Below are 54,877 nucleotides of genomic sequence, written 5' to 3'. Positions count from 1 at the left end.
GTCGTAGGTGTCGGGGTTGGCGGCGTACCAGATGTAACTGGGGTGGTTGGCGCCCAATACCGCGACGTTGGCGCCTTCGGCTGGGCTGATCTGCGCGAGGCCCAGTACCGCCACACTCTGTCCGTACTGCTGCTTGATCCAACTGCGCACTGGCGCGCCGAACGCTACCATCGGCAACGAGCCGCTGGCGTTCTGGCTGAGTTCCTTGACCATCCGCGTCTGGTACTCGGTGAAGTAACCGTAGACCCCCTCCAAATCTTTGCCTGCCGTGGCGGGGGCGGCAATCGGTGCGATATCGATGATGGTCTGGTACTCCGGCGTCTGGGTCGCCGGGAGGCCGTTGGCGGTCAGCAGCGTGGCCCAACGGTCAGTGGTGGCTGATTCCAGGTAGTCCTGGAAGTGGGTCAGGGAATAGTCCGGCGGGAAGTGCAGCAGTTCGATGCTTTTGCGGTTTTCCAGCGCCATGCCCAACGGCAGGAACAGGTACCAGTTGAACTGCCACTTGCCGTCGCTGTTGAGTTTGCTGGCGCCCTGATAGGCCAGGTCTGCCGTGTTGAGCAGTGTGGTCAACGGCTGGCCGTAGCCGTCCGGCACACCGCTGAAGTGGGCCAGTATTTGACTCTGATCGTTTTTTACGCTGACTTTCGCTCGACTGTAACCATCACGCTGAAGGCTCTGGTTAAGGTAATGCTCAACGGTCTGCTCCAGCGTCAGCGGCCGAAAACAGATAACGCTGCAATTATTGGGATAGGCAAACAGTTGGGTGACCCGTTGCGGGGTGCCCAGCGGCACGATGACGTCAGCCTGTACGACCGCACTCAAGCTCAGTGCCGCCAGGGTGAAGGACAACCTGGTCAGTTTAAACATGCATGTTTCCTTGTCAGCGAAAGCCCGTCTGCGCGGGGTGAGTGCCCACCCTCACACAGTAGCGGTTGACCAGGAAACATGCGTGGGAAATCTGTTTTCTTGTCGCTATTGGGCAAGAGCGGCTACACCGTGAAGTGCAACGCATTGCTCAAGTCGCCGATGGGTTTCTGGCCTCGGGTGATCATGAACCTAACCGCACCTGTCACAATAACAGGCGCGGTTCAACTAAATTAAGGCATCACCGGCGGCAAATACGTCAACGTCGTCCCCAGCGCCCACAACAGAAACAGCACCAGCGGCGTATGCACCAGCAACTGCACAAACGAGAAACCAATCAAATCCCGCGCCTTCAACCCCAGCACACCCAGCAGCGGCAGCATGTAGAACGGGTTGATCAGGTTGGGCAGCGCCTCGGCGGCGTTATAGATCTGCACCGCCCAGCCCAGGTGATATTGCAGGTCGTTGGCCACTTGCATCACATAAGGGGCTTCGATGATCCACTTGCCGCCACCCGACGGAATAAAGAACCCCAGCACCGCTGAGTACACGCCCATCAGCAGGGCGTAAGTGTCGTGGGAAGCTATAGAGGTGAAAAATGTCGAGATATGGTGGGCCAACGTCTGCCCGTCGCCGCCCTTTACCACTGTCATCAGCGCCGCGATGGAACCATACAACGGGAACTGGATCAGCACCCCGGTGGTGGTTGGCACTGCGCGGGCCACCGCGTCGAGGAAACTGCGCGGGCGCCAGTGCAACAATGCCCCCACCATCAGGAACAAAAAGTTGTAGGTGTTTAGCCCCGAAATAGCGCTGATCGCCGGCTTGGTGGAGAACTCATGGAACAGCCACCCGGCCGCCAGCAAGGCCAGCAGGATGGTCAGCAATGGGCTGTGCTCCAGCCATTCGCCGGGGCGGGTCGGTGGTTGCGGCTTGGGCAGGTTAAATGCCGGATCGACTCCGCAGGCCTTGGCGTCACGGGCGGAGTTGGGTCCAGGCGCGGTGACGTAAGCGATGACCAGCGACACCACAATCAACGCCAGCAACAGCACGCCCGATTGCCAGAGAAAGATGGTCTCGGTGAAGGGAATCATCCCGGTGATCGACAGAATCGACGGCGGCAGGCTGGCCGGGTTGGCCTGCAACTGCGCTGCCGACGACGACAGCCCCAGGGCCCATACCGCGCCGAGGCCCAGGTACGCGGCGGCACCGGCGGCGCGGTAGTCCATGCGCAAGTCAGTACGGCGGGCCAGAGCGCGCACCAGCAAACCGCCGAAGACCAGGGACAAGCCCCAGTTGAGCAGCGAGGCGACCATGGAAATCAACGCTACCCAAGCCACAGCGGAGCGGCCGTTTTTGGGAATGCGCGCCAGGCGATCAATCAACTTTACGGCCGGCGGCGAACTGGCGACCACATAACCGCCAATCACCACGAAGGCCATTTGCATGGTGAACGGGATCAGGCTCCAGAAACCATCACCGAAGGCTTTGGCAGCCTCGGTCGGTGCTGCGCCCATGCTCAAGGTCGCTACGGCGACAATGATCACGGCAAGGGCGGCAAACACCCAGGAATCGGGAAACCAGCGCTCGGCAAAGTTCGAGCACCGCAGGGCAAAGCGGGCATAGCGGCTATCTTCGATAGGATCGGCCACGTTGGAGTACCTCTTGTAGTTATTATGGGGGCGGCAGGGTGTTCGCAAGGTATTGCCGCATCTTGGCCCACGGGCATTTATTTGGGAATGTTGTTATTTTCATGGATCAATGAGTAAAACGAATATATCGGCTGTGATTGCCAGGATTCGACTCAGCTCATAACCTGCATGCCATTTGTTTGTCTGCCGAGCTTCTTCATGACTGCCACCGCTTATCCACAGGCGCAGCGTTTCTCCCGCTCCGACTACAAAACCCTGGGCCTGGCCGCCCTGGGCGGTGCCCTGGAAATCTACGATTTCATTATTTTCGTGTTTTTTGCCCTGACCCTGAGCCAACTGTTCTTCCCCCCGGAAATGCCCGAATGGCTGCGCCTGCTGCAAAGCTTCGGCATCTTCGTCACCGGCTACCTGGCGCGGCCCCTGGGTGGAATCCTGATGGCGCACTTCGCCGATCACCTGGGACGCAAACGGGTGTTCAGCCTGAGCATCCTGATGATGGCGCTGCCGTGCCTGCTGATCGGCATCATGCCCACCTACGCGCAAATTGGCTATTTCGCGCCGTTGATACTGCTGGTGCTGCGGGTACTTCAAGGTGCCGCGGTGGGCGGTGAAGTACCGAGCGCCTGGGTGTTCGTCGCCGAGCACGCACCGGCCAATCACCGTGGTTATGCCCTGGGATTCCTGCAGGCCGGCCTGACCTTCGGCTACCTGCTCGGCGCACTGACGGCAACATTACTGGCGCAAGTATTCACCCCGGCCGAGATCCTCGACTACGCCTGGCGCTTTCCGTTTCTGTTGGGCGGTGTGTTTGGCGTGATCGGCGTCTGGCTACGGCGCTGGCTTAGCGAAACCCCCGTGTTCCTGGCGATGCAGGCCCGTCGCAAGACGGATACGGAAATGCCCCTGCGCACCGTTTTGCGTGAACACCGCCACGCACTGCTGCCGGCGATGATCCTCACCTGCGTGCTGACCTCGGCGGTGGTCGTTCTGGTGGTCATCACCCCGACCATGATGCAGAAAACCTTCGGCATGACCCCAAGCCACACTTTCGCCCTGAGCAGTCTGGGCATCGTTTTCCTGAACATCGGCTGCGTCCTTGCCGGCCTGCTGGTGGACCGCATCGGCGCCTGGCGTGCAGTGCTGGTCTACAGCCTGCTGCTGCCGATGGGGATTGCCGTGCTCTACGCCAGTTTGATCGCGGGCGGCGTCTGGCTCGGTGCGGCTTACGCTATCGCCGGCTTGAGTTGCGGCGTGGTAGGCGCGGTGCCGTCGGTGATGGTCAGCCTGTTTCCGGCGCAAATTCGCGTCTCGGGGATCTCCTTCACCTACAACATTGCCTACGCCCTGTGGGCCAGCACCACACCGCTGATGTTGATCGCGTTGATGCCCACCCGTCCATGGATATGCGTGGGGTATTGCGTGGTGATGGGGGCAGTGGGGGCGGTGAGTGCGGCGCACTTCGGCAAGCGCCACACCTTGGCGGGAGAATCGTTACATCAGAAAGTGCCACACCCAGATCACTAAGCCAGAGCTTCCGTGTGCTGTTTTGGTGCGATCAGCGGCTAGTCACGCGCCTCCAATACATAGCCCACACTCCGTAGGGTGTGGATCAGCTTGTGATCGAACGGGTCATCGATCTTCGCCCGCAGGCGGCGGGTCACCCGCGCCATCGCGGCGCATGTACACCGCGTTGGCGTTGCTGTAGTCAGCGCCGGTGCCTTTGCCGTAGCGGGTCATGAACGACAGGCCGGGAATGCTGAAGGTCTGCATGTCCAGGTCGTAGCGCGCCATCCATGAGCGCTCCTTGGGTGAGTTGCAGTCGCTGTACTGGATCGAGTTGTCGAGGAAGATCGAGTCCGACTGGCGCAAGTAATCGAAGTCGTCATCGCCGTTGTTGCACTGGTGCGACAGGGCCAGGCGATGCGCGCCGACCTTCACGCCGAGCCGGGCGCTCCAGATGCTGTTATCGAATTCGCCCAACAGCTTCTTGCCCTCGTCCACCGCCTTCTAGTAATTAAAACCGCCAAACACCGATGGCGGTCGATTGGCTCATGGCATGCAGGAGCCCGCCTTGCAAGTTCAAGCCTTCCAGGCTGGTGTTTTCCAGGGTGACGCCGCGAAAGCTTTCCGGCAACAAGCGCGAGTCACCGTAGTGCACCACCGGCGTTTGCGGGAACACATCACCGACCTTGATCACGGTATCCAGCAGACGCATTTTCGCGGCGCCACCAAGTTTGCTGTAGCCATCTTCGGGACGGTTGTCGCTGTCTACCGGCATCACGCTGAACGACCCCTTGCCGCCGCTGCGCCCGGAGCCCGAATCCAGCTTCAAACCATACATCGCAAAGGCATCCAGGCCAAAACCTACTGTGCCCTGAGTGAACCCTGACTCGAACTTGCCGATCAGCCCTTGCGCCCAAGCCTCTGAATAGCCGTTGCCGGTGGGGCTGGACTGGCCTTTGCGGTCATTACGATTGAAGTAAAAGTTGCGCGCCAGCACGTTCAAGGTACTGCCATCGATAAAACCTTCGGGTTTATCTTCCACGGCCATGCTCGCCAGCGGCGTACATCCGGCCAATACGGAGATTATTGAAAGGTACGTTTGCGGTTAGTGCAGATGTAGCGCTCCTTGGTATTGGCAGCTATTAGCTTTTTTGGTCGCCAGGTGCAGGCCTATCGGTATGGCATGAAGCTGGACATCGCCAGGGTGGTTAGCGTCACGCCACCGATTCGCGCTTGCAAGGCCGTGCCCTCGCGCATGACTTATGAGGACTCCAGCGGCACCCTCAATACCCTCGAATATCAGGTGATGGGCCTGTGCCGTAATAACGGCAGTTGAGGGGCTGGAAAAATATAGTTGGGTGTGGCGCTAAAGCCCTCTTCAGAAAACGCCGCGAGCGCCGATGGTTAGACAGATCGCTGTTCTCACTGGCTATTTTTACTTGCCCATCGGTGCCCCCATGTTCAACACCCGCTTGAAGCAGGAGCTGTCCGCTCTTCGCGAAGAATTGTCCAGCCTGCAGCAAGTCAAGGAGAGCCTGGAGAGCGAAATGCTTGCCCTGACGCTTGATCCAAAAGGGCACATCGAGTCGGTCAACCAAAACTTTCTTCAGGAGATGGCCTACAAGGCGGGTGACTTGCTCGGCCGTGCGATCGAGGACTTTGTCCCAGCCCATGTGAAGCAGGATGAGTTCCAGAAGCGCTTTAAAAACGCCCTCAGCCGTGGCGAACACTTTGCCGGTACCGTGCGCCTGCTGCGTGGCAACGGCAAGGAAGCCTGGCTGCGCTCCATCGTGCAACCGGTACGCAGCGCCGATGGGCGCATCAAGCATTTTTCGGTGTACTCCAGCGATCTGACCCGCACCATCGAGGCATCCCGCGAGCACGAAAACCTGATCACGGCGCTGGTGCGTTCCACAGCGGTGATCGAGTTCGACCTCAATGGCAATGTCCTCACCGCCAACGAGCGTTTCCTCAATGGTATGGGCTACAGCCTGGCGCAGATCCAGGGCAAACATCACCGTACGTTCTGTCAACCGGAGGACTACAACAGCGCCGAGTACCAGGCCTTCTGGAAACGCCTGAGTGCCGGTGAATTTGTCGCTGATCGCTTCAAGCGCATCGACTCCCATGGCCGGGTGGTTTGGTTGGAAGCGTCCTACAACCCGGTGGTCGATGCCAACAACCGGCTGTACAAAGTGGTCAAGTTCGCCACGGTGATCACCGATCAGGTCAATCAGGAGCAGGCGGTTGCCGAGGCCGCTAACATTGCCTACAGCACTTCCCTGCAAACCGACAGCAGTGCCCAGCGCGGCACCACTGTCGTGACCCAGGCGGTGGACGTGATGCGTGACCTGGCCAAGCACATGCAGCAGGCGGGCGAGGGCATCGAAGCACTCAATGCCCAGTCCCAGGTGATTGGCAGTATCGTCAAGACCATTAGCGGGATTGCCGAGCAGACCAACCTGCTGGCGCTCAACGCCGCCATTGAAGCTGCCCGCGCCGGGGAACAGGGGCGCGGCTTTGCGGTGGTGGCCGATGAGGTCCGGCAGTTGGCCTCGCGCACCAGCAAAGCCACCGAGGAAATCGTCGGGGTGGTGCGTCAGAACCAGGACATGGCCCGGGATGCGGTGGCGTTGATGACCGATGGCCGACTCCAGGCCGAGCAAGGCTTGGCCCTGGCGGCGGAAGCGGGCACGGTGATCGTGGAAATCCAGGACGGCGCGCAGAAAGTGGTCAGTGCGGTGGGGCAGTTTGCCAATCAGCTGGCTACCTAACTTCCGTGCTTGTCGTAGTGTTGGGTTGCGCGTGGATTTCAAAGTGCAGCATGTCGAACCACTGCCCATGGAACAGAAAACTTTTGCGTGAGTGGCCGTACTGAGTGAAGCCGCTGCGCTCCAGCACCCGCAGGGAGCCTGGGTTTTCCGGGCGCACCGTGGCTTCGATGCGCAGCAGGGCGTGCTCTTCAAAGGCTTTTTTCAAGCCTAGCCCCACGGCTTGCCGGGCGAGGCCGCGCCCGGTGTGGTCGGCGCCCATGCGGTAACCCAGGGACGCCGAATGGAAGTACCGGCGCCGGACTTGGGTAAAGTTGATCCGTCCCACCAGAACCCCGTTCTCGCGCACCAGATACTGATAGGCACGGTCTTCATTGGCTTCCAGCAGGGCGGTCTCGATTGCCCGGGTTACGCCGTCGACGCTGTAGTAAGTGTCGGGTCTGGCGTTGACCCAGCTTTCGAAGTACGCCCGATTCCCCAGCTCGAAGGCCAGCACTTCGTTCACGTCATCCCACTGCGGGGGCGTCAATGTCAGGTTCATCCTTGTAAAGCCTCGCGGTCGCTGTAACGAACGTTATCTTCATCTCACAACCCAGAGTGTGGGTTCAAGTTTCAGGTGGCTGGGCATGAAGCTTTAAACCTACCATCGCGCCTGCCTCAGCGCCCGAGCATCTTCACCCAGCGTGACGGCGGCAACCCGAAGGTGCTGCGAAATTGCCGGGTCATATGGCTTTGGTCGGTGAAACCTGCGGTCAGCGCGGCGTCGACCATCGACTGGCCCTGCACTAGCAGGCTGCGCACCAGGTCCAGGCGGCGCATGGTCAGGTAGCGATAGGGACTGGTGCCGAACAGCAGGCGAAAATCGCGCGACAATGCCCAGCGATCCCGGCCGCTGTGTTCGGCCATTTCATCCAAAGTGATGGTGCGGCCCAGGGCGCTGTGGATAAATTCCCGGGCACGTTCGGCGGCTCGGTAATCGAAGGTCTTGCGACTGGTGCTGATGCCCGATGCGTTATTCAGGGCATGGGCCAGGTCGAACAGTGCGTCCTGTTCCTGCAACGGATCAATCGGGCAATCCAGGCTTTGCAGCAGCACTTCACTGGCCCGGTACAGCCACGGGTCGCTGGACAGACCATTGTGGATAAACGGCAACGGCTTGCCGCCGAGAATCTGCTGGATCAGCGCCGGTTCGACATAGATCATCCGGTACTTGAAACCTTGCGCGCTGCCGGCATAACCGTCGTGGACTTCATCGGGGTGCAAGACCATGGTCCCGCCCGGCAGGCTGTGACTCTGGGCCCCGCGATAGTGAAAGCTCTGCACGCCAAACAGGGTGCGGCCGATGGCGTAGGTGTCGTGGCGATGGGGGTCGTAGCCAAACCCGGCAAAATACGCCTCGATGCGCTCCAGCCCACTGGCGTGGGGGGCGCGGTGCAGCCAGTCGAGAGTGGGTTTGGTCATGGCAGAGCGGCATATTGGGATATAGATACGTTAACCCAGTGTGAATCAGCTGTCTGCCGGGGTCTTGAACGATCGTGCACGCAGTGGGCAGACAGCTCCGTTGGCCGGGTCTATGATTCGTGTTCGTGCACTGACCTGGCGGAACCCTTACATGGATTTTTTCAATCCTGCCTATGCCGCGCCGCTGGTGTCGCTGGCCCTGCTCTGGGCCGTCGCCGTGGTGACGCCGGGACCGAATTTCTTCAATACCGCGCAGTTGGCCGCCAGTTGCTCGCGCCGCCACGGTGTGGTGGCGTCTTGCGGCGTGGCCACCGGCACGGTGATGTGGGGTTTGGCCGGCGGGTTGGGGATCAAGTCGCTGTTTACCGCAGCGCCTATGCTGTACCTGGCGTTCAAGATCATCGGCGGTTGCTACCTGATTTACCTGGGATTGAAGTTGTTCAAGCGCGCAGCACCCGCCATGGATCAGGCCCTGTTGCCTGATGAGCCTCAGCGCTCGCTGTTTTCCGCCTGGCGCCTGGGATTGCTTGGCAATCTGTCCAACCCCAAGGCGGCGCTGTTTGTCGCCACCATCTTCGCCTCCACCATGGCTGTGTCGCCCTCGCCGATGTTGTTGACGCTGGCGGTGATCACCATGGCGAGCCTGTCATTCAGTTGGTACTCCTGCGTGGCGCTGGTGTTTTCCAGCGAGCGGATGGCCAACGTCTACAGCCGTTCGCGCAAGTGGCTAGACCGCTTTGCCGGCAGTTGCTATGTGCTGTTCGGCGCGCATCTGGTGACTACTCGCTGAGATCAGCGCATAGGAAAAAGTGCCACAGCCCCTTTAAGTTGATGCAAGCCTGGTGTTAAGTAGCGTGACTTTTCAGAACACGTTCAACGCGAGGCCAGTCATGAGCAAGTTGCGGGTAGGTATTATTTTTGGTGGGCGTTCGGCCGAGCACGAGGTGTCGTTGCAGTCGGCACGTAACATCGTCGATGCCCTGGACCGTTCGCGCTTCGAGCCGGTGCTGATTGGCATCGACAAGGCCGGCCACTGGCACCTCAATGACACCTCCGATTTTCTGATCAACCAGGAAAACCCTGCGTTGATCGCCCTCAACCAGTCCAGCCGCGAGTTGGCCGTGGTTCCGGGAAAGGCCAGCCAGCAATTGGTGGAAACCTCTAGCCAGACCTTGCTGGAACACGTCGACGTAATCTTCCCCATCGTCCATGGCACCCTTGGCGAAGACGGTTGCCTGCAAGGCCTGCTGCGCATGGCGGACTTGCCGTTTGTTGGCTCTGACGTATTGGGTTCGGCGGTGTGCATGGACAAGGACATCAGCAAGCGCCTGCTGCGCGATGCCGGGATTGCGGTGACGCCGTTTATCACCCTCAACCGTGGCAACGCTGCCCGTACCTCGTTCCAGCAGGCGCAGCACAAACTTGGTTTGCCGATGTTCGTCAAGCCGGCGAACCAGGGCTCTTCGGTGGGCGTGAGCAAAGTCGGCAACGAAACCGAGTACCTCGCCGCCGTTGAACTGGCCCTGGGCTTTGATGAAAAAGTGCTGGTGGAGTCGGCGGTCAAAGGCCGGGAAATCGAATGTGCCGTGCTGGGCAATGACAACCCTATCGCCAGCGGTTGCGGCGAGATTGTGGTGCGTGATGGGTTCTATTCCTACGACAGCAAATACATCGACGACCAGGCCGCCCAAGTGGTGGTGCCAGCGGCTATCAGCGTCGAAGCCAGCGAGCGTATTCGCACCCTGGCCATCGAAGCCTTCCAAACCTTGGGCTGCGCCGGGCTGGCGCGGGTCGACGTATTCCTCGCTGACGACGGCCAAGTGCTGATCAACGAAATCAACTCACTGCCCGGCTTCACCCGCATCAGCATGTACCCCAAGCTGTGGCAGGCCGCCGGCATGAGCTATAGCGAACTGGTCAGCCGCTTGATCGAGCTGGCGCTGGAGCGGCATGCAGGGCGTAAGGGTTTGAAGATCAGTCGTTAAGTGAAGCCCGTGCCAGCCAGTAGATAGGGCAGGGATCTACGGGGTCAATCGCAGCTGCGAGCTATTTAATCCCCCAACGCCTCCCCCTCACGCCGCGGATCAGCTCCACCACTCCACGACACCTTGCCCTGGACATCCCGCACCCGAACGATGGCCTGGGTGCCACTGGTCATGTCGATCTCGCTGAGGACGTGGCCCTTGTCCTTGAGCGCCTGTTTCAACTGCGGGCTGAACAATCCTTGCTCCAACTCGGTCGCGCCGTTGCGGCTGCCGAAGTTGGGCAGGCTGATGGCGGCTTGCGGGTCCAGGTTCCAGTCGAGCATGGCTACCAGGGATTTGCTGACGTATTCGATAATCTGTGAACCGCCTGGGGAGCCGACGGTAGCCAGCAGTTCGCCGCTTTGGCGGTCGAATACCAGGGTCGGAGCCATGGAGGAGCGTGGGCGTTTACCCGGCTCGATTCGGTTGGCGACCGGCTGGCCGTTTTCCTCGGGAATAAAGGAAAAGTCCGTCATCTGGTTGTTGAGCAAAAAGCCCTGGACCATGACGTGGGAGCCAAAGGCCGCCTCGACGGTGGTGGTCATCGACACGGCGCCGCCTTGATCGTCCACGGCCACTACCTGGGAAGTGGAGATGCGCAGCGGCGAGCGATCCGGCGCGTATGCCACCTCAATTCCAGCAGGCTTGCCGGGTTGGGCAATCCCCATGCTGCGATCACTGATCAAAGCGGCGCGGCTGGCCAGATAGTCGGGGGCCACAAGCCCGGCGGTCGGTACCGGAACGAAGTCGCTGTCGGCCACGTACAGGGCGCGGTCGGCATAGGCCAGGCGATCGGCCTCGGCGATCAGGTGGACGGCTTCCGGGAGCGGCTCCAGGCCTGCCGCTGTTGGCGTCTTCACCGGTTTCAAGGGGGCCAGCGCCAAACGTGGATCGCGGGCTTCTAATGCCTGCAAGGTGCCAAGGATCTGCGCAATGGCAATTCCGCCCGAAGACGGTGGCGGCATGCCGCAGACTTGCCAGCGTTTGTAGTCGGTGCACAACGGCGCGCGCTCCTTGGCGCTGTAGCCTTTGAGATCGCTCAGCGACAGGCTGCCGGCGTTGCTATTGCCCTGGACCTTGCGGGTGATTTCTTCGGCAATTGGGCCGAGGTAAAGAGCGTCCGGTCCTTCCTTGGCGATGCGTTTGAAGACGTTGGCCAAGGCTGGGTTTTTCAGCAGCGTTCCAGTGGCTTTTGGCGTGCCGTCGGTGTTGAGGAAGTAGGCGGCCATGTCCGGTGATTGGCTGATGTACCGGTCGGCGGCAATCAGGCTGTGCAGGCGTGGGGAAATCGGGAAGCCTTTTTCGGACAAGTTAATGGCCGGCTCAAACAACGTGGCCCACGGCAGGCGGCCGGTCTTTTTGTGTGCCATCTCCAGTGCGCGCAACACGCCGGGTGTGGCGACTGAACGGCCACCAATCTGCGCCTGAGGAAACGCCATCGGCGTACCGTCGGCCTTCAGGAACAAGCGCTTGGTGGAGCCGGCCGGCGCAGTTTCGCGACCGTCGTAGGCGCGTACCTGTTTACCGTCCCACAGCATGATAAAAGCGCCGCCGCCGATCCCGGAGGATTGCGGTTCCACCAGGGTGAGTACCGCTTGCATGGCAATCGCCGCATCAATGGCCGAGCCACCCTTGCGCAGGATTTCCCGCCCGGCTTCGGCTGCCAACGGGTTAGCCGCTGCAGCCATATGGCGCTCGGCGTGACGCACGCTCATATCGGTGCGATAGCCCGAACCCAACTCGGGGGCAGGCGGCAACTCAGGCGTGGTGGCGCTGTGGCAAGCGGCGAGGGTAAGAGCGGCGGCTATCAACGAGAGGGTGGTAAGCCTGTGATGATGAAAAATCGAAAACACGCGATGAACTCCGTTCATTTTGAGAATGATCTGTTGTCCCTAGGGTAACGCTCTACAGGTAAATCGTATCTTGCCTATACAGCACGGCCTTGCCGGAAATAATCACCCGATCGCCGCGCAATTCGCCGCGGCGCTTGCCGCCCTGCTCAGCGTGCAGCCGGGTTGCCACCAAAGGGGTGGTCGCTAAAGGCGTCAACTTGGTAGATGTCCAGTTTCACCGGGGCGCTCCGTCTGTTTGGGGAGGTCGGACACTAGCAGTGGAGGAGGGCGAGCGTCAAAATCCGAGAGGTAGTTGTTCGGTGCAACTTAAATTCATGTAGTTGCCTTGCACAACTAAATGCCCTGTTCAGATGAGGTGGCCCCTGTGAATGCTTTCCAACCGGATCTCATTGATCAAATCCGTTCGGCATCCCGACTCATGGTTCGAGAGCTGGGTTTCATGCAACCCAGGTTGGCGGAGACTCACTTACGCAAATGCATGCCGATTACTATTCCAGGCACGCCGAATTCGGCCAGCCCTTTGAAAGCCTGGTGGCATCGGACATGGCACAGTTGATGGGGCGCTTGTCCAATCCTCGCAACGAGGTGTGGACCGTATTGGACGCTGAGCGGATTGTCGGCTCGATTGCCATCGACGCTGAGGGCGAAAAGGGCGAGGCGATACTGCGCTGCTTTATTCTTGATCCATCGGCTCAAGGCCAGGGATTGGGTAAACGCTTGTTGAACGAGGCACTTACCTTTTGCGATGAGCAGAGGTTCCCCGTCGTGCGGCTTTGGACGTTCAAGGGGCTTGATGTCGCGCGCAAGCTCTATGAAGACGCGGGCTTTATTCTGGAATCGGAACAGGAAGGGCAACAGTGGGGCGCGCCGGTGATTGAGCAGTGTTTTGTAAGGCTGGGGTAATGCAGGGGTAGGGATTTTCTCCAGGCATAAAAAACGGCCTACCTTTTGGTAAGCCGTTTTTAGTACTTGGTGGTACACAGACATTTGAACTAGATAAGTAACATGCTGTATTTGTTGGTTATTTATGTGTTCGTATTTTAAAGGGATACACCAGGGGATACACGGCTCTATCTTCGATGCGCGATTGATGCTGGCCTCCGAACGAACCTAGGCCAGCAGATGACCCATAGAGGTTACCAGCGGAACGTGAGCAACTACCTGGAATCCGGGGGTTGGCCAAGCTGGGGAACCGACCATTTTCCGCTCCAGGGTGAACGACTCGTTCACCCCCTGCTCCGACCTACTGTCAGGTCGCTGGAAGCCCCGGTAAATACTTGACGAGCATCAAGCGCCAGCACACCACCTTTCACGCTGGCGGCGGCGTATTGCTTGGACTGCGGGCAATTTTAACGTGGTCTTTCGGCGAAAATCCGTCTAGTGCCTGTCTAGTATTACTTAGCGTTCTAAGGATTTATCTGGGTCGGTGTTTCACCACCCCATCCCGCAGGCTTGGGCCTGGCGATTGGTCGAGCAGTTACCTTTAGGGCCCAGTTTGGAATTTTTGACAACGCTGGTACCAGCCAAGCGGTGCGAGTGCCCGAAAAGCCATGAACTGCGTGGCTTTCAGCGTTCCCACTTGTGGGGGGGGGCGGAGAAATCCGTCAAGATCTGTCAAAAATTTCGTCAAGACTCCGTCAAGGATTATGGCCGCGTTTGCCTGGGGCGGCCGTGGGCCACTTGTCCCGAAAGTGACCGTCGCGGCCCCTCCCTGTTTCTGGACGAGGTAGCTTTCGGCCGCCTAGCCGATCCGCCGCCAGACCGTGCTGGCTTTGGCTCCTGGGCCGAGCTGGATGATCTGCGGCCTGTCCGGCTGTCCAGAGCCTGTCCAGAATCCGTCTGGGGTATGAGACGGCAAAGCCCGGCTCTTGACGGCCCCCGCATGGGATAAGCCTCAGACGCCCACCCGGCACCGGTTTCGTCTCATGCCTGTCTTACATTCCGACGAAGGGTGGACAGCGTAGCTAAAGCATCACAAAGGGCCGTCGATAGACCTCTATAGTTTATCCCCTGGTAAACGCAATCTACTGCTTGGAGTATTTATGTTCGGCTGGATCAGCAATATCCGTGTAGGTACCAAACTCAGTCTTGGATTCGGCCTGGTATTGGCGTTGACTTTTCTCCTTGCTCTCACCAGTTGGACAGCAATCAATGCTCTTGCTGAGCGCGGCGTCAAAGTACAGGACATCGCTCGTGTCAGCGAGATGACCAAGGACCTGCGAATTCATCGCTTGCAGATGGAGCTCAATCCTAAGGGGGACAGTGACCGGATGATCCTCCAGACGCTCGACGAACTGGCTGGGTATTTGAACACTGCTCGTGTCCAACTGACCGTGCCCAGCGATGCGGCGCTGATTGACCAGCAGATAGCCGCGGTCAGGGTGTATCGCGATGCCCAGGGCGCCTTAAGCCAGGCGGGAGCCGATCTGGCTCCGGTGTTCGCCCGAATAGGTGTGCAAGGCGATATCCTGCTCAATACCACTCAGCAGTTGATAGCGTCGCAATCCGCTAAGCGCGATGCCGATTCGTCTTTTGCTAAAACCTTGCTTGCTAGCATCGCTGCGCTGGCGTTGCTGCTCGGTGCCGTCGCGGCCTGGATCATTACCCGGCAAATCGTTACACCGTTGCAGCATGTCCTCAAGGACGTCGATCGTATTGCCTCAGGCGATTTGAGTCAGGATATGGAGGTCAATCGCCGCGATGAGGTAGGGCAATTGCAGAGAGGCCTGCAACAGATGACCACCAGCCTGCGTGAACTGATTGGCGGTATTGGCGCTAGTGTCATCCAGATTTCTAGCGCTGCCGAAGAGTTGTCAGCCGTCACCGAGCAGACCAGTGCTGGTGTGAACAGCCAAAGAGTCGAAACCGATCAAGTTGCTACTGCCATGAACCAAATGACCTCCACCGTGCAAGAGGTAGCGCGTAATGCTGAAGAAGCCTCTGACGCCGCGGCCGCCGCAGATCAGCAGGCTCGCGAAGGTGACAAAGTTGTTGGCGAGGCAGTGGCTCAAATCGAACGCCTAGCTATCGAAGTCGGCAACTCCACCGTAGCTATGAGTAATCTCAGAGAGGAAAGCAGCAAAATCGGCGGCGTGCTCGATGTTATTAAGGCGGTCGCCCAACAAACCAACCTACTCGCTCTCAATGCCGCCATTGAGGCCGCGCGAGCTGGTGAAGCTGGAAGAGGTTTTGCGGTAGTTGCCGATGAAGTTCGTAGCCTGGCGCAGCGTACCCAGCAATCCACCGAAGAAATTGAAAAGCTGATCTCCAGCTTGCAAAACGGCACTCAAGAGGTATCCGCCGTTATGGAGAACAGTCGTATATTGACTGATAGCAGTGTTGAGTTAACTCGTCGTGCTGGAACATCTCTGGAAAATATCACCCGCACGGTGTCTACAATCCAGTTGATGAATCAGCAGATTGCTTCAGCCGCTGAGCAGCAGAGCGCAGTGGCTGAAGAGATCAACCGTAGCGTGCTGAGCGTGCGTGATATCTCTGAACAAACCGCTGGCGCTAGTAATGAGACAGCGGCCTCAAGTATCGAGTTGGCACGCTTAGGCCAGGAACTTGACGTTTTGGTTAAGCGCTTTCGATTATAGGGCTGATCTAAAGCACTCCCCAATCAGTTAGCCGGTAGACGGATAGATTGAAGCTGACGCTGGTTAGCATTGCATTGCGCTGGTGATTACAGGGGGGCGTTTCACAAATTGGTTTAGCGCTTTACGCAACACCTCCGTGGGTTTGTTTTGCGAATGGCCAGGTTTCCAGTCAAAACGCCTGCTTTTGGTAGAAACCAATGCCCGGCACCCCATAATTGTTGATAACGGGTGGGTGACTGACGTTTGCCGAACACCTGGAAGACGTGACGCTCCAGGGCGCCGATGATTCGCTTCGCGGTGCCCGCATTCCAGTTGGTGAGACGTGAGGTCTACCACTCTCGCGCCAGTGGCTCGAATGTCTCGCCGGTGATATCCCTTTCCGCTTCCGTCCAGCTCGCGATACTCGTTGGCATCAGGCTCCAGGCCTGCATGCGGTATCGGAAAGGGGGCGGCGTTTTATCTCGGATCGCTTCATTTGGGCTTGTATCCCCTCGGTTCAATTATTTATCGAGGATGCACAGGGGGATACAAGGAGAGATAGCCAGAAACAAGAAAGCCCGCACTAGGCGGGCTTCTTGAGGTGATTCATAGACTGCTGTAGACGTCTATGGATCGGTACTTGGTGGCTACACAGGGACTTGAACCCCGGACCCCAGCATTATGAATGCTATGCTCTAACCAACTGAGCTATGTAGCCAAGTGGCGCGCATTATTCGCGTAGAACGATTATGCGTCAAGCCTTTTTGTTGAAATTTTATCTACGCTATCAACTGTTTATCGAAAATCGCCGGGTAAGGTGACGAGTGGCGGGGCCTTGGTCGTTCCTGTGCCAGCGCGCAAGGGCAGGCAATCCGAAGACAAACCAGCGAACCCTCCCGGCACAAGGCCGAAAGTTTCTCTAGGAAACGTCCCGCAAAATATAGCGATTTTCCTTGCTGGCTTTTTACAAGCCGTGGCGGCAGTACTAACTCATCAACTCGTTAGCACCCTAAGGGGATGGCAATCCTGCAGCGAAAAGTGGCACATTGTCGCACCTGCGCCTGTGCATCCATCTGCTGTACGGAAACCTTCTTCATGGCTCTGAGCAATTCCCAGCCCACAGTGGCTACGGCGCCTGCCGCCGGGCAATCCAGCCCATTGGTCATGCGTGTCATTGGCGCGGTGGCGCTGGCGCATTTGATCAATGACTTGATCCAGGCGGTGTTGCCGTCGATCTATCCAATGCTCAAGGCCAGTTATGGCCTGACGTTCACCCAGGTCGGGCTGATTACCCTGACGTTCCAGCTCACCGCGTCGCTGTTGCAGCCGTGGGTGGGGTATTACACCGATCGCCATCCCAAGCCGTTCCTGTTGCCATGTGGAATGGTGTGCACCTTAATCGGGATTCTGATGATGTCCCAGGTCGGTAGTTTCCCGATGATCCTCGTTGCTGCGGCGATGATCGGTGTTGGCTCCTCGACGTTTCACCCGGAAGCTTCCCGTGTGGCGCGCCTGGCTTCGGGCGGGCGCTATGGCCTGGCGCAGTCGACGTTCCAGGTCGGCGGTAATGCCGGTTCCGCCTTTGGCCCGTTGCTGGCGGCGGCGATCATCATTCCGTTCGGCCAGGGCAATGTGGCCTGGTTTGGTTTGTTCGCGGTGTTTGCGCTGGGTGTGCTGTATGCCATCAGTCGCTGGTACCGCAACCATTTGAACCTGTTCAAGCTTAAGCAAGGTCAGGCGGCGACTCACGGCCTGTCCAGGGGGCGCGTACTGAGCGCACTGGTGGTGTTGGGGCTGCTGGTGTTTTCCAAGTACTTCTACATGTCCAGTATCACCAGCTACTTCACCTTCTACCTGATCGAGAAGTTCGACCTGTCGGTGGCCAGTTCCCAGTTGCACCTGTTCCTGTTTCTCGGTGCGGTGGCGGCGGGGACGTTTTTCGGCGGGCCGATTGGCGACAAGATCGGCCGCAAGGCGGTGATCTGGTTCTCGATCCTGGGCGTTGCGCCATTCACCTTGCTATTGCCCCATGCCGATCTGTTCTGGACCAGCGTGCTCAGTGTGGTGATCGGCTTTATTCTGGCGTCGGCGTTTTCGGCGATTGTGGTTTACGCACAGGAGTTGGTGCCGGGGAACGTGGGGATGATCGCCGGAGTGTTCTTCGGTTTGATGTTCGGTTTTGGCGGGATTGGTGCGGCGCTGCTGGGGCACCTGGCTGACATTCACGGCATTGAGTACGTGTACACGCTGTGCTCGTTCTTGCCATTGTTGGGGGTGTTGGCGATTCTATTGCCGCGTTCGAAACAGGCGTGATACCTGAGTCTTGACCCAGGGGGTATTGCTCCGTCCCTGGGCCATACCTCTCCTATCGGGAAGCGTGGGACTGTGTCACCCGTTTGAGCTGTTCGCGCGCGCGGGACAGCCGGGAGCGTACGGTGCCGATTGGAATCGCCAGCACATCGGCGGTGTCCTGGTAGCTGCCGTCGGTTTCGAGTGAGGCATACAGAGTGTTGCGCATTTCTACCGGCAGACCTTTGATGGCGCTGAGGGTCTTTTCCAGCCGGCGGTTGATTTCGAATTGCCACCCCAGATCCTGCCCTTCGTCCTGGCCGTGCCAGAGCGATTCATCAAATTCGCAATGCACGGGCTTGGCGTACAGACGGCGAAAGTGGTTGCGGATCAGGTTTTGTGCAATGCCACACATCCAGGTGCTCAGGGCGGCCTGGCCGCCGAAACGCTCTTTGTTGCGCCAGGCTTCAAGGTAGGTCAACTGCAAGATGTCATCGGCATCTTCGGGGTTCAGGACGCGCTTGTGGATAAAACTGCGCAGCTTTTTCTGATGCTCGCCCGGTAGGTCGAGCATGGCTTGAGGTGAGACAGGAGAAGTAGGTTCTACATCGGAAGAGTTATCCATTATTTTTTCCTTAGGGTAATCGCTATCGAAATGGTTTCGATGGGGACTCCCTAAGCACCGGCTGTGCCAATCGCATTAATTGTTTAATGTATTGATATTAATAGTTATTTTTTTTGTTTTTTAGGCGTGAAATGTAAAAACTTGCACAGGGCTGATTAAAACCGTGCCAGTTATTACACGCGCAAGAAAATGTGCCAGGGGTTGGAACTGTTCAGGAGTGGCTCACCACACAGGAGCACGAAATCTAACTCCCGGCGCCTTTATGAAAGTTGATACATCCCACAGCGATGCGCAAAAGCTTCAGCAGCTCAATCCTGCTGTTGCAATCCCCTTGGCACGTGGGCAATCGGCGCAGGTTGCACAGCACAATGCCGCCGAGGAAGTCGGCATGCTGTTCAGTCAGCAGATGGAGCGCAGCAGCAAAGGTCTGGATCAGCGTCAGTTGAGGCTTGCCCGTACGGAGAACCGGGTTCAAAAAGTCGAGCAGTTGGCACAGCTGTATGAGCAGTTGGGGCACCCTGGGCAAGCGAGCTTGGAGCATATGGTGCGCCAGGCGCGGATTCAGTTGCTGCAGCGGCCCAGTGCCGAGAACCTGCTGGGGCTGACTGGGGATGATCCGGCTCGCACCCATGTGGTGTTGCAGCAGGTCAGTGCTCAGGCCCAGGCCGAAGGCCGCACTCATGAGGCCGATCTGGCCCGCGACTTTCTTCAGCAAATGCATACGCTCTATGCTCCGCAGATTCAGGCGGGGCTCAATATTGCGCAGTCGCTGCAGGTGGCCAGCGATGATCCGGCTCTACGCCAGGCCGTTCGCCAGTTGTACTACGCAAGCGTGGTGGTGCGCCAATCCCTGGCGACCATGATGCAGGCGCTATTGGGGCTATTTGGTGGCGAGCAGTTCAATGCCGGGCTGCAAGTGATGCGCCGGACCCTCGCCGATGATGTCGCCGCCCATACCCCTTCATTGCCCATCGCCAAGCTGCGCACATTGTTGTTGGGATTGCAGGCGTGCGGTCAGCTCAATGGGGTGTTGTGCAGTTGTCGGGAGTTGTGCCGGCGATTGGTTTCCGAGCATCCACGCAGCGAACAGGATGCCATTACGCTGTTGCAGCGCTTGTTGGGCTACGCCAGTACGGGCATCGCGCCCAACGAAGTGTTACGTCTTGGCAGCGAACTGGGGGGCGAGAGCCCGTCCGCGCAACTGGTCTCGCTCAACGTCCTTTATCCGTTGATTCAGCGTCTGCCGTTGTCCCTGTGGCGAGACGAACGAAGCCGCCAGGAAACCCTGCACAATTTTCTGATGCTGATGGATGAGCGTACGACGGCCGAAGGGCGCGCCACGTCCCGCCTGGTAGCAGCAGCGCAGTGACTACACTTCAATGGCTGAACACGGTACTGCTGACCGTTGCGCGTCGAGCCGACGTGCTGGGGGCGGTCGTCGTGCTGGCCATCGTCTTCATCTTTATCGTGCCGTTGCCCACCTGGTTGGTGGATATCCTCATTGCCCTCAATATCTGTATCTCGTGCCTGTTGATCGTGTTGGCGCTTTACCTGCCGGGGCCACTGGCCTTTTCGTCCTTTCCTTCGATCCTGCTGCTGACCACCATGTTCCGGCTGGCGCTGTCGATTGCCACCACCCGACTGATCCTGCTGGAACAGGACGCCGGTGACATCGTCGAGGCATTTGGCAACTTTGTGGTGGGCGGCAACCTGGCAGTGGGGTTGGTGATTTTCATGATCCTGACCATCGTCAACTTCCTGGTGATCACCAAGGGTTCGGAACGCGTCGCTGAAGTGGCGGCCCGTTTCAGCCTCGACGCGATGCCCGGCAAGCAAATGTCCATCGACAGTGACTTGCGTGCCGGCTTGATCGACGGCAACCAGGCCCGTAACAAGCGCGAGCAACTATCCCGGGAAAGCCAGTTGTTCGGGGCTATGGACGGGGCTATGAAGTTCGTCAAGGGTGATGCTATCGCCGGGCTGGTGATCGTGGTGATCAACTTGTTGGGTGGGTTTTCCACCGGCATGTTCCAGCACGGGATGAGCGCAGGGGATTCCATGGCGCTGTATTCGGTACTGACGATCGGCGACGGGCTGATTGCACAGATTCCGGCACTGCTGATATCCCTGACTGCCGGCATGATCATCACCCGAGTTGCGCCGGATGGCGCAAACAAGGGCGCCAATCACATAGGCGCTGAAATTGCCCGGCAGATGACCAGTGAACCCAAGAGCTGGATGATCGCATCGGTCGGCATGTTGGCGTTCGCCGCACTTCCCGGGATGCCGACAGTGGTCTTTATTGTTATTTCGTTGATGACCGGTGGCCTGGGCTATTACCTTTCCCGCAAAAAAACACAGGACGACCAATTCGAGGCATCGACGGCGCAGATCGTGGCGCCGGAAAAAAACGGCGAGGAAGATTTGCGTGGTTTTGATCCCTCCCGCCCGTACTTGTTGCAGTTCCCCTCTACACGCTTGGGAGATCCGAGTGTGACAGCACTTATTCAGGCGATTCGCCAAACCCGTAATGGCATCGTTACCAGCGTCGGATTGACGCTGCCGCCTTTTGAGATTGAATACAGCCCGCCGCTGGCCGACGATGAATTTCGCTTCTGCGTGCATGAAGTACCAATGCTCAAGGCGACGCTGACCGAGCGACTGGCCGTGCAGCGCGAGGCGTGTGCCGACGAACTCATCGATGGCATCAGGGGCCTTGCAGAGCGAGATGAGCAAGATTGGCTGTGGCTGCATCCCGATGATGCCCTGCTGGGTGATGAGCATTTGGAACGGATTACCGCGCAGGATCTGATTATCGAGCGCATGCAGCGGGCGATGATGGTCAGCGGGCCACAGTTTCTCGGTATTCAGGAGAGCAAATCGATCCTTAGCTGGCTGGAGTTCAACCAGCCGGAGCTGGTTCAGGAGCTGCAACGGATCATGCCGCTGTCGCGCTTTTCTGCGGTATTGCAGCGCTTGGCCGGTGAGGGCATACCGCTACGGGCGGTGCGGTTGATTGTCGAGGCGTTGATTGAGTACGGCCAACATGAGCGTGAGCCCGAAGCATTGGCTGACTATGCCCGGATCGCCTTGAAATCACAGATCTACCACCAGTACAGCGAAGAAGACGGTTTGCATGCCTGGCTGTTTTCGCCATACACCGAAAACGTTTTCCGTGAAGCGCTGCGCCAGACCCAGACCGGAGTATTTTTTGCGTTGGACAATGAGCACAGCGCGCTGCTGATCAGCCTGTTGAAAGAGGCGTTTGTCTTGCGATCCAAGACCAAGAGCGTGCTGTTGGTCGCGCAGGATCTGCGCAGTCCCTTGCGTGCTTTGTTGCTGGAGGAGTTCAACCATGTGCCGGTGCTGTCCTTTGCCGAGCTGACGAATGCCGCGAAGGTCAAGGTGCTCGGTCGGTTTGACCTAGGTCAGGACGGCTTGCAGCACGACTCCGTGGCGTGAATCCAACGACAGAGGGCCTGATCATGTTCGAGTTGCGAGTACTCAATGGTTTGCACCAGGGCGCCGCATTACCTCTGTTTGGGGAGCAATGGTGCATTGGCGCCAGTGTGGACGCCGACCTGGCTCTTTACGATCCGGGAATTGCACCCCGTCATGTGCATCTGCTGTGTGTCGCCGATCAATGGACGGTGCAAGCGCAAGAAGGCCTTTTGCAGGATGCTGGCGGTCAGGTTTTGGCTCAAATCGCGGATATTGCGATCAATATGCCCTTTACCATCGCGGGTGTTCGACTCTATGTGGCCTCTGCCGATCAACCCTGGCCCGAGGAACCGGAGCCCGTTTACGTGCACCGAGTGGAGGTGCCTGAACAGCCGGAACCCGAAGCGGCCGTGCCGTCGATTCTTCAACAAAGACGCGTCATGGGGATTCTGGCGATTGTGGCCCTGATCATCATGGCGTTGGGGATGACCTCCACCGATGAGAGTCAGCCACAGGCGTCGCTGATGCCGGTTGTTGGGCAAAAGCCCGAACTGACCAGCTCTTATGAGGTGCGCCAGCAACTGCTGAAGATGCTGAGTGAGCGTGAACTGGGTCATCGTTTTGCCCTGGAAATCATCAATGGGCAGGTGATGATCGACGGTACAGCGTCCAGGGACGAGGTGGCGCTGGTTTCGCGGATGCTCAACCGTTTTCAGGAGCAGTTCGACACACCGGTTCCCGTTATCAGCCGGGTGCGTGAGCGCAACACCGATCTGCCGTTCAGGATTGTGCAAATTGTCGGCGGCAAGAATGGTCATGTCGTCCTGGCAGAAGGGCGTCGGTTGTTTCTGGGGGATGAAATAGACGGTTTGCGATTGACCTCCATCGACAACAACAAGGTGGTGTTTGACGGTCCGCAGCGTTATGAGGTCGGCTGGTGAACCACTCCTTCACAGAGCGGCTTGACTCCTGGCAGCAGCGCCAGTCTGCCAGGCTGGCAGGCTATGCGCCGGTCACGGTGCGTGGGCGCATACAACGGGTCAACGGCATGTTGCTGCAATGCCGCTTGCCTGCGTCGTGCATCGGCGATTTGTGCCTGGTGGAGAAGGTCGGTGAAGACAGCATGCTGGCGGAAATTATAGGTTTCGATCATCAAGACGCGGTACTCAGTGCCCTGGGCAACCTGGAGGGTGTACGAGTGGGCGCCAGCGTGCAGCGCCTGGGTATGCCCCACCGGGTACGGGTGGGTGATGACTTGTTGGGGCAGGTGCTCGACGGGTTCGGTAGACCCATTGCCGGCATCGGCCCCAGCGCGTTTGCGGGCGCCGATACACAAGAGGCGAGTGCGGTGTTGTGCGAGGCGCCGTTGCCCACCGAGCGTCCGCGAATCAGCCGGGCGTTGCCCACGGGCGTGCGTTCGATCGATGGCCTGTTGACCCTGTGTGAGGGCCAGCGGGTTGGCTTGTTCGCCGGTGCGGGGTGCGGCAAGACCACCTTGCTGGCGGAAATCGCCCGTAACGTTGATTGCGATGTGATCGTCTTCGGCCTGATTGGTGAGCGTGGCCGGGAGCTGCGCGAATTTCTCGATCATGAACTCGATGATCAATTACGCGCCAAGGCAGTGCTGGTGTGTGCCACCTCTGACCGGTCCAGCATGGAGCGTGCCCGCGCGGCCTTTACCGCCACGGCCTTGGCGGAGGGTTTTCGGCGCAAGGGGCAGCGGGTCCTGCTGCTGATTGATTCCCTGACTCGGTTCGCCCGCGCCCAGCGCGAAATCGGCCTGGCTGCCGGTGAGCCGTTGGGTCGCGGCGGCCTGCCGCCCTCGGTCTATAGCCTGTTGCCACGCCTGGTGGAGCGCGCGGGGCTGACCCGTCAGGGTGTCATCACCGCCATCTACACCGTGCTGATCGAGCAGGACTCCATGAACGACCCCATCGCCGATGAGGTCCGCTCCCTGCTGGACGGCCACATCGTGCTTTCACGCAAACTGGCTGAACGCGGCCATTACCCGGCGGTGGACGTGTTGGCCAGCCTGTCGCGGACTCTCAGCAACGTGGCCGAGCCTGCGCACATACAAGCGAGCACGGCACTGCGGCGGTTGTTGTCGGCTTACCAGCAGATCGAACTGATGCTCAAACTGGGTGAGTACCAGGCCGGTGCTGACGCCCTGACTGACCTGGCGGTCGAGAGCCGGCAAGCGGTCGATGCCTTTTTGCGGCAGGACTTGAGGCTGCCTTCACCGATGGAGTCGACCCTGGATCAACTGAGTGAGCTGACAGCTTATGTTCCCTTTTGAGATAGACACCTTGCGGCGTTTGCGCAGGCACCGGGCCGACCGCGCCGAGCGGGCCTTGCGTGAGGCGAAAGGAGCCCACAAAGCCCTCCTGGCCAAGGTCGAGCAGGCGCAAGAGGCGCTTGAGCAAACCCGCCTGGAGGAAACCCGGCAAACCGCAGAACTGGCGAATCAGCGTCAAGGGCAGGTGGTTTCGCTGCAAGACCTGAAGGCCTGGGGTGCCCAGGAGCGCAAATTATCGGCTGGCACGGCCCGTGATGAGGGGCAACTGCAGGCCTTGTACCAGCAACAGGAGAGGCAAGTGGCGCATATCAATACTGCACAGAAGCAGGTCACCCAGTGCCTGCGCGAAGTTGAAAAACTTCAGGAGTTGGCCGTGCTACTGGCCGAGGAAACGCCATGACACAACTGTTTGTCAGCAAGCAGGAGCGTGCACGCGTGCGCGAGTCTCAGAACGAGATCGTGCCAGGACAGGGCCTCGTTGTGTCCATGGAATCGAGTTTATTGTTTGCTCAGTATTTTGCCGACGATGGCGGGGAAGGCGGTTACACCAGCCAACGACCTTCTCAGGCAGGGCAGGCCGATATTGCAACGATTGATACCTTGTCCGAGCAGTTGGAACTTCGCCTGAGCGGCGTATCCCAGTGGCCTCTGCACGCCGCCATCTACCTGCCGCGCCTTGGGCGGATCAATGTCAGCGCCAAACATGAGAACCAGTCCTGGGAGATTGACCTGGAGGCGGAAGAAGAACGGACCTCGATCTGGCTCACCGGCTCCCGGCAGGCCTGTCAGGACAGACTGTCCAAAGGCCTTGGGCATCCCGTCAGTTTACAGGTGGCACAAGTGAACCCAGCATGATGTTGCCTGCCTTGAAATTGCCAGCTGTCGATGGGGCCAAGGTCGCGGCGCGGCGTCGTCTGGGGCGCGGGCTACGCCTGCCGTTTCAGGTGGCCGACCAGTGCGGTGAGCTGCTGCTGGAGCCTGGGCCCGCACCGGCTGGCCGGGGGCTGCTTTCATTCGAGACCGCTCGTGGGGTGCTGACGTTCAGTGAGCCAAGCGCGGTGCTGAGTCTGTTTGGTGAGTGCCCGGTGGTGCTGGCCGAGGCCGGCAACGATCCGGACTCCTGGTTCTGGGCGTTGTTCCAGCACAGCCTGAGCCCCCAGTTGCTTGACGTGTTCGGGTATCTGCGACCGTTGGGGCAATTGCAGCGCAAGACCTTTGGCTGTCGACTCACCGTGGTGCTGGGCGCATCCAGGGTGGTTGCGCGTCTGATACTGGCGCCGGCCAGCCTGCTGGCGCTGTGCGATGCCGCGTTATGGCGGCCGATGAGCGGCCCATTGCCCGACTCGTTTCCCCTCTGCGTACCGGTGACTCTCGGACGCCTGCAACTGCCCATCACACAGTTGGGCACCGTGCGCCCGGGAGATGTGCTGCTGCTGGAATCCCCATTCTTCAATGCCCAGGGTGATGGTCAATTGCGCCTGGGGCACCACCGCCTGCAAGGGCGCATTGACGATGAAACAGGCGCTCTGCGCCTGACCCTATTTTCTATCGAGGAAGCGACTGTGGGCGAAGATTATGGGGACAGTTCCCAGGGACAGGGATGGGACGAACCCGGTGATCAGGCACGCGACGAGCCGCTGGTTGATGTCTTTGGGCATGAGCCGTTCGATGAGTTGTCGATGGCCCTGACCGTGCGCTGCGGCACCCTGCAGCTGACCCTGGGGGAACTGCGGCAGTTGGCGCCGGGCGCAGTGTTGGGTATTTCAGGTTATGGGCCGGGGATGGCCGGGCTTTATTACGCAGACCGTCCCATTGGTCATGGGCAGTTGGTGGAGGTGGATGGGCGCCTGGGGTTGCAGCTGTCACGGGTGATCTTTTCCCGATGAGTATTCAAGGACTTGATCCCCTTCTGCTGGCGCTGTTCCTCGGTTCGTTGACGCTGATGCCGATGCTGTTGATCATCTGCACGGCATTTTTGAAAATCGTTATCGTGCTGATGATTACCCGCAACGCCATCGGCGTGCAGCAGGTTCCACCGAGCATGGCCTTGAACGGGATCGCGCTGGCAGCGACTCTCTTTATCATGGCCCCCGTGGGCTATGAAATCGGGCAGATCGTCAAGGTGTCGCCGCTGGACACCACCAGTGTGCAGGCGTTTCAGGAAACCGGGCTGGTTGCGATAAAACCACTGCGGGCCTTCATGTTTCGCAACACCGATCCGGACCTGCTGACCCACCTTCATGAAAATACCGCGCGCCTGTGGCCGCCCGAGATGGCGCAGAGCACCGAGCGCGATGACTTGATCCTGCTGATGCCGGCGTTTGTTCTGTCACAAGTGCAGGCAGGGTTTGAAGTCGGCTTCCTGATCTACATTCCGTTCATCGTCATCGACCTGATTGTCTCCAACCTGCTGCTGGCACTCGGCATGCAGATGGTCTCGCCCATGACCATCTCACTGCCCCTCAAGCTGCTGCTGTTCGTTCTTGTATCGGGGTGGTCGCGGCTGCTCGACAGCCTCTTTCTTTCCTTCCTGTGAGTGAAACATGGACCCTATTCAGCTGTTCAAACAGGGCATGTTGCTGGTGGTGGTACTGTCGGCTCCACCACTGATTGTGGCGGTGATTGTCGGGGTGCTGACGTCCCTGGTCCAGGCCCTGATGCAGGTGCAGGACCAGACGCTGCCGTTCGGGATCAAGCTGGTGGCCGTGGGTATTACTCTGGCCGTGACGGGACGCTGGATCGGTGTGGAGTTGATCAAGCTGATCAATCTCACCTTCGACATGGTTGCGCGTTCAGCGCTCTGAGGAATTGGCCCCGTGGTGATCCCGTATCTTGAATACTTGCCCAGCCTGGCGATTGCCATGGCTCGCATTTACCCCTGTGCCTTCCTGGTGCCGGCGTTTTGCTTTCAGCATGTGCGCGGGATGCCGCGCCATGTCATTGTCCTGGTTATGGCGTTGCTGCCGACACCCGGTATTCACGCGGTGTTGGTGGACCAGGAATTTACCTTGCTGCTGATCAGCGCACTGGTGTTCAAGGAGGTCGCACTGGGCTTGTTGCTGGGCATATTGCTGGCGATGCCGTTCTGGCTGTTCGAAGGTGTGGGGGCATTGCTGGATAACCAGCGTGGTGCCCTGATCGGCGGGCAACTCAACCCCTCTCTCGGGCCGGACGCCACGCCCATCGGGCATATGTTCAAGCAATTGAGCATCTTTCTGTTGATCGTCACCCTGGGCCTTGGCGCGATGACCCAGGTGATTTGGGACAGCTATCTGATCTGGCCACCGACCGTCTGGTTGCCCGTTCCGGCCGTCAATGGCTTCAGCACGTTTCTCCAACTGCTCGCCGATACCTTCACCCATATGACCCTCTATGCAGCGCCCTTTATCGCCCTGTTGCTGCTGATCGAATTCGCTATTGCCTTGCTCAGTCTCTACAGCCCGCAGTTGCAGGTGATGGTCCTGTCGATGCCAGCCAAGAGCCTGGCAGGGTTGGCATTTCTGCTGCTCTATCTGCCCGTGCTGCAAAATTTGATCGTGGGCCGCATGAGCTTACTGAGCGAGCTCAAGCACTCGCTGGGCCTGTTGTTTCGGGTGGCGGCAACATGAGTGATTCGGGGGAGAAAAAACACCCGGCGACGGCCAAGAAACTGCGTGACCAACGCAAGAAGGGTCAGGTCTCCCAGAGCCAGGATATTGGCAAACTACTGGCGTTGACTGTGCTGAGCCAGATCGCCTTGTTCACCGCTGAAACCAGCATGCAACGATTTCAGCAGTTGTTGATGTTGCCAGTGTCGCGCATCGGGCAACCCTTTGTGCGCACGCTGGAAGAGGTTGTGGTGGCGGGTGCGGTGGTGTTTTTCAGTTTTGCCTTGTTGATGGCCGCTGTCGCTATCGCGACAAAACTGATCAGCAGTTGGATGCAGTTCGGTTTTCTGTTTGCCCCTGAAACCTTGAAGCCGGATTTCAACCGCCTCAACCCGCTCAACCAGGCCAAGCAGATGTTCTCCGGCCAATCGTTGATGAACCTGTTCATGGGTGTGGCCAAGGCGCTGTTTATTACGCTGATCCTGTATGTGGTGGTTGGCCCGGCATTAGGTCCCTTGATCGGTTTGACCAGTGGTGATCTGCCAGGCTACATCTCGGCCCTGATCGTGCTGTTTCGCCATCTGCTCAACACCTGTCTGGGCTTGTTGCTGGTCCTGGCGCTCATTGACCTGGCGTTGCAAAAGTACTTCTTCGCCAAGCGCATGCGCATGACCCAGGTGGAGGTCATCAAGGAGTACAAGGACATGGAGGGCGACCCGCACGTCAAGAACCAGCGCCGCTCATTGGCCTATGAATTGGCCAACGAAGAGCCGAAGGTCAAGCTGCCCAAGCTTGAAGAGTCCGACATGCTGGTGGTCAACCCGACGCACTTTGCCGTGGCCCTGTACTACCGCCCCGGGGAAACGCCTCTGCCGATGATGGTGGAAAAAGGCACGGATGCCGAGGCACGCAAGTTGATTGATCGGGCCAAGGCGGCAGACATACCGGTTATCCAGTGTGTGTGGCTGGCGCGCACCCTTTACAAGGGAGAACTGGGCAGTCATATCACCCGTGAAACGCTGAAGGCTGTGGCCCTTATCTATCGCACCTTGCAAGAGTTGGATGATGAGGCCAAGCGCGAGACGCTTGAGCTGCCGGAGCTTGATGATCTTTGATTGGCATATAAACTGCTGCGTGTACCAAGGGGTTTAATAGCGCGTGCCGTACGCGTCCAGTCGTTCAAGTTCCGCCAGTGACAGACTTCGACTCAGCATGCCGTCAAGCAATGCCCTCTCGCGGCGTTCAGGCAGCGCCTGCCAGATCACCAGCGCTCGTTCATCGTCGAGATAGGCAAACAGCCCATCGAATGCCAGTGCCTGCTCAAAGCGTCGTTCAAGTACGCGCTGCAGCTGACCCGCCTTGATGGCGTGAGGCGGTATTCGCAAGGCCAGTCCCACCTTGGTCCCCACCCTCAACCGACAGAATATGATGCCGTCGCACAACGACCACTCAGCGTCATTGCCAGCCATGAGGGCGTCTAGGAAGGCCTGCCGACGTTGCTCGTCGGCAGAAATTCCTGCGTTCTTCATCGCTCCAGAGAGACCGTCTGATAGTCCGATCGTTCGCCGGACGGGCCGGGCTCCACCCGCATCTGTTCAGGCCACCAAATCACCATTTGCTGGGCGTTTGATTGCGGCCGTGAGCAGGAATCACCCTTACAGGTGGGCGTGCAACCCGACATGACCATGGCCAGGGCAAGGAGTGCAAGGGGCGAGAGTATCTTTTTCATTGATCAGTCTTCCGGGTCGGAGTGAGCAGGGAAGGGCGAGGCACACCAATGTGCTCGTCCTTCACAACAGGGCGCATGGCGATAAACACTTCCGCTTCCTCACCCGGCTTGAGCCAGGCGTGCGGCCAGACAGTGACGGCCAGGGTTTGCGAGTTGCTGCATTCCCTCTCGTCGATGCGCACATTGCGGTTGAACTGGTTACGCAGAACGATGACGGCCACGTTGTACTGCGGGCCGGCATACCACTGACTGCTGGCGGTGTTGAGCGCCAGGAGGTCGCGGGTTCGGCACAGAGTATCGAGCCCCAGTGGCATGGGCGCGGCCTTGAAGTCCTTGGGTACCTGCCCGGTGACCAGATGGGCCAGGGTAGAGGTGACATCGCTGCGCTTGATCGCCGGCTGGTGTTCGGCGTAGCGACGCGCCAGCGGTTTGAGGGCGTCTTCCAATTCCACCTGATCAGATTTTGGCAAATAACGCGAGGGGTCGGCCTGATCACCGATGACTCGGGGCGTCAGGATAAACAGGCGCTCTCGCCGGTTGCTCTTGCGTTCGGTAGAGGAAAACAGCGCCTTGCCCAGCAGCGGGATATCCCCCAGTAATGGCAACTTGTTCAGCCTGTCGGCGTTCTCTGTGACGTGGAACCCTCCCACTACCAGCGAGCGCTTTTCCGCCATCACCGCTTGGGTGCTGACCTTACCCTTACGCACATCCGGGCCGATTCGATCGGGGTTGGTTTCATCGAAACTGCCGTCTTCGATGTCCACTACCAAGTGGATCTGGTGCGCGCCCTTTGACGTAATGACCCGTGGGACAACCTGGAAACTGGTGCCCACTGTGACTGGCAGAATGGTTGCGTTTTCGGTGCCTGCGGTAATGTACTGCGTGCGGTTGAAGTCGATCACCGCCGGCTGGTTTTCCAGGGTCAGGATCGAGGGATTGGACACGACGGTCGCCAGGCCACGGGCTTCCAGTGCCCGCAGGTCTGCTTCAAAGCGGTCACGGTTACCGATAGACACTTGCGATGCCGTCCCCGGCGCAATGTTATTGACCCCAGCCCTGAAGCGACTGTTTTGAAAGCCCCAGTTCACTCCGAACTCCCTGAGCTGAGTGCGATCGATGTCTAGGATGATCGCGTCAATCTCCACCAGCTTGCGCGCCACGTCGAGCTTGGCGATCAGTTCGCGGTACATGGCCTGGCGTTCCGGGAGGTCGTAGATCAGCACGGCGTTGTTGCGCACATCGGCTTCGACGCGGATTTTGCTTGTGGGTGTCGGCGCTCGGGGTGTCATGGCGTAGTTGGCATCCGGCTGGCCGAGGGCGGCCGGTGGGCTGAGCATCTGCCCCAGCAGAGGATTGCTCAGCCGTGGAAAGACTTGGGCCATGGGGGATAGTACTGACGACGGTGCGGGGTTTTGAGCCGCACTCGAGAGCACGGAGGATGTTCGCGGCTCCAGCAGACCACGCAACATGCTGGCGACGCCAGGGATAAGCAGTTTTTCGCCGCGGTAGTCGATCTGGCGATCCGCCGCATTGGCGAACTGCAGGGTAAACGTCAGCACACTCTGTTTTTCATCAGGCGTCTTGCGCTTGCTGCTGAATTGTTTGATCTGTTCTATATAGCGCTTGGGGCCAGAGACCAATACAACGCCGTCATCCGGTAGCTCACCCCAGCCAAAACGGCTGTCCAGCAGGCCGATGTCGGTCAAGGCCTGCTTCAGGTCGGCAACAGTTTCGGCTGAAACCTCAAGCCGTGCTGACTCTTGCTGGTCCAGGGTACTGATGTACAGAGTGTTGTTGTACATGAACCACTGGAAGCGGTGCTCGACGGCGAGCCGGTCCAACAGCGATTGGGGCGTGTTCGAGCGAATTTTGCCATTGACGTAGCCTTCCAGGAAACCGTCGATTTGCAGTTGGGTGCCGAAGGTTTTCGTGAAGTCTTCGAGTACTTCCTGCAGGGTCTTGTTGTCGGCCTCGTAGGCGTAAGCCGTGGTTTTCCATTCGGCGGGTATGGCTGCCAGTGTGCTTTCCAGCGGTATCAGTAGCCAGGGTAATACGGCCAGCCAGCGCCAATGGGAGGGCTGCGTCGTTGTTGCTATGGGCGAGGTGAGGCGCAAGCAGGTTTGCTTGTAGGTCTTGTCAGGCATGGAGAGATTCTCTGGTTAGTGCGAAAGCAAGCGCAGCGATGAGGGCATGCACTTCGGGGCACTCCGGCGGCACTCGACCATAGAGCGCCAGGTATCGCGTTGGTTGAGCAGGGTTTCGAGACTTGCCAATAGCTGATCCCGGCAACAGTTACCGGGCAATCTCTGAAGTAGCCAGAGATGGCGGCTTTCAGGTGATTGGGCCAGGGAACCTTGAAAGTACTCCAGGTTGGCTTGCCCCTGACGCATCCAGATTTCCTGCTGGGGGTTATCGGGAGGGGCAAGGGTAAGCTGAACGCTTAACAGCAGATTGCTTTCGCAACGCCGCAGGTCGATCGAGTCGTCGCCTTCGTACAATGCGATCTGTTGGTCGCTGCCTTCCAGCCAGCGAGCAAGCAGATCGCTCATTTCATTGCATTCCATCAAGAACGGACTTCCTCAACTCATGCCTGATTCGGGTATGTTCTGACCTCGCGAAATGAGCCTGGGCAATTTCCATTTTGGTTTCGAAAAAATCGACGTCATCCGAAAAGAATGGGTCCGGATTGCGAAGAAGTTCGTCGAGTTGCTTTGTGGTTTTTTTCATTTGGCTGTCAAGCCTGCTTTGTATGCCGTCATAGAAACTCATCAACTGTCCCCTTTTGGATTTCCCTCCTCAGTGGTCCTTGCCTTGGCGTCAGTTCCACGATGGAGCACCTTGGCTGCAAAAAATGAAATACTTGCGACACATCAAGCTATCCGTCTTTCTCAGGAGTCATGAGCGTTTCAAGGATCGAGTTCCAATCGACGCAAAAGTCCCCTTCCTCCGTTTTCAGCACTAATGTTTGAGCACTCGGCGTGTCGCCGATCCGAAGACTCCAGGGGAGCTCTTCATGGCCGCTCAGCCACGATTCGACAGGTTCGCGGTCCAGGGGGTGGCACAACAGCGTCGCCTTGACCGGGGGCAGTTGGGTTGCCAGGAGTTGTTTGAGCAGGGCCGCGAGACGTTGCGCAGGCGGGGTCTCTTCCAGTAGGCAGCGTAGCGCCTGGTTGACGAGCGATGTGGCACTCTGTTCCAGGCCATCGCACATTTTTTGGTGTTCGATTTTCAGCTGACTGAGCTGGGCCTCGGCATTCGTCCTGAACGCCTGCAGAGCCTGCTCCAGCAGTTCTGCACGCTGCTGCTTGGCCTGTTGCAGCAGTTCGCGCACTTGCGTCTGCGCGCGTGCCAGCAACCGAGAGGCCTGGCCACAATGTATGAGGGTTTCTTGAGGAATCAATGTTTGCGGCAGGCCTTGCGTGCCGTTATGCAGCTCAATCTTGCGATGACAAAGCATTGATTGAATGCTCCCATGATTGATACTGATGGGTCTCAGCGCTTTCCATTGAGGTGGCGCGCCAGATGGCTGCTTGCCAGAGGGTGTCGAGCCTGCCATGGGCGTCGGATAGCCACGGGATCTGTTCCAACTCAATCACTCGTTGACGGGGGAAACTGAGGCGGAGTCGCTGCCAGGTGGGGAGCGGGACCCACTCCCGTAACAGTCGCAGCGGATCTTGCTCCTCTGAAAGCGGCGAGCAGGGAGGCAATGCCTTTGCAAGTCGCTGACACCAGAGTTGGTGTTCTTCGCTCAACTGGCTGCTGGACTTGGGGTGGCAAATACTTTCAATCAACGCAAGCATCAACTCTCGTTGGCCTGGCGATCCATATATAAGCCGCAGCAGTGCCAAGTTGGGGGGAGTGGGAAGGCACGGGGCAATGGAGAGTTTTTTGCCGAGCAGCCAGTGCTGGCTGCGATAGAGGGGTTTCAAGGCGCCTGGAACTCCCCATTCGGGTGATGAGACTGTCCAGGGATAGGCCCACCATTGCGCCCAGGTTTGTGCGTCACTCATAAGGCGATGGGTTCATCGAGGTGTGGGCAGGCGCTGGTGAATGCGTCGGATCACTGGCCAGATAACCCCGCGCTCGTGAGTTGCGTTTAAACCAGAAAAACGCGGCGATACCGGCAAGTAAAAGGCTGAACAATGATACCGTCAGGCTGTTTTGCCAAAATCGCAGATCCTCACTGGGTACCAGGAAGGGACCGAAATAGATCAAGCGTCTTTGCTCCTGATAAACGGTCGCGGGGACAAACACTACGGTGAGTTTTTGTGGGTTATCTACTGCGGTCGACATGCCGGGAATACTGCTGGCCACCATCCTGCGAACGCGGGGACGGATATTGTCAGGCTCAAGTCGCGGATCATGTTTGATAAATACTGAGGCGGATGCCGGTTGTACCGGTTCTCCCGGTGCAACCCGTTCAGGCAGCACCACATGAACGCGGGCGACGATTACCCCGTCGATATTGGACAAGGTGGCTTCCAGCTCCTGGGACAAGGCGTAGATGTAGCGGGCGCGCTCTTCCAGTGGGGTGGAGATGACACCTTCCTTACGAAAAATATCACCCAGTGTCGAGCGTGCGGTTCGTGGCAGGCCGGCTGCTTCCAGCGTGCGGACAGCGCGGCTGATGTCATCAGTTGCAACACGGACAACGACCCCATCTTTGGCCGGGGCTTTCTGGGCGCGGATCTGTTTGTCCGCCAACTCGGCAATGACTTCGTTGGCTTCCTGCTCTGAGAGCTGGCGATGAAGCTCCACACTTTCGCCGCATCCACCCAGCATTAACATCAATGACAAAAGTACAGTGGCAATCAGAGGGCGGGCCATGTTCTTCCTATTGCAGGTTGGTCAGTTTTTCGAGAGCTTGTACGGCTTTATTGAGAGTCTTGACCGTCAGAACGGTCTGTAGTTGAGCGTCGGAAAGTTGGCTGCCGTAATCGCGTAGCGCCGAGGGGTTGGAGCCTCGACTGATCTCTCGAAGGCTGCGAGCCACCTGTGATCTCAGCCCAATCAGCTGATTCGACTGTTCTGACAGAAGGTTGGGAGCCATGGCTGTGCTCATACTCGTGGCTGGCAGTTTGTCGCTGGTTAAGCGCGCATTGAAAAAGTTGATGTCTGTGGCTGACGAGGATAATTCTGGTCCGCCAGTAGAGTTATGGAGGGGGTCGCTCGACGAAAAAATTTTGATATTTCCGAGCATAAATTCCTTTCTCCAAATTGATGGGTGATCAACTGGCGAGTTGATTTAAAATAGGAGTGAATTGTTTTTGAACTGCCTCCTTTCCCTCTATTCGGGGGGAGGAGGCAGTAGAGTTAACTGATCCTTATGGATTTTGGAACATCGATTCCTGCAGCAAAATCCTCAGCTGCAATACGCTGCCAGCCGCGTTTTTCTGCAAGCGCCTTCCTGGCCGCCTCTTGCTGATCCCCGACGTCCCCGCCAGCACCTGCTGCACTCGAGCCGGAGCCCGCAAGGTTGGTGTTATAGTTGACATAGTTAGACATTAGGTTGCTATTCAAGCCATATGACATGGTGTATACCTCTATTCAATTTCTGATCTGTTATAGGAGGAGTATGTTGTGAGTATTTCAATGCGCTTGAATGCACCACGCTTTCGACGGTGCCCCGTAGGTCACGTATTGTTTGCGACGGGGCTGTCTGCCAGTGCATAAATCAAGAGCATGGAATGTATCCGTGATACAGAATCATCGGTAAGTTCTGGTGCGCAACATTCGGCTAATGAGTCAAGATTCTGATTGTGGGTCGTCGATTATCATTTTCTGTACAACAAAATACTCCACTGCATTGACGACTACTCAACCTTCATCAATAGCTCAAGGGTCTCTGTTGTTCAAGGAGGCTGCTGGCTGCTTGCCCCACGACGCCACCGATAGCGCCGCCCACCATACTGCCGAGGGGGCCACCTACAGCAGTGCCCAGCGCCGCTCCTGCGGCTGTACCTGCTATAGGTGCAGCGGTTTGGATTAACTGCATCGGAAGTTGCGTTATACCGCTAGTCATATTGTTAATCTCCTGGAGTGCTAAAGTTTCATGTTAGCTATGGATTCACAAGTCCAGTCAAGCCAATTGGAGCTGGCTTGCACAATAAGTGGTAATTTCGGCTCTCTGGTTCCATCAACTCAATGAGTGGGTATTTCCAGTTGTTTCATCCGGTGATAAAGCGTCCGCCTGGCCATCCCCAATTCAAGTGCGACCGTATCAATGCTGCGCCGGTGGCGCCGCAGGGAGTCTTCGATCAGTACTTTCTCTATTTGTTGTAATCGTTCCTTGAGGTTCATTGTGACCCCTTGATATTCATTCCCTTGGGTTGGAATCGCAGGCAAGCCGAGAACAAAGCGTTTGGCAGCCGAACCCAGTTCGCGGACATTACCTGGCCACGAATGGCAGAGCAGTTGCTGGAGCAGGACGCTTGGGGGAATGGGGGCGGGAAATTGGAAATGCTGGGCTTCGCGCTCAATCATATTCAGGAATAACGGGATGATACGCTCCCGGCGCTCGCGCAAGGCTGGCAGGTTAATGGCGACGACGTTGAGACGAAAATACAAATCCCGCCTGAATAGGCCTTGCTCGACCATCTCATGCAGAGATTGTTGTGCCGAGGCGATCACCCGCATGTCCACGGCAATAAACTTGGTTGACCCCAGTCGTTCGACACCCCTTGATTCCAATACTCGTAGTAATTTGGCCTGTAGAACCAGGGGCATGCTGTCTATTTCATCGAGGTATAAGGTTCCCAAATGTGCCGCTTCGATAAAGCCAGCTCGTGATTGCACCGCGCCGGTGAATGCACCATTGGTGACGCCGAACAACTGACTTTCGGCGAGTGTTTCCGGGATCGCCGCACAATTGATTGCAACAAAGTTGCCCCTGCGCCCGGATAAGCGATGAACTCTTTCAGCCAGGGTGTCCTTGCCGGTTCCAGTTTCTCCAAGTAACAAAATGTCGACATTTAGTGTCGCAGTATTCCTGATTGTGGCTTCCAGACCCGGGCATTCAATTAGAGGGGGAAGGTTATTGTCGTTGATCTTGTGGGATGCCGACATCACTCTTGCTGCAACATATTTATTGCCTCTGTCAGACCTATTACGAGTTCAACTAACTTGAGCCGCTTGGTCATTTTCTTAAAGGCAGTAGAACGCAAGTCTATACCGTTGTCATTGGTGATAAATGGTGAGTTTTAATGCTTATCGACTGAGCTGCGGAGTGGAAGCTAAAAATAATAAATATTCAAGTGCAGTGGCTGTTTTAAATCGTTATTGGAGGTAGGAGTAGTCTGGAATTTTTGGTTTTTTTTAGATGGTGAGGAATTAGTGATTTTTAGGCAGCGTTGTGTTGGTGGGGTCTTATGTATTTAGTGGAGTTGCCAAATTGTTACATTTTATTGTGTCATTGCGCGTGCCAGTTGGATTCTTTCTGGCAGGTAGGATATCGGTCAGGCGCCCACAAAAAAGCCGATGCATTGCATCGGCTTTTTGTTCTGCGCCAGGGTTTAGACGTTGAAACGGAAGTGCATCACGTCGCCATCCTTGACGATGTATTCCTTGCCTTCCAGGCGCCATTTACCTGCTTCCTTGGCACCGGCTTCACCCTTGAACTGGATGAAGTCGTTGTAGGCGATGACTTCGGCGCGGATAAAACCTTTTTCGAAGTCGGTGTGGATCACGCCAGCGGCTTGTGGTGCGGTGGCACCGACTTTGACGGTCCATGCGCGGACTTCTTCAACACCAGCGGTGAAGTAAGTCTGCAGGTGCAGCATTTCGTAGCCGGCGCGGATCACACGGTTCAGGCCAGGCTCTTCCAGGCCCAGGGCCTCAAGGAACATGTCTTTTTCTTCGCCGTCATCAAGCTCGGCGATTTCCGCTTCGATCTTGTTGCAGACCGGTACGACAATGGCGCCTTCTTCTTTGGCAATGGCCATGACCACGTCGAGCAACGGGTTGTTCTCGAAGCCGTCTTCAGCCACATTGGCGATGTACATGACAGGCTTGGTGGTCAGCAGGTGAAAACCACGAATCACCGCCTTTTCGTCGGTGTTCATGCTTTTCATCAGGCTACGTGCTGGCTTGCCCTCAGTGAAGTGAGCGATCAGTTGCTCCAGCAGAGCCTTCTGAACCACAGCATCCTTGTCGCCGCCCTTGGCGTTGCGAGTGACCTTTTGCAGTTGCTTCTCGCAGCTGTCGAGGTCGGCAAAGATCAGTTCCAGGTCGATGATCTCGATGTCGCGTTTCGGGTCGACGCTGTTGGAGACGTGAATCACGTTCTCGTCTTCGAAGCAGCGGACCACGTGGGCGATGGCGTCGGTCTCGCGGATGTTGGCAAGGAACTTGTTGCCCAGGCCTTCACCTTTCGACGCGCCGGCCACCAGGCCTGCGATGTCGACGAATTCCATGGTGGTCGGCAGGATGCGCTTGGGATTGACGATGACCGCCAGTGCTTCCAGGCGTGCGTCGGGCATCGGCACGATACCGGTGTTGGGTTCGATGGTGCAGAAGGGGAAGTTCTCCGCCGCAATACCGGATTTGGTCAGGGCGTTGAACAGGGTGGACTTGCCGACGTTGGGCAGGCCGACGATGCCGCAATTGAATCCCATGGTGTTTCCCCTTGGATAAGAGTCAGGCCTTCTGGCTGTGCAGGTTTTTCATCGCACGGTTCCATTCCCCGGCGAAGATATCCGGCAGCACGCCGAGGGCAAAATCGATGCTGGCATCGAGTTTTTCCTGTTCGGCGCGTGGCGCACGACCCAGGACGAAGTTTGAAACCATACTGGCGACGCCTGGGTGGCCAATGCCAAGCCGCAGACGGTAAAAGGTATTCTGATTGCCCAACTGCGCGATGATGTCTCGCAGGCCGTTATGACCGCCATGCCCGCCGCCTTGCTTGAGCTTGGCAACACCGGGTGGCAAGTCCAATTCGTCATGGGCCACCAGGATTTCTTCGGGTTTTATCCGGAAGAAACCCGCAAGTGCCGCGACGGCTTGGCCGCTGCGGTTCATGTAGGTGGTGGGTATCAGCAGACGAACATCCTGACCTTGATGCGAGAGGCGTCCGGTCAGGCCAAAATATTTGCGATCGGCCACCAGGTTTACACCTTGGGCGTGGGCGATGCGCTCAACAAAAAGGGCCCCCGCGTTATGCCGGGTCTGTTCGTATTCTGCGCCTGGATTTCCCAGGCCAACGATCAGTTTAATGGCAGTCACGACAGGGGCCCTTCCTTTGGAGTTGTGGATAACATCGCTGCAACCAACGTGCGGCGAAAGTGGACGACAAGAACTCATTTACTCAAAAGTAAACTTCGCGTTCTCGCCCGCTTTCTCGCTACGTTTCGGTCCGCGATGCTTCCTCCAGCTCCTACGTTACAGAGTGAATTACTCTGCAGCGGCTTCTTCAGCTTCTGGAGCAACGCGTGGAGCGTGAACGTTTGCAATGGCTTTGTCATTGCCGTGAGCCAGAGCAACAAACTCAACGCCTTTAGGGGCTTTGAGGTCGGACAGGTGAATGATGTCACCGATTTCAGCGTTCGACAGGTCGACTTCGATGAATTCAGGCAAATCTTTCGGCAGGCAGGTCACTTCGATCTCAGCGGTAACGTGCGAAATTTCGCCGCCTTTCTTGATCGGGTCAGCTTCGCCAACGAAGTGTACAGCCACGATAGCGGTCAGTTTCTGACCGGCTACAACGCGTACGAAGTCAGCATGCAGCACGTGGCCTTTAGCTGGGTGACGTTGCAGTGCCTTGATGATGACGTTCTGCTTTTTGCCGCCGATGTTCAGCTCGATGATGTGGCTGTACGAGGCTTCGTTTTCCAGCAGTTTGGCAACTTCTTTAGCTTGCATGCTGATGGATTCAGGGGCTTTTTCGCCACCGTAAACTACAGCTGGAACCAGGCTTGCGAGACGACGCAGGCGGCGGCTCGCACCTTTCCCCAGGTCAGATCGCACTTCAGCATTCAGAGTAAAATCGTTCATGTTGTATCTCCAAAATAACCACATTCGCCCCAGCGTTTGCGACCAGCGCTAAAGGCGATATGGGCAAAAAAGCCCCGCCCCAACAATATGCTGGGGCGGGGCGCTTTTCGTCAGTGGGATGACGCCAAGGGTTGACCCTTAACGGAACATCGCACTGATCGATTCTTCGTTGCTGATGCGGCGAACCGCCTCGGCAACTACCGGTGCGATATCCAGTTGACGGATACGCGAACAGGCTTGAGCAGCAGCGGACAACGGGATGGTGTTGGTCACCACCAGTTCGTCCAGCATTGAGTTCTCGATGTTCTCGATCGCCCGACCCGACAGCACAGGGTGTGTGCAGTAGGCAAAGACTTTGGCTGCACCGTGCTCTTTCAAGGCTTTCGCCGCGTGGCACAGGGTGCCGGCGGTGTCGACCATGTCATCGACCAGAATACAGGTGCGCCCTTCGACATCACCGATGATATGCATCACTTCAGAGTGATTGGCTTTCTCACGGCGTTTGTCGATGATCCCGAGATCCACGCCCAGGGACTTGGCAACAGCACGTGCACGCACGACGCCGCCAATGTCCGGGGACACGATCATCAGATTTTCAAAGCGCTGGTCTTCGATGTCATCCACCAGGACGGGGGAGCCGTAGATGTTATCTACTGGAATATCGAAGAACCCCTGGATTTGGTCAGCGTGCAGGTCAACCGTGAGAACACGGTCGATGCCTACCACGGTCAGCATGTCAGCAACGACTTTCGCGCTGATAGCCACACGTGCGGAACGCGGACGGCGATCCTGACGGGCATAACCAAAGTAAGGGATTACAGCTGTGATTCGAGTCGCTGAGGAGCGGCGGAAGGCATCAGCCATCACGACGAGTTCCATCAGGTTATCGTTGGTCGGAGCGCAAGTCGGCTGAATAATGAAGACATCTTTACCGCGGACGTTTTCATTGATCTCGGCTGTAATTTCGCCGTCGGAGAATTTACCGACAGAGATGTCACCGAGAGGGATATGCAGCTGACGTACAACACGCCGAGCCAGATCGGGGTTGGCGTTCCCCGTAAAGACCATCATCTTGGACACGCGCAGTACCTGAAGGCTGAGGGTAACCTGGATGAGTATACGAAAATGGCAGGGGCGGCTGGATTCGAACCAACGCATGGCAGGATCAAAACCTGCTGCCTTACCGCTTGGCGACGCCCCTGTATTTGTTGCAACGAGTGCCCAGCACTCGGTTCCTTTTAGAGCAGACTTTGCAGCTTGCGATGCAACATCGAAACGTTGCTTCCTTTTGCTACAAACCCTGTAAGGGTCTCTGTAAGAAGGGCCGAGACTTTATCAGCTTCAGCTTTGTTTGGGAAGCCCCCAAACACACAACTTCCAGTTCCGGTTAATTTTGCTTCGGTAAATTTACCTAACAAATTCAAAGCGTTACGTACATCTGGGTAACGCCTTGCTACAACCGGTAAGCAGTCATTCCGACTGTTTCCCTTGGGAACGGGGCGCACTTTAATGGGAGGAGAGTTACGTGTCAACAGTGGATCTGAAAAAATTTCTGCTGTACTTACAGATACTTGCGGAACAAGCACGACATACCAAGGTTCTTCGGGGTCTACAGGGGTGAGTTTTTCCCCCACTCCCTCGGCAAAAGCGGCGTGTCCACGGACGAAAACCGGGACGTCTGCGCCCAGTGTCAGGCCCAGCGTAGCCAGACGATCCTCGTCCCAGCCCAGTTGCCACAGGTGGTTCAGACCGAGCAGGGTGGTGGCGGCGTTGGAGCTGCCACCGCCGATTCCGCCGCCCATGGGCAGGATCTTGTCGATCCAGATATCAATGCCCAGCGCGCAGCCGGATTGTTCCTGAAGTTTTTTTGCTGCCTTCACGATCAGGTTGCTGTCGTGGGGTACTCCCTCGAATGCGGTGTGCAGTTGAATCACGCCATCATCGCGTACAACGAAGGTCAGCTCATCGCCGTAGTCAAGAAATTGAAACAGCGTCTGCAGTTCGTGGTAACCGTCTTCACGGCGACCAAGAATGTGCAGCATCAAGTTGAGCTTGGCTGGAGCAGGTAGGGTCAGGCGCTTTGCCGTCATGTTATTGCCCCAGCTTGCGTGGTTGCCAGTCCTTGATCACCAGCGTGAGGTCAAGGTCAGTACCATGCAGTTTGATGCGCTCGGGTAGCCAGTAACCGTTCTGTTCAACATAGCTCAAGTACTCGACCTGCCAGCCATCCTGTTCCAGCGTGGCCAGGCGGCTGTCGCCATTGAGGCTCAAGCGGCTCTTGCTGTCGGGTGCGGGCAGCCCGCGAACCCACCACACCAGATGCGACACTGGTAATTTCCAGCCCAGTTGTTCTTCCAGAAGACCTTCGGGGTTCGGCGCTTCATAGCGGCCCTGGTTGGCGACTTCGAGGCTCACTTGCCCCGGTCGGCCGGTCAGGCGTGCAGCGCCACGTCCCAGGGGGCCGGAAAGTCGGATGTCGTAGTAATCCTGGCGTTGCAGCCAGAACAGGGTGCCACTGCCCGAGTCCTTCGGTGCGCGAATCCCGACCTTGCCGCTGATCTGCCAGCCGTCGAGGCTGTTCAGTTGATCTTTGTGCTGTCGCCACTGTGCTAGGTTGCCCTGGCCTTCGACGGACTCGCGTGCGCCGAAACCCGCGCAACCGGCGAGCAGGGCGATAAAGCTGAAAACGATGACGTGGCGCAAAAACATAATCTTAAAGGGTCTCGGATCCGGTCAGGCGCTTGATGGTGCTGCGCAGGATAGGGCTTTCGGGTTGTTCCTTGAGGAACTTCTTCCAGATTTGTCTGGCTTCGCGCTGTTTGCCGTTGGCCCAGAGCACTTCGCCCAGGTGAGCGGCGACTTCCTGGTCGGGGAATCGCTCAAGGGCTTGGCGCAGCAGGCGTTCGGCTTCGTCCAGGTTGCCCAGGCGGTAATTCACCCAGCCCAGGCTGTCGAGCACGGCCGGATCTTCCGGGTTGAGCTGGTGAGCCTGCTCGATCAGGACCTTGGCCTCGGCATAGCGCGTTGTACGGTCAGACAAGGTGTAACCCAGGGCGTTCAGTGCCATGGCGTTGTCCGGGTCACGCTTGATGATCAGGCGCAGGTCTTTTTCCATCTGCGCCAGGTCATTGCGTTTTTCTGCTTGCATGGCGCGGGTGTACAGAAGGTTCAGGTCGTCGGGGTATTGCAGCAGTGCTTGCTGCAGTACTTTCCAGGCGCGATCGCCCTGATTGTTGGCCGACAAGGTCTCTGCCTGGATCAGGTAGAGCTGGATGGCGTAGTCCGGCTCTGCATCCCGTGCCGCCGTCAGACGTTTTTCCGCTTCATCGGTGCGGCCGTTGTTCATCAGGATATCGGCCTGACGCAATTGGGCTGGCAGGTAGTCATTGCCGGGGCCGACCTGGGCGTACTCGATCAACGCGCCTTGCGGGTCGTTGCGCTCTTCAGCGATACGCCCCAGGTTCAGGTGCGCCGAGTCGACATGGCTTTCCCGGGCGATCAGGTCTTCCAGGTAGCCCTTGGCCTCATCCCAGGCCTTGGCCTCCAGGCAGACCAGCGCCAGGGAGTAGCGCAGTTCGTCATCATCCGGATATTGCTGGACGAGGCTGGCGAACTCTACCTTGGCATCCTCCATGCGGTCCTGCTCCACCAACATGCGGGCGTAAGTCAGGCGCAGGCGCTTGTCGTCCGGGTACTTCTTGATGCTTTTTTCCAGCAACGGCAAGGCTTCCTTGCCGCGATTGAGGTTTTGCAGCAGGCGCGCCCGCAGCAGCAGTGGGGCGACTTCACCGTCTTCCGGTGGGTTGCGCTCCAGCAGCTTCAAGGCGGCCTCGGCTTCGTCATCCTGTTGCAACAACAAGGCCTTGCCGAAAATCAGCTGGCCATTCTTCGGGTGCTTTTGCAGCAGCCGGTCGAAACTCTTCATCAGGCCGGTGCGAGTGTCCTGGTCGGTGTCGGCAGCCGACAGCGCGAGGAAGTCGAAGTGGGTGTCACCCTTGCCCTGCAATACTTTCTCCATATAGATCATGGAGTCGTCATAGCGCCCGGCGCGAGCCAGTTGGATCGCCGCTGCACGTTGGGCTTCAAGGTCGTCCGGGGCGTTTTTCGCCCAGATCAGCGCACTGTCCAACGCGGCCTGGTCGGCGCCCAGGTACTCGGCAATGCGAAACGCCCGCTCGGAAATACCTGGGTCCTGGGTATTGATGGCCTGGGTCACGTAGTTATCCAGGGCAATGTCGAAACGATTGCGCTGGCCGGCCAGCTCCGCACTCAGCAGACTGAATACCGTCTCTTCACTGAACGAGGAGTAAACCTTGGGCTTTTCAGGGGTGGGAGTGCTGTCTTCTACCGGTGGCGAACCGTCCGGCGATACGGGAGCCATGGCCTGGCAGCCGCTGAGGAAGACAAAAGCAAGGAGCAACGCGGAAGATCTATTCATATAGGAAGAGGACGACTAACCTGCGGTCGGATCATCATGACACAAGCCTTCGGCCAAACATAACCGTGTAGGCGCGAGCTTGCTCGCGAAGAACCTGAGGGCAACGCGTTTTATTCAGTAAGCCCGCGTCATCGTTAACGACCATCACGAGCGTGCACGCTCCACAGATGGCCTTTTATAGGCGTAAGCTACCAGGGCAATAGACGGCAATGGTTGTTCTGAATCAGGCGAAGTAGGACAATTGTCGGCCTCTCGACATCATCAGCGATATTGAATGGCCTTCCTTGCTCTGGGTATTAACCACAAGACTGCTTCTGTAGACGTCCGCGAGCGCGTGGCGTTTACCCCGGAGCAGTTGGTTGAGGCCTTGCAGCAGCTCTGCCGGCTCACTGACAGCCGCGAAGCTGCGATCCTTTCCACCTGCAATCGCAGCGAGCTCTATATAGAGCAGGAACATCTTTCGGTGGATGTGGTGTTGCGCTGGCTGGCTGATTACCACCATTTGAGCCTTGAAGAGCTGCGCACGAGTGCTTATGTGCACGAAGAAGATGCGGCAGTTCGTCACATGATGCGGGTCGCCTCCGGGCTCGATTCGCTGGTATTGGGCGAACCGCAAATTCTCGGCCAGATGAAATCGGCCTACGCCGTGGCCCGTGAAGCCGGGACCATTGGCCCGCTGCTGGGGCGTTTGTTTCAGGCCACGTTTAACTCGGCCAAACAGGTGCGCACCGATACCGCCATCGGCGAAAACCCGGTCTCCGTGGCATTTGCCGCTGTCAGCCTGGCCAAGCAGATCTTCAGCGACTTGCAACGCAGCCAGGCGCTGCTGATCGGCGCCGGCGAAACTATCACCCTGGTCGCCCGCCACCTGCATGAGCTGGGGGTCAAGCGGATCGTCGTGGCCAACCGTACCCTGGAACGTGCCAGTATCCTCGCCGAGCAGTTCGGCGCTCATGCGGTGTTGCTCTCGGAAATCCCCGCCGAACTGGTGCGCAGCGACATCGTGATCAGTTCCACCGCCAGTCAGTTGCCGATCCTCGGTAAAGGCGCGGTAGAGAGCGCTTTGAAGCTGCGCAAGCACAAGCCGATCTTCATGGTGGATATCGCCGTTCCCCGGGATATCGAGCCTGAAGTCGGCGAGTTGGACGACGTTTACCTCTATAGCGTCGACGATCTCCACGAAGTGGTCGCTGAAAACCTCAAGAGCCGCCAGGGCGCAGCCCAGGCGGCTGAGGAAATGGTCAGCGCCGGCGCCGATGACTTCATGGTGCGCCTGCGTGAACTGGCCGCCGTCGATGTGCTCAAGGCTTACCGCCAGCAGGGCGAGCGCCTGCGGGATGAGGAATTGATCAAGGCCCAGCGCATGCTGGCCAACGGCAGCAGCGCCGAAGACGTGCTGATGCACCTGGCCCGTGGCCTCACCAACAAATTGCTGCACGCCCCAAGCGTGCAGCTTAAAAAACTGACTGCCGAAGGCCGCCTCGATGCGCTGGCCATGGCCCAGGAACTCTTTGCCCTCAATGAGGGCACGTCGGCTTCGGATAAAAAACCGCAATGAAAGCGTCACTGCTCAATAAGCTGGACATGATCCAGGATCGTTTCGAGGAACTGACCGCCTTGCTCGGCGATGGCGAAGTCATCTCCGATCAAAACAAGTTCCGCACCTATTCCAAGGAATACGCGGAAGTTGAACCCATTGTGGCCATCTATACACAGCTGCTCAAGGTTCAGGCTGACCTCGAAGGCGCCCAGGCGTTGCTCAAGGACAGCGATCCGGACATGCGCGAAATGGCCGTTGAAGAAGTGCGCGAAGCCAAGGACAGGCTGATCGAACTGGAAGGCGACCTGCAACGCATGTTGCTGCCCAAGGACCCCAACGATGGGCGCAACGTATTCCTGGAAATCCGCGCCGGCACTGGCGGTGACGAAGCGGCGATCTTCTCCGGGGACCTGTTTCGCATGTATTCGCGCTATGCCGAACGCCGCGGCTGGCGTGTCGAGATCTTGTCCGAGAACATCGGTGAACATGGCGGCTATAAAGAGGTCATCGCCCGGATTGAAGGCGACAACGTCTACGGCAAGCTGAAATTCGAATCTGGCGCTCACCGCGTACAGCGGGTTCCGGCCACTGAATCCCAGGGCCGCATTCACACATCGGCTTGCACCGTGGCGGTGTTGCCTGAGCCGGACGAGCAGGAAGCCATCGAGATCAACTCGGCGGACTTGCGTGTCGACACCTACCGTTCATCGGGTGCTGGCGGCCAGCACGTCAACAAGACCGACTCGGCGATCCGTATCACCCACTTGCCGTCGGGCATTGTGGTGGAGTGCCAGGAAGAACGTTCCCAGCACAAGAACCGAGCGCGTGCGATGTCCTGGCTGTCGGCCAAGCTCAATGACCAGCAGACCAGCGCCGCCGCCAATGCGATTGCCAGCGAGCGCAAATTGCTGGTGGGCTCCGGTGACCGTTCCGAGCGCATCCGTACCTACAACTTTGCCCAGGGCCGGGTTACCGATCACCGGGTCAACCTGACCCTGTACTCCTTGGATGAAATTCTTGCCGGTGGCGTGGATGCGGTGATCGAGCCGTTACTGGCCGAATACCAGGCCGACCAACTGGCAGCGATAGGTGAATAAATGACCATTATTGCTAGTTTGTTACGCGCCGCCGAGTTGCCTGACTCGTCCACTGCGCGCCTGGATGTGGAATTGCTACTGGCCGCGGCCCTGGGCAAGTCTCGCAGCTACCTGCACACCTGGCCGGAAAAGATCGTCAGCAGCGAAGCCGCGCTGACCTTCGCCAGCTACCTGCAACGCCGCCGTAGCGGCGAGCCCGTGGCCTATATCCTCGGCCAGCAAGGGTTCTGGAAGCTGGACCTGGAAGTGGCACCGCACACGCTGATCCCGCGTCCGGAAACCGAGATGTTGGTGGAAGCCGCCCTGGAATTACTGCCCGCCACGCCGGCCAATGTCCTGGACTTGGGCACTGGCAGTGGTGCTATTGCCCTGGCTCTGGCCAGCGAGCGTCCGGATTGGAAAATCACTGCGGTCGACCGCGTGCTCGAAGCAGTGGCCCTCGCCGAGCGTAATCGCCAGCGCCTGCACCTGAACAACGCTACGGTGCTGAGCAGCCATTGGTTCAGCGCCCTGAAAGATCACACCTACGACCTGATCATCAGTAACCCGCCGTATATCGCCGACACCGACCCGCACTTGGCTGCCGGTGATGTGCGTTTCGAGCCGGCCAGCGCCTTGGTGGCCGGCCACGATGGCTTGGACGACCTGCGCCTGATCATCGCTCAGGCACCCGTGCATCTGGATGCCGGCGGCTGGCTGCTGCTGGAGCATGGTTATGACCAGGCCCAGGCCGTTCGCGACCTGTTGCTGGCGCAAGGCTTCGAAGAGGTCCAGAGCCGCATCGACCTCGGCGGCCATGAACGCATCAGCCTGGGACGCCGGCCGTGCTGACCGATCAGGAGCTGTTGCGCTATAGCCGGCAGATTCTGTTGCAGCATGTTGACATCGACGGCCAGTTGCGCCTGAAAAATAGTCGTGCGCTGATTGTCGGCCTCGGCGGCCTGGGGGCACCGGTTGCCTTGTACCTCGCGGCAGCCGGCGTTGGTGAACTGCATTTGGCGGATTTCGACACCGTCGACCTGACCAACCTGCAACGCCAGATCATCCACGACACCGACAGTGTGGGTCTTACCAAAGTCGATTCGGCCATCCGCCGCCTGGGCGCGATCAATCCCGAGATCCAATTGGTCGCCCATCGCACCGCTATGGACGCCGATTCCCTGGCCGCCGCCGTGGCTGCGGTAGACGTGGTGCTGGATTGCTCCGACAATTTCTCCACCCGCGAAGCGGTAAATGCCGCCTGCGTGGCTGCCGGTAAACCGCTGGTCAGCGGTGCGGCGATTCGTCTGGACGGTCAGCTTTCGGTGTTCGACCCCCGGCGCGCCGAAAGTCCGTGTTACCACTGTTTATACGGGCACGGCAGCGAAGCCGAACTGACTTGCAGCGAAGCCGGCGTGATCGGCCCTCTGGTGGGTTTGGTAGGCAGCCTGCAAGCCTTGGAAGCGCTGAAGCTGCTGGCCGGTTTCGGTGAGCCGCTGGTAGGGCGGCTGTTGTTGATCGATGCCTTGACCACGCGTTTTCGTGAGTTGCGGGTCAAGCGCGATCCGGGTTGCAGCGTCTGCGGTACCCGACATGGTTAAGGACGCGCCGATTGGTGTGTTCGACTCCGGTGTCGGCGGCCTGTCGGTGCTGGACGAAATCCAGCGCCTGTTGCCCCATGAGTCACTGCTGTACGTGGCCGATTGCGGGCACATTCCCTATGGCGAGAAAACTCCGGAATTTATTCGCGAACGCTCTCGGCTGATCGCCGGATTTTTCCGCGAGCAGGGTGCCAAGGCCTTTGTGATCGCGTGCAACACCGCGACCGTGGCTGCTGTCGCTGATCTGCGGCGGGATTTTCCCGATTGGCCGCTGGTGGGCATGGAGCCCGCCGTCAAACCGGCTGCGGCGGCTACCCGCAGTGGCGTGGTCGGCGTGCTGGCGACCACCGGCACGCTGCAGAGCGCCAAGTTCGCCGCGTTGCTGGACCGCTTTGCCACCGATGTGCGGGTGATTACCCAGCCGTGTCCGGGTCTGGTGGAGCTGATCGAAACGGGCGACCTGCGCAGCCCTGCCTTGCGCCTGCTGTTGCAAGGTTATGTCGAACCGCTGGTCGAGGCTGGTTGCGACACCATTATTCTGGGCTGCACTCACTATCCCTTTCTCAAGCCACTGTTGGCGCAACTGCTACCGCCCACGATCATCCTGATCGACACCGGGGCGGCGGTTGCACGTCAGTTGCAGCGGCTTTTGGGTGAGCGCGGATTGTTGGCCGAGGGCAATCCTCGGACGGCGCAATTCTGGACGAGTGGTGATCCGGAACACCTGAGAAAAATCCTACCAACACTATGGAAGTCTTCAGGTGTTGTACGAAGTTTTGTCTTGTGAAAAGTTCGTGAGGTCACGTTCTTTTTGCACTGACTTCTATAGGAAGTTAGCCTGTACAAAATCATACGAACTTCGTTCGGAAGGAATGCTTCTTATGAAGCGCTTGTTCGGTTTGGCTGCGATTGCGGCCAAACACAGATAGGCTTCCACATCTGATCGAAGATCAGCGATACATCGTCGCAATCCCCTGGCGCTCGTCGATGCACTCCGGCGCACCCATCTCGAACTCACGGCAGATCAGCGGGCGCTTCTCGTAGATGCTGCACATCATTGTGTTGCGATCCAGCGCCGCGCACCAGCCATCGTCCAGGCGCAGCATGACTTCGCCGCCCCAATCGTCAGTGTCGATAAAACGTTCAGGCACACCGGTATCGGTGATCAGCATGACTTCCAACTGGCAGCAGCACGCGGCGCAGGTGGAGCAGGTGACGGCGGGTTCGGCAATTTGAGTGTGGGGAATGGTGGTCATAGACGCGCAGTGTAAGGCAACAGCGCTGCATCGGTGTGAAAGCTCTGACGGACGTTACTGTGCTATCCGGTGTAGCCCTCTAAAAAACAGCGCCCAGAGCAACCCCAGCCCAACAAGCGTTGGCCCGGTACCGTAAGGGAAAATCACGCCAGTCAATTGGCTGCCGGCGTAGTAAGACAGCGGCCCGCCCAGCGCCCCTAGCAGGCTGGCGCGCCACCAGGGGCGTGCTGTCCAGGCCAGACAATGACGCAGAGTGGTGGCTAATAGCGCCCACAGCAGGATCAGCCAGAAAGGAATCAATGGGCCAGGTTCGCTGAACTGAAACACGCCCAAACTGCGTAATAGCGTGTCAAGCGCCGTGCCAGCCAAAGTGACGTAGAGAATAAGTCCTCCTTCTCTGGCATATGAACTTATCCACAGCAGATGGATAGCCAATACCGCCAACCCCACCAGCAACCACAGACTGTCACCGCCAATGACGCAGGCAAACCAGCCGCACTGAAACAGCACGGCATTCGCCAGCTTTTTAAGCATTAAAGCGGCCGAGTAAGGGTTGGGTTACCGCCGAGGGCTTGGCCAGCAGCAATTGTGCCGTGCCGATGGTGCGCTCCATGAAACCGCCTTCGCAGTAGCACAGGTAAAACTCCCACAGGCGCAGAAAGTATTCGTCGTAGCCCAGTTCCATCAGGCGGCCATGGGCGCGGCGAAAGCTCTCATGCCACAGGCGCAGGGTTCGCGCGTAGTGCAGGCCGAAGTCTTCCATGTGTAGCAGGTTCATGTCGGTGTCGCGGCTGACGATGTCCAGCATTTTTTGCACGCTGGGCAGGGCGCCGCCGGGGAAGATGTAACGCTGGATAAAGTCCACGCTGCTCTTGGCCTGTTCGTAGCGTTGCTCGCGGATGGTGATGGCTTGCAGCAGCATCAGGCCGTCGCTCTTGAGCAACTGCGCGCACTGCTTGAAGTAAGTCGCCAGGAAACGATGGCCCACGGCTTCGATCATCTCGATCGACACCAGTTTGTCGTATTGCCCGGTGAGGTCGCGATAATCCTGCAACAGCAGCGTCACCTGATTGTGCAAACCCAGTGCTTCAATGCGCTTTTCGGTGTAGGCAAACTGCTCCTTGGACAAGGTCGTAGTGGTGACCTTGCAGCCATAGTGCTGCGCGGCGTACAGCGCCATGCTGCCCCAGCCAGTGCCGATTTCCAGCAGGTGATCCGAAGGCTTGAGCGCCAGTTTCTGGCAGATACGTTCCAGCTTGTTCAGTTGTGCCTGTTCCAGGGTGTCGTCGGCAGTAAGGAACTGTGCGGCCGAATACATCATGGTTGGGTCGAGAAACTCTTCGAATAAATCATTGCCCAGGTCGTAATGTGCGGCGATGTTCTTCTGTGAGCCCTTGCGGGTATTGCGGTTGAGCCAGTGCAGGCCTTGGGTGAAGGGCCGCGCCAGTTTCGCCAGGCCGCCTTCAAGAGCATCGAGTACATCGAGGTTGCTGACCATCACGCGCACTACGGCGGTCAGGTCCGGGCTGCTCCAGTAACCATGAATAAACGCCTCGCCGGCACCGATGGAGCCGTTGGCCGCCACCAGGCCCCATACGGCCGAGTCAAGGATCTGGATTTCCCCCAGCAGGTGCGCTTCTCGAGCACCGAAGACTTGTCGCTCGCCGTCTTCGATCACCACCAACTGGCCGTGACGAAGGTTACCGAATTGGCGCAGCACAGCCTTGCGCAACAAGGCGCCGGTCATGCCGTTAACGTTTAAACGACTGGATTTGACCGATAAGCTAGGGGATTTCATGGCGGCGATCCTTGGTATACCCAACTGCAGTTCGTGAGGCGCCATCGGCGGCCTGGTGGGGAAAAATCGGCGTGCGTTTAAACAGCAGGCGCAGGGCTTGCCAGTAAATCGCCAGGCAGGTCTTGGCGGTCATCCAGGGGAAGCGCCACAGGTAACGGTGCAGGCTGGATCGATCGAGGGCCTCGCGTTGCAGGCTCAAGGTGGCGTCGAACACTTTGACCTCGCCTTGCCAGTCGGCCATGTGCACGCCGAGTCTTGTGGTGGGCGGGCTGAAGCTCATGCGGTATTCCAGGTCCCTTGGCAGGAACGGCGAGACATGAAACGCCTTGGCTACGGCAAAGTGTTGATGCTCATCGGCCGCTAGCGCCTGAGCTGGCAGCACGTAGTGGTAGCGCTCGCGCCAGGGAGTGTTGGTGACTTCGCAGAGGATCGCCGCCAGCCGCCCATCGGCTTCGAAACAGTAGAAAAAACTCACCGGATTAAACGCCAGGCCCCAACTGCGAGCCTGGGTTAGCAGGCAGATACCGCCTTGGGGCACATACCCCAGCGCCTTGCCAATTTCTTGCTGCACCGCGGCGGTCAAGCTCATGCCGTGGCGGGTGAATTCACGCAGATAGTCTTGCTGGCGAAAGGCAAAGGGCGCAAAGCGGCCTGTGCCGGCCAGGGGCGAGAGCTGCAATACGTGATCCTGTTCGCTGAGGTCCAGGTACAGCAGGCCGATCCGGTAGCGAAAGGCATGAGCCTTGGGCGTAAACCGTCGGTGGGCAATCCAGCCGCTGTACAGGGCGCTGTTCACAGGGTTTCCCCAAAGGCCTGGGCCACGCGCAGGGCGCTGACTACGCCGTCTTCATGAAAACCATTGGCCCAGTAGGCGCCGCAATAATAGGTGTGCCGGGTGCCATGCAACTCTTCCCAGCGGGCTTGCGCGGCCACGGCGGCCAGGCTGTATTGCGGATGGGCGTAGGTGTATCGGGCAAGGATTTTCAGGGGGTTGATCATCGCCGTCTGGTTGAGGCTGACGCAGAAGGTGGTCGAACTCTCGATGCCTTGCAGGATGTTCATGTCGTAAGTGACAGCCGCCTGCTTGTGGGCGTTACCGTCCAGCCGGTAGTTCCAACTGGCCCAGGCCAATTTACGATCCGGCAGCAAACGAATGTCGGTGTGCAGGACCACGTCATTATCGGCGTAGGGCATCGCGCCGAGGATCTGCTGCTCGGCCAGGCTAGGGTCACCCAGCAGGAGCAGGGCCTGGTCGCTGTGGCAGGCGAAGACCACTTTGTCGAACTGTTCGCTGCCAGCGACGCTGTGGAGGATCACGCCTTCAGTGGTGCGCTCCACGCGGCTCACTGGGCAATTGAGGCGAATCTGTTCGCGAAAGGACACGCTCAGCGGCTCGATATAGCCGTTGGAACCGCCCTCGATCACGCACCATTGCGGCCGGTTGTTGACCGACAGCAGGCCGTGGTTCTTGAAGAACCGCACGAAAAATTGCAGCGGAAAACCAAGCATGTCCGCCAGCGACATCGACCAGATCGCCGCGCCCATGGGCACGATGTAATGGCGGATAAAGCGCGGGCCGTAGTTGCCGGCCTGCAAGTACTCGCCCAGGGTCATCTCGGCGCTGATGCGCTGCTCTTGCAGATCCAGCGGTGCCTGGCGATTGAAGCGCAGGATATCGCGCAACATGCCCCAGAAACCGGGGGAGAGAATGTTGCGGCGCTGGACGAACAGGCTGTTGAGGCTGTTGCCGTTGTACTCAAAGCCTTCGTTCTGGTCGCATACCGAAAAGCTCATCTCGGTGGGCTTGAACGACACGCCAATCTGCCCGAGCAAGCGAATGAAGTTGGGGTAGGTCCAGTCGTTGAACACGATAAAGCCGGTGTCCACTGCGTACTGTTCATCTTCTACGGTCACGTTCACCGTGTGGGTATGACCGCCGATGCGCTCGCCGGCTTCGAACAGCGCAATGTCGTGGCGACGACTGAGCAGGTAGGCACTGGTCAGCCCAGAAATGCCACTGCCGATAATGGCGATCTTCACAGGTCGTCCTTATGAGGCGGCGGGCTGCGTAACATGCGCTTGCCGATGATCAGTTGCGCGCGGTTTGGCAGTTTCGATAGCGGCCACAAGGCGGCGATAAACAGCGCGGGGAAGGCGATCTCCAGTGGGCGATTGTTCAGCTTGGCGAAAATATGCCGGGCGGCCTTGTCTACCGGCCAGTTCAAGGGCATCGGGAAGTCGTTGCGGGCAGTCATAGGTGTGTCGACAAAGCCTGGGCTGATCACGGTGACATCAATGCCTTCAGGCGATAGGTCGATACGCAGGGATTCAAACAGGTAGCGCAGGCCGGCCTTGGACGCGCCGTAGGCCTCGGCCCGTGGCATCGGCAAATAGGTCACGGCGCTGGCGACGCCCACCAGATGCGGTGTATGACCGGCGCGCAACAGCGGCAAGGCCGCCTCGATGCAGTAACTGCTGGCCAGCAGGTTGGTGCGAACCACATGCTCGATGATCGAGGAGTCAAACTGCCTGGCGTCGACGTATTCGCAGGTGCCCGCATTGAGAATCACCGTGTCCAGGGAACCCCAGACCACGGCGATATGCTCACCGATCTCGCGCACTGTTTGGCTGTTGGTCAAGTCGCCCGCCACCACCAGCACTTGCCCCGGATATTTCTGATCAAGCTGCTCCAGCGGCGCTTTGGCGCGCGAGCTGATCGCCACATGAGCGCCGCTGTTGAGCAGCTCTTCGGCCAGGGCGGCACCGATGCCACTGCTGGCGCCGGTCAACCAATAACGACGAGGCGGTGTAGGGCTCATCCCATTCTCCTTTTCAGCCAACTGACAACCCGGCCGATTAGCGGCAAGTGTTCATAAAGCAGCGCGCCCGCATCGAAGTAATCTCGGTGTCGGTAAACCTTGTCGCGCCACAGCAGGTGCGAGCAGCCCTCCACCCGAATCAGTTGGCCCTTGGCCAGGCGCGTGTGGCAAAAACTCATTTCCCAGCGCAGATAACCTTCGCCCTCGGCCACTTGGTCGAAGCCGTGGAAATCAAAATGCAGCTGACTGACGTTGTCGTACAGCCCGGTGAAATAGGCATGCAGTGCCGTCAGCCCCTGGACCTCGTGCAGCGGGTCGGTGAACGTGATGTCCTTGCTGTACAAGCTGTCGAGCAGGTGCAGGTTGTGTTTGTCCAGGGTCGCGAAGGCATGGGCAAACCGGCGCAGGAAATCACTCATACACCCCCTCAGCCGATTGGCGCGAGGGTAGGCTGCGAAAGGCCGCCAGGGCGCGTTCCCGGGACTTCTTCAAGTCGACAATCGGCCGCGGGTAGTCGGCCACGCCAAACAGGCCGCCGAGGGCATCGGGGTTATGCACTTCTTTTTTGTTCAGAGTGGCCAGCTGCGGCAGCCAGTGCTTGATAAAACGTCCTTCACCGTCGAATTTTTCCGACTGGCTCAGCGGGCTGAAAATTCGGAAATAAGGCGCCGAGTCGGTGCCGGTGGATG

The 54,877-nt window shown here is 58.3% G+C and carries 55 protein-coding genes, 2 tRNA genes and 5 pseudogenes (2 of these 62 only partly in view); 25 read left to right on the top strand and 37 right to left on the bottom strand.

The features are described from left to right. Together FQ182_RS12150 and FQ182_RS12145 are read right to left on the bottom strand one after the other, a co-directional pair. Positions 1–867 carry the 5' portion of a hypothetical protein gene (locus FQ182_RS12150; RefSeq protein WP_149411785.1) on the bottom strand. It extends 303 nt beyond the left edge of the window, so only the first 867 of its 1,170 coding nucleotides appear in the window; it begins with the start codon at positions 865–867; its stop codon lies beyond the left edge, outside the window. Between the two features lie 230 nt (positions 868–1,097). Then, positions 1,098–2,516 carry a short-chain fatty acid transporter gene (locus FQ182_RS12145; protein WP_149411784.1) on the bottom strand — a complete coding sequence of 473 codons (1,419 nt, stop codon included), beginning with the start codon at positions 2,514–2,516 and terminating at the stop codon, positions 1,098–1,100. A gap of 198 nt (positions 2,517–2,714) precedes the next feature. On the opposite strand from FQ182_RS12145, the gene FQ182_RS12140 reads away from it, so the two are divergent. Further along, complete coding sequence (locus FQ182_RS12140) at positions 2,715–4,040, top strand: MFS transporter (protein WP_149411783.1); 1,326 nt, start codon at positions 2,715–2,717, stop codon at positions 4,038–4,040. A 38-nt stretch (positions 4,041–4,078) separates the two neighbouring features. Here the strand turns inward: FQ182_RS12140 and FQ182_RS12135 are convergent. Both FQ182_RS12135 and FQ182_RS12130 read right to left on the bottom strand, forming a co-directional pair. Then, positions 4,079–4,171: pseudogene (locus FQ182_RS12135) on the bottom strand (winged helix-turn-helix domain-containing protein); the annotation flags it as partial. Then, positions 4,170–5,067: pseudogene (locus FQ182_RS12130) on the bottom strand (OprD family outer membrane porin); the annotation flags it as partial. The pseudogenes FQ182_RS12135 and FQ182_RS12130, both read right to left, overlap by 2 nt. A gap of 111 nt (positions 5,068–5,178) precedes the next feature. Between FQ182_RS12130 and FQ182_RS12125 the strand changes: the two are divergent. The 3 genes and pseudogenes from FQ182_RS12125 to FQ182_RS30900 form a co-directional block, all read left to right on the top strand. Then, a pseudogene (locus FQ182_RS12125) lies at positions 5,179–5,355 on the top strand (DUF2790 domain-containing protein); the annotation flags it as partial. Between the two features lie 64 nt (positions 5,356–5,419). After that, positions 5,420–6,205, top strand: a pseudogene (locus FQ182_RS30905) (PAS domain-containing protein); the annotation flags it as partial. Between the two features lie 156 nt (positions 6,206–6,361). Next, on the top strand, positions 6,362–6,793 hold the full coding sequence (locus FQ182_RS30900) for a methyl-accepting chemotaxis protein (protein ID WP_371923877.1): 432 nt from the start codon (positions 6,362–6,364) through the stop codon (positions 6,791–6,793). Here FQ182_RS30900 and FQ182_RS12115 read toward each other — a convergent pair. Both FQ182_RS12115 and FQ182_RS12110 read right to left on the bottom strand, forming a co-directional pair. Next, positions 6,786–7,331 carry a GNAT family N-acetyltransferase gene (locus FQ182_RS12115; protein ID WP_149411781.1) on the bottom strand — a complete coding sequence of 182 codons (546 nt, stop codon included), beginning with the start codon at positions 7,329–7,331 and terminating at the stop codon, positions 6,786–6,788. The genes FQ182_RS30900 and FQ182_RS12115 overlap by 8 nt on opposite strands. Before the next feature lie 116 nt (positions 7,332–7,447). After that, positions 7,448–8,251 (bottom strand): AraC family transcriptional regulator, encoded by an 804-nt coding sequence (locus tag FQ182_RS12110; protein ID WP_149411780.1) that lies wholly within the window; start codon positions 8,249–8,251, stop codon positions 7,448–7,450. A gap of 151 nt (positions 8,252–8,402) precedes the next feature. Here FQ182_RS12110 and FQ182_RS12105 point away from each other — a divergent pair, with 151 nt between their 5' ends. Together FQ182_RS12105 and ddlA are read left to right on the top strand one after the other, a co-directional pair. Further along, a complete protein-coding gene (locus FQ182_RS12105) occupies positions 8,403–9,041 on the top strand; it encodes a LysE family transporter (protein WP_149411779.1) in 639 nt (212 codons plus the stop codon). Positions 9,042–9,141: 100 nt separating this feature from the next. Continuing rightward, positions 9,142–10,236 carry a D-alanine--D-alanine ligase gene (ddlA, locus tag FQ182_RS12100; RefSeq protein WP_149411778.1) on the top strand — a complete coding sequence of 365 codons (1,095 nt, stop codon included), beginning with the start codon at positions 9,142–9,144 and terminating at the stop codon, positions 10,234–10,236. Between the two features lie 65 nt (positions 10,237–10,301). Here the strand turns inward: ddlA and ggt are convergent, their stop codons facing one another. After that, positions 10,302–12,146, bottom strand: coding sequence for a gamma-glutamyltransferase (gene ggt / locus FQ182_RS12095; RefSeq protein ID WP_178114435.1), 1,845 nt, complete (start codon positions 12,144–12,146; stop codon positions 10,302–10,304). Between the two features lie 447 nt (positions 12,147–12,593). Here ggt and FQ182_RS12085 point away from each other — a divergent pair. Both FQ182_RS12085 and FQ182_RS12080 read left to right on the top strand, forming a co-directional pair. Continuing rightward, a pseudogene (locus FQ182_RS12085) lies at positions 12,594–13,031 on the top strand (GNAT family N-acetyltransferase); the annotation flags it as partial. A 1,139-nt stretch (positions 13,032–14,170) separates the two neighbouring features. Next, the gene (locus FQ182_RS12080; protein ID WP_149411776.1) at positions 14,171–15,727 is read left to right on the top strand and encodes a methyl-accepting chemotaxis protein; all 1,557 of its coding nucleotides are present in this window, start codon (positions 14,171–14,173) and stop codon (positions 15,725–15,727) included. Between the two features lie 620 nt (positions 15,728–16,347). Here the strand turns inward: FQ182_RS12080 and FQ182_RS12070 are convergent. Further along, positions 16,348–16,424, bottom strand: a tRNA-Met gene (locus FQ182_RS12070). Positions 16,425–16,801: 377 nt separating this feature from the next. On the opposite strand from FQ182_RS12070, the gene FQ182_RS12065 reads away from it, so the two are divergent. Continuing rightward, the gene (locus FQ182_RS12065) at positions 16,802–18,019 is read left to right on the top strand and encodes an MFS transporter (protein ID WP_149411775.1); all 1,218 of its coding nucleotides are present in this window, start codon (positions 16,802–16,804) and stop codon (positions 18,017–18,019) included. A gap of 52 nt (positions 18,020–18,071) precedes the next feature. Here FQ182_RS12065 and FQ182_RS12060 read toward each other — a convergent pair whose 3' ends face one another. Next, a complete protein-coding gene (locus FQ182_RS12060; RefSeq protein ID WP_149411774.1) occupies positions 18,072–18,620 on the bottom strand; it encodes an RNA polymerase sigma factor in 549 nt (182 codons plus the stop codon). Between the two features lie 262 nt (positions 18,621–18,882). Here FQ182_RS12060 and FQ182_RS12055 point away from each other — a divergent pair, with 262 nt between their 5' ends. The 11 genes from FQ182_RS12055 to sctU are packed head-to-tail and all read left to right on the top strand — an operon-like array spanning position 18,883 to position 29,059. Next, positions 18,883–19,989, top strand: a complete 1,107-nt coding sequence (locus tag FQ182_RS12055) for a TyeA family type III secretion system gatekeeper subunit (RefSeq protein WP_149411773.1) — start codon at positions 18,883–18,885, stop codon at positions 19,987–19,989. Beyond that, a complete protein-coding gene (gene sctV, locus FQ182_RS12050) occupies positions 19,986–22,082 on the top strand; it encodes a type III secretion system export apparatus subunit SctV (protein ID WP_149411772.1) in 2,097 nt (698 codons plus the stop codon). The genes FQ182_RS12055 and sctV overlap by 4 nt, the downstream gene beginning before the upstream one ends. A 23-nt stretch (positions 22,083–22,105) precedes the next feature. Beyond that, positions 22,106–23,002: an FHA domain-containing protein gene (locus FQ182_RS12045; protein ID WP_149411771.1), complete on the top strand. Its 897-nt coding sequence runs from the start codon at positions 22,106–22,108 to the stop codon at positions 23,000–23,002. After that, on the top strand, positions 22,999–24,357 hold the full coding sequence (locus tag FQ182_RS12040) for a FliI/YscN family ATPase (RefSeq protein ID WP_149411770.1): 1,359 nt from the start codon (positions 22,999–23,001) through the stop codon (positions 24,355–24,357). The genes FQ182_RS12045 and FQ182_RS12040 overlap by 4 nt, the downstream gene beginning before the upstream one ends. Continuing rightward, entirely contained in the window at positions 24,344–24,757 is a 414-nt protein-coding gene (locus FQ182_RS12035; protein WP_149411769.1) for a YscO family type III secretion system apparatus protein, read from the top strand. Before FQ182_RS12040 ends, FQ182_RS12035 begins: the two co-directional genes overlap by 14 nt. After that, positions 24,754–25,212, top strand: coding sequence for a type III secretion system HrpP C-terminal domain-containing protein (locus FQ182_RS12030; RefSeq protein ID WP_149411768.1), 459 nt, complete (start codon positions 24,754–24,756; stop codon positions 25,210–25,212). Before FQ182_RS12035 ends, FQ182_RS12030 begins: the two co-directional genes overlap by 4 nt. Then, positions 25,209–26,243 carry a FliM/FliN family flagellar motor switch protein gene (locus FQ182_RS12025; RefSeq protein WP_149411767.1) on the top strand — a complete coding sequence of 345 codons (1,035 nt, stop codon included), beginning with the start codon at positions 25,209–25,211 and terminating at the stop codon, positions 26,241–26,243. Before FQ182_RS12030 ends, FQ182_RS12025 begins: the two co-directional genes overlap by 4 nt. After that, positions 26,240–26,893, top strand: coding sequence for a type III secretion system export apparatus subunit SctR (gene sctR / locus FQ182_RS12020; protein WP_149411766.1), 654 nt, complete (start codon positions 26,240–26,242; stop codon positions 26,891–26,893). The genes FQ182_RS12025 and sctR overlap by 4 nt, the downstream gene beginning before the upstream one ends. Before the next feature lie 7 nt (positions 26,894–26,900). Next, entirely contained in the window at positions 26,901–27,161 is a 261-nt protein-coding gene (sctS, locus tag FQ182_RS12015; protein WP_133101935.1) for a type III secretion system export apparatus subunit SctS, read from the top strand. 15 nt (positions 27,162–27,176) lie between these two features. Beyond that, positions 27,177–27,965, top strand: coding sequence for a type III secretion system export apparatus subunit SctT (sctT, locus tag FQ182_RS12010; RefSeq protein ID WP_149411801.1), 789 nt, complete (start codon positions 27,177–27,179; stop codon positions 27,963–27,965). Continuing rightward, positions 27,962–29,059: a type III secretion system export apparatus subunit SctU gene (gene sctU / locus FQ182_RS12005; protein WP_149411765.1), complete on the top strand. Its 1,098-nt coding sequence runs from the start codon at positions 27,962–27,964 to the stop codon at positions 29,057–29,059. The genes sctT and sctU overlap by 4 nt, the downstream gene beginning before the upstream one ends. 33 nt (positions 29,060–29,092) lie before the next feature. On the opposite strand, the gene FQ182_RS12000 is transcribed toward sctU, so the two are convergent. The 20 genes from FQ182_RS12000 to FQ182_RS11905 all read right to left on the bottom strand — a co-directional run bounded on the left by FQ182_RS12000 (position 29,093) and on the right by FQ182_RS11905 (position 44,098). Further along, positions 29,093–29,473 carry a transcriptional regulator gene (locus tag FQ182_RS12000; protein ID WP_149411764.1) on the bottom strand — a complete coding sequence of 127 codons (381 nt, stop codon included), beginning with the start codon at positions 29,471–29,473 and terminating at the stop codon, positions 29,093–29,095. Then, positions 29,470–29,631, bottom strand: coding sequence for an HrpT family type III secretion system protein (hrpT, locus tag FQ182_RS30200; protein WP_371923876.1), 162 nt, complete (start codon positions 29,629–29,631; stop codon positions 29,470–29,472). Before hrpT ends, FQ182_RS12000 begins: the two co-directional genes overlap by 4 nt. A gap of 38 nt (positions 29,632–29,669) precedes the next feature. Next, positions 29,670–31,817: a type III secretion system outer membrane ring subunit SctC gene (gene sctC, locus FQ182_RS11990; RefSeq protein ID WP_149411762.1), complete on the bottom strand. Its 2,148-nt coding sequence runs from the start codon at positions 31,815–31,817 to the stop codon at positions 29,670–29,672. A gap of 15 nt (positions 31,818–31,832) precedes the next feature. Continuing rightward, the gene (locus FQ182_RS11985) at positions 31,833–32,222 is read right to left on the bottom strand and encodes a type III secretion system chaperone (RefSeq protein ID WP_149411761.1); all 390 of its coding nucleotides are present in this window, start codon (positions 32,220–32,222) and stop codon (positions 31,833–31,835) included. A gap of 1 nt (position 32,223) precedes the next feature. Continuing rightward, positions 32,224–32,442, bottom strand: a complete 219-nt coding sequence (locus tag FQ182_RS11980) for a hypothetical protein (RefSeq protein WP_149411760.1) — start codon at positions 32,440–32,442, stop codon at positions 32,224–32,226. A 106-nt stretch (positions 32,443–32,548) separates the two neighbouring features. Beyond that, positions 32,549–33,130, bottom strand: a complete 582-nt coding sequence (sctL, locus tag FQ182_RS11975; RefSeq protein ID WP_149411759.1) for a type III secretion system stator protein SctL — start codon at positions 33,128–33,130, stop codon at positions 32,549–32,551. Continuing rightward, positions 33,108–33,683 (bottom strand): type III secretion protein, encoded by a 576-nt coding sequence (locus tag FQ182_RS11970; protein WP_178114434.1) that lies wholly within the window; start codon positions 33,681–33,683, stop codon positions 33,108–33,110. The genes sctL and FQ182_RS11970 overlap by 23 nt, the downstream gene beginning before the upstream one ends. Further along, the gene (gene sctJ / locus FQ182_RS11965) at positions 33,676–34,500 is read right to left on the bottom strand and encodes a type III secretion system inner membrane ring lipoprotein SctJ (protein WP_149411758.1); all 825 of its coding nucleotides are present in this window, start codon (positions 34,498–34,500) and stop codon (positions 33,676–33,678) included. The genes FQ182_RS11970 and sctJ overlap by 8 nt, the downstream gene beginning before the upstream one ends. A gap of 7 nt (positions 34,501–34,507) precedes the next feature. Beyond that, a complete protein-coding gene (locus FQ182_RS11960) occupies positions 34,508–34,873 on the bottom strand; it encodes an EscI/YscI/HrpB family type III secretion system inner rod protein (RefSeq protein WP_149411757.1) in 366 nt (121 codons plus the stop codon). A 113-nt stretch (positions 34,874–34,986) separates the two neighbouring features. Continuing rightward, positions 34,987–35,178: a hypothetical protein gene (locus FQ182_RS11955; RefSeq protein ID WP_149411756.1), complete on the bottom strand. Its 192-nt coding sequence runs from the start codon at positions 35,176–35,178 to the stop codon at positions 34,987–34,989. Between the two features lie 322 nt (positions 35,179–35,500). Beyond that, on the bottom strand, positions 35,501–35,668 hold the full coding sequence (locus FQ182_RS30895; RefSeq protein ID WP_371923875.1) for a glycine zipper domain-containing protein: 168 nt from the start codon (positions 35,666–35,668) through the stop codon (positions 35,501–35,503). 146 nt (positions 35,669–35,814) lie between these two features. Beyond that, positions 35,815–36,738 (bottom strand): sigma 54-interacting transcriptional regulator, encoded by a 924-nt coding sequence (locus FQ182_RS11945; protein ID WP_149411754.1) that lies wholly within the window; start codon positions 36,736–36,738, stop codon positions 35,815–35,817. A 446-nt stretch (positions 36,739–37,184) separates the two neighbouring features. Then, entirely contained in the window at positions 37,185–38,285 is a 1,101-nt protein-coding gene (gene ychF / locus FQ182_RS11940; RefSeq protein ID WP_149411753.1) for a redox-regulated ATPase YchF, read from the bottom strand. 22 nt (positions 38,286–38,307) lie between these two features. After that, positions 38,308–38,892, bottom strand: a complete 585-nt coding sequence (pth, locus tag FQ182_RS11935) for an aminoacyl-tRNA hydrolase (protein WP_149411752.1) — start codon at positions 38,890–38,892, stop codon at positions 38,308–38,310. Between the two features lie 168 nt (positions 38,893–39,060). After that, positions 39,061–39,660, bottom strand: a complete 600-nt coding sequence (locus FQ182_RS11930) for a 50S ribosomal protein L25/general stress protein Ctc (protein ID WP_149411751.1) — start codon at positions 39,658–39,660, stop codon at positions 39,061–39,063. A 138-nt stretch (positions 39,661–39,798) separates the two neighbouring features. Further along, on the bottom strand, positions 39,799–40,740 hold the full coding sequence (locus FQ182_RS11925) for a ribose-phosphate pyrophosphokinase (protein WP_003208392.1): 942 nt from the start codon (positions 40,738–40,740) through the stop codon (positions 39,799–39,801). 46 nt (positions 40,741–40,786) lie between these two features. Then, positions 40,787–40,861: transfer RNA gene (locus FQ182_RS11920), tRNA-Gln, on the bottom strand. 37 nt (positions 40,862–40,898) lie between these two features. Next, on the bottom strand, positions 40,899–41,750 hold the full coding sequence (ispE, locus tag FQ182_RS11915; protein WP_149411750.1) for a 4-(cytidine 5'-diphospho)-2-C-methyl-D-erythritol kinase: 852 nt from the start codon (positions 41,748–41,750) through the stop codon (positions 40,899–40,901). A 1-nt stretch (position 41,751) separates the two neighbouring features. Beyond that, complete coding sequence (lolB, locus tag FQ182_RS11910) at positions 41,752–42,369, bottom strand: lipoprotein insertase outer membrane protein LolB (RefSeq protein ID WP_149411749.1); 618 nt, start codon at positions 42,367–42,369, stop codon at positions 41,752–41,754. 4 nt (positions 42,370–42,373) lie between these two features. Continuing rightward, the gene (locus FQ182_RS11905) at positions 42,374–44,098 is read right to left on the bottom strand and encodes a tetratricopeptide repeat protein (RefSeq protein ID WP_149411748.1); all 1,725 of its coding nucleotides are present in this window, start codon (positions 44,096–44,098) and stop codon (positions 42,374–42,376) included. 274 nt (positions 44,099–44,372) lie between these two features. Here FQ182_RS11905 and hemA point away from each other — a divergent pair, with 274 nt between their 5' ends. The 5 genes from hemA to murI are packed head-to-tail and all read left to right on the top strand — an operon-like array spanning position 44,373 to position 49,102. Continuing rightward, positions 44,373–45,656: a glutamyl-tRNA reductase gene (gene hemA, locus FQ182_RS11900; RefSeq protein WP_149411747.1), complete on the top strand. Its 1,284-nt coding sequence runs from the start codon at positions 44,373–44,375 to the stop codon at positions 45,654–45,656. Continuing rightward, on the top strand, positions 45,653–46,735 hold the full coding sequence (gene prfA / locus FQ182_RS11895; RefSeq protein WP_133101953.1) for a peptide chain release factor 1: 1,083 nt from the start codon (positions 45,653–45,655) through the stop codon (positions 46,733–46,735). The genes hemA and prfA overlap by 4 nt, the downstream gene beginning before the upstream one ends. Continuing rightward, the gene (prmC, locus tag FQ182_RS11890) at positions 46,736–47,566 is read left to right on the top strand and encodes a peptide chain release factor N(5)-glutamine methyltransferase (protein ID WP_149411746.1); all 831 of its coding nucleotides are present in this window, start codon (positions 46,736–46,738) and stop codon (positions 47,564–47,566) included. Beyond that, a complete protein-coding gene (locus tag FQ182_RS11885; RefSeq protein WP_149411745.1) occupies positions 47,560–48,315 on the top strand; it encodes a molybdopterin-synthase adenylyltransferase MoeB in 756 nt (251 codons plus the stop codon). The genes prmC and FQ182_RS11885 overlap by 7 nt, the downstream gene beginning before the upstream one ends. Further along, positions 48,308–49,102, top strand: coding sequence for a glutamate racemase (gene murI, locus FQ182_RS11880; protein ID WP_149411744.1), 795 nt, complete (start codon positions 48,308–48,310; stop codon positions 49,100–49,102). The genes FQ182_RS11885 and murI overlap by 8 nt, the downstream gene beginning before the upstream one ends. A gap of 163 nt (positions 49,103–49,265) precedes the next feature. Here the strand turns inward: murI and FQ182_RS11875 are convergent, their stop codons facing one another. The 8 genes in view from FQ182_RS11875 to phrB are tightly spaced (at most 54 nt apart) and all read right to left on the bottom strand, a layout consistent with a single transcriptional unit that may run on beyond the window. Continuing rightward, positions 49,266–49,571, bottom strand: coding sequence for a YkgJ family cysteine cluster protein (locus FQ182_RS11875; protein ID WP_149411743.1), 306 nt, complete (start codon positions 49,569–49,571; stop codon positions 49,266–49,268). 54 nt (positions 49,572–49,625) lie between these two features. Further along, a complete protein-coding gene (locus FQ182_RS11870) occupies positions 49,626–50,105 on the bottom strand; it encodes a DUF2878 domain-containing protein (protein ID WP_149411742.1) in 480 nt (159 codons plus the stop codon). Further along, positions 50,098–51,369 carry a cyclopropane-fatty-acyl-phospholipid synthase family protein gene (locus FQ182_RS11865; protein ID WP_149411741.1) on the bottom strand — a complete coding sequence of 424 codons (1,272 nt, stop codon included), beginning with the start codon at positions 51,367–51,369 and terminating at the stop codon, positions 50,098–50,100. Before FQ182_RS11865 ends, FQ182_RS11870 begins: the two co-directional genes overlap by 8 nt. After that, positions 51,356–52,165, bottom strand: a complete 810-nt coding sequence (locus FQ182_RS11860) for a DUF1365 domain-containing protein (RefSeq protein ID WP_149411740.1) — start codon at positions 52,163–52,165, stop codon at positions 51,356–51,358. Before FQ182_RS11860 ends, FQ182_RS11865 begins: the two co-directional genes overlap by 14 nt. Next, positions 52,162–53,409, bottom strand: a complete 1,248-nt coding sequence (locus FQ182_RS11855) for an NAD(P)/FAD-dependent oxidoreductase (RefSeq protein WP_149411739.1) — start codon at positions 53,407–53,409, stop codon at positions 52,162–52,164. The genes FQ182_RS11860 and FQ182_RS11855 overlap by 4 nt, the downstream gene beginning before the upstream one ends. Continuing rightward, a complete protein-coding gene (locus FQ182_RS11850) occupies positions 53,406–54,188 on the bottom strand; it encodes an SDR family oxidoreductase (protein ID WP_149411738.1) in 783 nt (260 codons plus the stop codon). The genes FQ182_RS11855 and FQ182_RS11850 overlap by 4 nt, the downstream gene beginning before the upstream one ends. Beyond that, positions 54,185–54,607: a nuclear transport factor 2 family protein gene (locus FQ182_RS11845; protein ID WP_149411737.1), complete on the bottom strand. Its 423-nt coding sequence runs from the start codon at positions 54,605–54,607 to the stop codon at positions 54,185–54,187. The genes FQ182_RS11850 and FQ182_RS11845 overlap by 4 nt, the downstream gene beginning before the upstream one ends. Continuing rightward, a protein-coding gene (gene phrB, locus FQ182_RS11840) for a deoxyribodipyrimidine photo-lyase (RefSeq protein WP_149411736.1) crosses the window boundary here: on the bottom strand, positions 54,600–54,877 show its final stretch. Its footprint extends 1,168 nt past the window's final position; the window shows 278 of its 1,446 coding nt (coding positions 1,169–1,446); the start codon falls outside the window, past its right edge — the gene reads right to left on this strand; its stop codon occupies positions 54,600–54,602. Before phrB ends, FQ182_RS11845 begins: the two co-directional genes overlap by 8 nt.

It is taken from the genome of Pseudomonas sp. ANT_H4, assembly GCF_008369295.1.
Taxonomy (GTDB): domain Bacteria; phylum Pseudomonadota; class Gammaproteobacteria; order Pseudomonadales; family Pseudomonadaceae; genus Aquipseudomonas.
This window is presented reverse-complemented; position numbering and strand designations above follow the sequence as displayed.

What these genes read in the sequence shown, in the direction of transcription:
- FQ182_RS12045 (WP_149411771.1), top strand. Translation starts at nt 22,106, where the DNA reads ATGTTCGAGTTGCGAGTACTCAATGGTTTGCACCAGGGCGCCGCATTA.
- hemA (WP_149411747.1), top strand. Translation starts at nt 44,373, where the DNA reads ATGGCCTTCCTTGCTCTGGGTATTAACCACAAGACTGCTTCTGTAGAC.
- FQ182_RS12140 (WP_149411783.1), top strand. Translation starts at nt 2,715, where the DNA reads ATGACTGCCACCGCTTATCCACAGGCGCAGCGTTTCTCCCGCTCCGAC.
- sctC (WP_149411762.1), bottom strand. Translation starts at nt 31,817, where the DNA reads ATGCCTGACAAGACCTACAAGCAAACCTGCTTGCGCCTCACCTCGCCC.
- murI (WP_149411744.1), top strand. Translation starts at nt 48,308, where the DNA reads ATGGTTAAGGACGCGCCGATTGGTGTGTTCGACTCCGGTGTCGGCGGC.
- FQ182_RS12000 (WP_149411764.1), bottom strand. Translation starts at nt 29,473, where the DNA reads ATGAAGAACGCAGGAATTTCTGCCGACGAGCAACGTCGGCAGGCCTTC.
- FQ182_RS30900 (WP_371923877.1), top strand. Translation starts at nt 6,362, where the DNA reads ATGCGTGACCTGGCCAAGCACATGCAGCAGGCGGGCGAGGGCATCGAA.
- FQ182_RS12080 (WP_149411776.1), top strand. Translation starts at nt 14,171, where the DNA reads ATGTTCGGCTGGATCAGCAATATCCGTGTAGGTACCAAACTCAGTCTT.
- ispE (WP_149411750.1), bottom strand. Translation starts at nt 41,750, where the DNA reads ATGACGGCAAAGCGCCTGACCCTACCTGCTCCAGCCAAGCTCAACTTG.
- FQ182_RS30895 (WP_371923875.1), bottom strand. Translation starts at nt 35,668, where the DNA reads ATGCAGTTAATCCAAACCGCTGCACCTATAGCAGGTACAGCCGCAGGA.
- FQ182_RS11970 (WP_178114434.1), bottom strand. Translation starts at nt 33,683, where the DNA reads ATGAGTGACGCACAAACCTGGGCGCAATGGTGGGCCTATCCCTGGACA.
- FQ182_RS12060 (WP_149411774.1), bottom strand. Translation starts at nt 18,620, where the DNA reads ATGGATAACTCTTCCGATGTAGAACCTACTTCTCCTGTCTCACCTCAA.
- ychF (WP_149411753.1), bottom strand. Translation starts at nt 38,285, where the DNA reads ATGGGATTCAATTGCGGCATCGTCGGCCTGCCCAACGTCGGCAAGTCC.
- FQ182_RS11875 (WP_149411743.1), bottom strand. Translation starts at nt 49,571, where the DNA reads ATGACCACCATTCCCCACACTCAAATTGCCGAACCCGCCGTCACCTGC.
- FQ182_RS12025 (WP_149411767.1), top strand. Translation starts at nt 25,209, where the DNA reads ATGATGTTGCCTGCCTTGAAATTGCCAGCTGTCGATGGGGCCAAGGTC.
- FQ182_RS11960 (WP_149411757.1), bottom strand. Translation starts at nt 34,873, where the DNA reads ATGCTCGGAAATATCAAAATTTTTTCGTCGAGCGACCCCCTCCATAAC.
- hrpT (WP_371923876.1), bottom strand. Translation starts at nt 29,631, where the DNA reads ATGGTCATGTCGGGTTGCACGCCCACCTGTAAGGGTGATTCCTGCTCA.
- prmC (WP_149411746.1), top strand. Translation starts at nt 46,736, where the DNA reads ATGACCATTATTGCTAGTTTGTTACGCGCCGCCGAGTTGCCTGACTCG.
- FQ182_RS11930 (WP_149411751.1), bottom strand. Translation starts at nt 39,660, where the DNA reads ATGAACGATTTTACTCTGAATGCTGAAGTGCGATCTGACCTGGGGAAA.
- FQ182_RS12110 (WP_149411780.1), bottom strand. Translation starts at nt 8,251, where the DNA reads ATGACCAAACCCACTCTCGACTGGCTGCACCGCGCCCCCCACGCCAGT.
- FQ182_RS11985 (WP_149411761.1), bottom strand. Translation starts at nt 32,222, where the DNA reads ATGAGCGATCTGCTTGCTCGCTGGCTGGAAGGCAGCGACCAACAGATC.
- FQ182_RS12055 (WP_149411773.1), top strand. Translation starts at nt 18,883, where the DNA reads ATGAAAGTTGATACATCCCACAGCGATGCGCAAAAGCTTCAGCAGCTC.
- sctR (WP_149411766.1), top strand. Translation starts at nt 26,240, where the DNA reads ATGAGTATTCAAGGACTTGATCCCCTTCTGCTGGCGCTGTTCCTCGGT.
- FQ182_RS12115 (WP_149411781.1), bottom strand. Translation starts at nt 7,331, where the DNA reads ATGAACCTGACATTGACGCCCCCGCAGTGGGATGACGTGAACGAAGTG.
- FQ182_RS11980 (WP_149411760.1), bottom strand. Translation starts at nt 32,442, where the DNA reads ATGAGTTTCTATGACGGCATACAAAGCAGGCTTGACAGCCAAATGAAA.
- sctL (WP_149411759.1), bottom strand. Translation starts at nt 33,130, where the DNA reads ATGCTTTGTCATCGCAAGATTGAGCTGCATAACGGCACGCAAGGCCTG.
- FQ182_RS12105 (WP_149411779.1), top strand. Translation starts at nt 8,403, where the DNA reads ATGGATTTTTTCAATCCTGCCTATGCCGCGCCGCTGGTGTCGCTGGCC.
- FQ182_RS12035 (WP_149411769.1), top strand. Translation starts at nt 24,344, where the DNA reads ATGTTCCCTTTTGAGATAGACACCTTGCGGCGTTTGCGCAGGCACCGG.
- lolB (WP_149411749.1), bottom strand. Translation starts at nt 42,369, where the DNA reads ATGTTTTTGCGCCACGTCATCGTTTTCAGCTTTATCGCCCTGCTCGCC.
- prfA (WP_133101953.1), top strand. Translation starts at nt 45,653, where the DNA reads ATGAAAGCGTCACTGCTCAATAAGCTGGACATGATCCAGGATCGTTTC.
- FQ182_RS11945 (WP_149411754.1), bottom strand. Translation starts at nt 36,738, where the DNA reads ATGTCGGCATCCCACAAGATCAACGACAATAACCTTCCCCCTCTAATT.
- FQ182_RS11845 (WP_149411737.1), bottom strand. Translation starts at nt 54,607, where the DNA reads ATGAGTGATTTCCTGCGCCGGTTTGCCCATGCCTTCGCGACCCTGGAC.
- FQ182_RS11865 (WP_149411741.1), bottom strand. Translation starts at nt 51,369, where the DNA reads ATGAAATCCCCTAGCTTATCGGTCAAATCCAGTCGTTTAAACGTTAAC.
- FQ182_RS12065 (WP_149411775.1), top strand. Translation starts at nt 16,802, where the DNA reads ATGGCTCTGAGCAATTCCCAGCCCACAGTGGCTACGGCGCCTGCCGCC.
- FQ182_RS12030 (WP_149411768.1), top strand. Translation starts at nt 24,754, where the DNA reads ATGACACAACTGTTTGTCAGCAAGCAGGAGCGTGCACGCGTGCGCGAG.
- FQ182_RS11850 (WP_149411738.1), bottom strand. Translation starts at nt 54,188, where the DNA reads ATGAGCCCTACACCGCCTCGTCGTTATTGGTTGACCGGCGCCAGCAGT.
- sctJ (WP_149411758.1), bottom strand. Translation starts at nt 34,500, where the DNA reads ATGGCCCGCCCTCTGATTGCCACTGTACTTTTGTCATTGATGTTAATG.
- FQ182_RS11955 (WP_149411756.1), bottom strand. Translation starts at nt 35,178, where the DNA reads ATGTCTAACTATGTCAACTATAACACCAACCTTGCGGGCTCCGGCTCG.
- sctS (WP_133101935.1), top strand. Translation starts at nt 26,901, where the DNA reads ATGGACCCTATTCAGCTGTTCAAACAGGGCATGTTGCTGGTGGTGGTA.
- sctU (WP_149411765.1), top strand. Translation starts at nt 27,962, where the DNA reads ATGAGTGATTCGGGGGAGAAAAAACACCCGGCGACGGCCAAGAAACTG.
- FQ182_RS11905 (WP_149411748.1), bottom strand. Translation starts at nt 44,098, where the DNA reads ATGAATAGATCTTCCGCGTTGCTCCTTGCTTTTGTCTTCCTCAGCGGC.
- FQ182_RS11870 (WP_149411742.1), bottom strand. Translation starts at nt 50,105, where the DNA reads ATGCTTAAAAAGCTGGCGAATGCCGTGCTGTTTCAGTGCGGCTGGTTT.
- ggt (WP_178114435.1), bottom strand. Translation starts at nt 12,146, where the DNA reads ATGAACGGAGTTCATCGCGTGTTTTCGATTTTTCATCATCACAGGCTT.
- ddlA (WP_149411778.1), top strand. Translation starts at nt 9,142, where the DNA reads ATGAGCAAGTTGCGGGTAGGTATTATTTTTGGTGGGCGTTCGGCCGAG.